The 42,364-nt window shown below is 64.7% G+C and carries 37 protein-coding genes (1 of these 37 cut by a window edge); 16 read left to right on the forward strand and 21 right to left on the reverse strand.

Annotation, left to right across the window (positions count from 1 at the left end; all coding sequences use genetic code 11):
* On the forward strand, positions 1-638 hold the 3' portion of the coding sequence (locus AC3ENJ_RS10805; RefSeq protein ID WP_431814044.1) for an intradiol ring-cleavage dioxygenase. Its footprint begins 355 nt before the window's first position; only the last 638 of its 993 coding nucleotides appear in the window; its start codon lies off the left edge, out of view; the stop codon is at positions 636-638.
* Between the two features lie 102 nt (positions 639-740).
* Here AC3ENJ_RS10805 and AC3ENJ_RS10810 read toward each other — a convergent pair whose 3' ends face one another.
* The 3 genes from AC3ENJ_RS10810 to AC3ENJ_RS10820 all read right to left on the reverse strand — a co-directional run bounded on the left by AC3ENJ_RS10810 (position 741) and on the right by AC3ENJ_RS10820 (position 4,199).
* Positions 741-2,192: a YeeE/YedE thiosulfate transporter family protein gene (locus AC3ENJ_RS10810; RefSeq protein ID WP_431814045.1), complete on the reverse strand. Its 1,452-nt coding sequence runs from the start codon at positions 2,190-2,192 to the stop codon at positions 741-743.
* A 156-nt stretch (positions 2,193-2,348) separates the two neighbouring features.
* Positions 2,349-3,179, reverse strand: a complete 831-nt coding sequence (locus AC3ENJ_RS10815) for a Cof-type HAD-IIB family hydrolase (RefSeq protein WP_431814046.1) — start codon at positions 3,177-3,179, stop codon at positions 2,349-2,351.
* 72 nt (positions 3,180-3,251) lie between these two features.
* Positions 3,252-4,199 carry a quinone oxidoreductase family protein gene (locus tag AC3ENJ_RS10820; protein ID WP_431814047.1) on the reverse strand — a complete coding sequence of 316 codons (948 nt, stop codon included), beginning with the start codon at positions 4,197-4,199 and terminating at the stop codon, positions 3,252-3,254.
* 73 nt (positions 4,200-4,272) lie between these two features.
* Here AC3ENJ_RS10820 and AC3ENJ_RS10825 point away from each other — a divergent pair, with 73 nt between their 5' ends.
* Positions 4,273-4,713: a VOC family protein gene (locus AC3ENJ_RS10825; protein WP_431814048.1), complete on the forward strand. Its 441-nt coding sequence runs from the start codon at positions 4,273-4,275 to the stop codon at positions 4,711-4,713.
* Between the two features lie 119 nt (positions 4,714-4,832).
* Here AC3ENJ_RS10825 and AC3ENJ_RS10830 read toward each other — a convergent pair whose 3' ends face one another.
* On the reverse strand, positions 4,833-6,482 hold the full coding sequence (locus AC3ENJ_RS10830; RefSeq protein ID WP_431814049.1) for an ABC-F family ATP-binding cassette domain-containing protein: 1,650 nt from the start codon (positions 6,480-6,482) through the stop codon (positions 4,833-4,835).
* 263 nt (positions 6,483-6,745) lie between these two features.
* On the opposite strand from AC3ENJ_RS10830, the gene AC3ENJ_RS10835 reads away from it, so the two are divergent.
* Positions 6,746-7,696: a GIY-YIG nuclease family protein gene (locus AC3ENJ_RS10835; protein ID WP_431814050.1), complete on the forward strand. Its 951-nt coding sequence runs from the start codon at positions 6,746-6,748 to the stop codon at positions 7,694-7,696.
* Positions 7,697-7,966: 270 nt separating this feature from the next.
* Here AC3ENJ_RS10835 and AC3ENJ_RS10840 read toward each other — a convergent pair whose 3' ends face one another.
* From AC3ENJ_RS10840 to AC3ENJ_RS10850, 3 genes are all read right to left on the reverse strand, one after another.
* Positions 7,967-9,301, reverse strand: a complete 1,335-nt coding sequence (locus AC3ENJ_RS10840; protein ID WP_431814051.1) for an SDR family NAD(P)-dependent oxidoreductase — start codon at positions 9,299-9,301, stop codon at positions 7,967-7,969.
* A gap of 253 nt (positions 9,302-9,554) precedes the next feature.
* Positions 9,555-10,130 carry a DapH/DapD/GlmU-related protein gene (locus AC3ENJ_RS10845; RefSeq protein WP_190782132.1) on the reverse strand — a complete coding sequence of 192 codons (576 nt, stop codon included), beginning with the start codon at positions 10,128-10,130 and terminating at the stop codon, positions 9,555-9,557.
* A gap of 15 nt (positions 10,131-10,145) precedes the next feature.
* The gene (locus tag AC3ENJ_RS10850; protein WP_190782131.1) at positions 10,146-11,168 is read right to left on the reverse strand and encodes a zinc-dependent alcohol dehydrogenase family protein; all 1,023 of its coding nucleotides are present in this window, start codon (positions 11,166-11,168) and stop codon (positions 10,146-10,148) included.
* Positions 11,169-11,261: 93 nt separating this feature from the next.
* On the opposite strand from AC3ENJ_RS10850, the gene AC3ENJ_RS10855 reads away from it, so the two are divergent.
* Positions 11,262-11,705 carry a MerR family transcriptional regulator gene (locus AC3ENJ_RS10855; RefSeq protein ID WP_431814052.1) on the forward strand — a complete coding sequence of 148 codons (444 nt, stop codon included), beginning with the start codon at positions 11,262-11,264 and terminating at the stop codon, positions 11,703-11,705.
* Positions 11,706-11,801: 96 nt separating this feature from the next.
* Here AC3ENJ_RS10855 and xdhC read toward each other — a convergent pair whose 3' ends face one another.
* From xdhC to AC3ENJ_RS10875, 4 genes are all read right to left on the reverse strand, one after another.
* Positions 11,802-12,614: a xanthine dehydrogenase accessory protein XdhC gene (gene xdhC / locus AC3ENJ_RS10860; RefSeq protein ID WP_431814053.1), complete on the reverse strand. Its 813-nt coding sequence runs from the start codon at positions 12,612-12,614 to the stop codon at positions 11,802-11,804.
* Between the two features lie 29 nt (positions 12,615-12,643).
* Positions 12,644-15,136, reverse strand: a complete 2,493-nt coding sequence (gene xdhB / locus AC3ENJ_RS10865; protein WP_431814054.1) for a xanthine dehydrogenase molybdopterin binding subunit — start codon at positions 15,134-15,136, stop codon at positions 12,644-12,646.
* On the reverse strand, positions 15,133-16,659 hold the full coding sequence (locus AC3ENJ_RS10870) for a xanthine dehydrogenase small subunit (protein WP_431814055.1): 1,527 nt from the start codon (positions 16,657-16,659) through the stop codon (positions 15,133-15,135). Before AC3ENJ_RS10870 ends, xdhB begins: the two co-directional genes overlap by 4 nt.
* Before the next feature lie 195 nt (positions 16,660-16,854).
* Positions 16,855-17,745, reverse strand: coding sequence for a dihydrodipicolinate synthase family protein (locus AC3ENJ_RS10875; protein WP_431814056.1), 891 nt, complete (start codon positions 17,743-17,745; stop codon positions 16,855-16,857).
* Between the two features lie 107 nt (positions 17,746-17,852).
* Between AC3ENJ_RS10875 and AC3ENJ_RS10880 the strand changes: the two genes are divergently transcribed.
* A complete protein-coding gene (locus AC3ENJ_RS10880) occupies positions 17,853-19,466 on the forward strand; it encodes a Na+/H+ antiporter (protein ID WP_431814057.1) in 1,614 nt (537 codons plus the stop codon).
* Positions 19,467-19,537: 71 nt separating this feature from the next.
* Here AC3ENJ_RS10880 and AC3ENJ_RS10885 read toward each other — a convergent pair whose 3' ends face one another.
* Positions 19,538-21,166, reverse strand: a complete 1,629-nt coding sequence (locus AC3ENJ_RS10885; RefSeq protein WP_431814058.1) for an SLC13 family permease — start codon at positions 21,164-21,166, stop codon at positions 19,538-19,540.
* A gap of 130 nt (positions 21,167-21,296) precedes the next feature.
* Here AC3ENJ_RS10885 and AC3ENJ_RS10890 point away from each other — a divergent pair, with 130 nt between their 5' ends.
* A complete protein-coding gene (locus AC3ENJ_RS10890; protein WP_431814059.1) occupies positions 21,297-22,220 on the forward strand; it encodes a LysR family transcriptional regulator in 924 nt (307 codons plus the stop codon).
* Positions 22,221-22,355: 135 nt separating this feature from the next.
* Positions 22,356-23,453: a tartrate dehydrogenase gene (locus AC3ENJ_RS10895; RefSeq protein WP_431814060.1), complete on the forward strand. Its 1,098-nt coding sequence runs from the start codon at positions 22,356-22,358 to the stop codon at positions 23,451-23,453.
* A gap of 142 nt (positions 23,454-23,595) precedes the next feature.
* On the opposite strand, the gene galK is transcribed toward AC3ENJ_RS10895, so the two are convergent.
* A complete protein-coding gene (gene galK / locus AC3ENJ_RS10900) occupies positions 23,596-24,834 on the reverse strand; it encodes a galactokinase (protein ID WP_431814061.1) in 1,239 nt (412 codons plus the stop codon).
* Positions 24,831-25,973 (reverse strand): galactose-1-phosphate uridylyltransferase, encoded by a 1,143-nt coding sequence (galT, locus tag AC3ENJ_RS10905; protein WP_431814062.1) that lies wholly within the window; start codon positions 25,971-25,973, stop codon positions 24,831-24,833. The genes galK and galT overlap by 4 nt, the downstream gene beginning before the upstream one ends.
* Before the next feature lie 239 nt (positions 25,974-26,212).
* Between galT and AC3ENJ_RS10910 the strand changes: the two genes are divergently transcribed.
* From AC3ENJ_RS10910 to AC3ENJ_RS10925, 4 genes are all read left to right on the forward strand, one after another.
* Entirely contained in the window at positions 26,213-26,830 is a 618-nt protein-coding gene (locus AC3ENJ_RS10910; protein WP_431814063.1) for an MFS transporter, read from the forward strand.
* A 23-nt stretch (positions 26,831-26,853) separates the two neighbouring features.
* Positions 26,854-27,417, forward strand: coding sequence for a hypothetical protein (locus tag AC3ENJ_RS10915; RefSeq protein ID WP_431814064.1), 564 nt, complete (start codon positions 26,854-26,856; stop codon positions 27,415-27,417).
* A 120-nt stretch (positions 27,418-27,537) separates the two neighbouring features.
* Positions 27,538-29,238 (forward strand): thiamine pyrophosphate-binding protein, encoded by a 1,701-nt coding sequence (locus tag AC3ENJ_RS10920; protein WP_431814065.1) that lies wholly within the window; start codon positions 27,538-27,540, stop codon positions 29,236-29,238.
* Between the two features lie 94 nt (positions 29,239-29,332).
* Positions 29,333-30,247, forward strand: a complete 915-nt coding sequence (locus AC3ENJ_RS10925) for a hypothetical protein (RefSeq protein WP_431814066.1) — start codon at positions 29,333-29,335, stop codon at positions 30,245-30,247.
* Between the two features lie 56 nt (positions 30,248-30,303).
* On the opposite strand, the gene AC3ENJ_RS10930 is transcribed toward AC3ENJ_RS10925, so the two are convergent.
* A complete protein-coding gene (locus AC3ENJ_RS10930) occupies positions 30,304-30,807 on the reverse strand; it encodes a VOC family protein (protein ID WP_431814067.1) in 504 nt (167 codons plus the stop codon).
* 50 nt (positions 30,808-30,857) lie between these two features.
* Here AC3ENJ_RS10930 and AC3ENJ_RS10935 point away from each other — a divergent pair, with 50 nt between their 5' ends.
* Positions 30,858-31,652 carry a helix-turn-helix transcriptional regulator gene (locus AC3ENJ_RS10935; protein ID WP_431814068.1) on the forward strand — a complete coding sequence of 265 codons (795 nt, stop codon included), beginning with the start codon at positions 30,858-30,860 and terminating at the stop codon, positions 31,650-31,652.
* Here AC3ENJ_RS10935 and AC3ENJ_RS10940 read toward each other — a convergent pair.
* Positions 31,643-32,968: a cryptochrome/photolyase family protein gene (locus AC3ENJ_RS10940; protein ID WP_431814069.1), complete on the reverse strand. Its 1,326-nt coding sequence runs from the start codon at positions 32,966-32,968 to the stop codon at positions 31,643-31,645. The genes AC3ENJ_RS10935 and AC3ENJ_RS10940 overlap by 10 nt on opposite strands.
* Before the next feature lie 133 nt (positions 32,969-33,101).
* Between AC3ENJ_RS10940 and AC3ENJ_RS10945 the strand changes: the two genes are divergently transcribed.
* Complete coding sequence (locus tag AC3ENJ_RS10945) at positions 33,102-33,647, forward strand: DUF3253 domain-containing protein (RefSeq protein WP_431814070.1); 546 nt, start codon at positions 33,102-33,104, stop codon at positions 33,645-33,647.
* 706 nt (positions 33,648-34,353) lie between these two features.
* Here AC3ENJ_RS10945 and AC3ENJ_RS10950 read toward each other — a convergent pair.
* The 3 genes from AC3ENJ_RS10950 to AC3ENJ_RS10960 form a co-directional block, all read right to left on the reverse strand.
* Entirely contained in the window at positions 34,354-35,547 is a 1,194-nt protein-coding gene (locus AC3ENJ_RS10950; protein WP_431814071.1) for a PD-(D/E)XK nuclease family protein, read from the reverse strand.
* Between the two features lie 709 nt (positions 35,548-36,256).
* A complete protein-coding gene (locus AC3ENJ_RS10955) occupies positions 36,257-36,868 on the reverse strand; it encodes a hypothetical protein (RefSeq protein ID WP_431814072.1) in 612 nt (203 codons plus the stop codon).
* A 199-nt stretch (positions 36,869-37,067) separates the two neighbouring features.
* Positions 37,068-37,805, reverse strand: coding sequence for a hypothetical protein (locus AC3ENJ_RS10960; RefSeq protein ID WP_431814073.1), 738 nt, complete (start codon positions 37,803-37,805; stop codon positions 37,068-37,070).
* Positions 37,806-37,940: 135 nt separating this feature from the next.
* On the opposite strand from AC3ENJ_RS10960, the gene AC3ENJ_RS10965 reads away from it, so the two are divergent.
* Positions 37,941-38,444 (forward strand): GNAT family N-acetyltransferase, encoded by a 504-nt coding sequence (locus tag AC3ENJ_RS10965; protein WP_431814074.1) that lies wholly within the window; start codon positions 37,941-37,943, stop codon positions 38,442-38,444.
* Positions 38,445-38,677: 233 nt separating this feature from the next.
* Here the strand turns inward: AC3ENJ_RS10965 and AC3ENJ_RS10970 are convergent, their stop codons facing one another.
* A complete protein-coding gene (locus AC3ENJ_RS10970; RefSeq protein WP_431814075.1) occupies positions 38,678-39,271 on the reverse strand; it encodes a recombinase family protein in 594 nt (197 codons plus the stop codon).
* A gap of 319 nt (positions 39,272-39,590) precedes the next feature.
* Here AC3ENJ_RS10970 and AC3ENJ_RS10975 point away from each other — a divergent pair, with 319 nt between their 5' ends.
* Both AC3ENJ_RS10975 and AC3ENJ_RS10980 read left to right on the forward strand, forming a co-directional pair.
* Positions 39,591-40,781, forward strand: a complete 1,191-nt coding sequence (locus AC3ENJ_RS10975; RefSeq protein WP_095798957.1) for an alcohol dehydrogenase catalytic domain-containing protein — start codon at positions 39,591-39,593, stop codon at positions 40,779-40,781.
* A 306-nt stretch (positions 40,782-41,087) separates the two neighbouring features.
* Positions 41,088-41,588, forward strand: coding sequence for a hypothetical protein (locus tag AC3ENJ_RS10980; protein ID WP_431814076.1), 501 nt, complete (start codon positions 41,088-41,090; stop codon positions 41,586-41,588).
* 6 nt (positions 41,589-41,594) lie between these two features.
* Here the strand turns inward: AC3ENJ_RS10980 and AC3ENJ_RS10985 are convergent, their stop codons facing one another.
* A complete protein-coding gene (locus tag AC3ENJ_RS10985; protein WP_431814077.1) occupies positions 41,595-42,218 on the reverse strand; it encodes a relaxase/mobilization nuclease domain-containing protein in 624 nt (207 codons plus the stop codon).
* Between the last annotated feature and the right edge of the window lie 146 nt (positions 42,219-42,364).

Here is a 42,364-nt window from a genome sequence, read left to right on the forward strand (position 1 = left end):
ACCCCGGGGACGGATCCAATGGGCAGGACGCCCTGGAGATCTCGGGGATCGAGCGCAGCGACATCACCACAAGTATCGACGGCGGCGCCACCGCGGACGGTGTGCCCATAACGTTGACCATGAACATCGTGGACATGGTCAACAGTAACGGCCCGCTCACCGGTGCGGCCGTGTACGTGTGGCACTGCGACGCGCAGGGAAACTACTCGATGTACTCCGAGGGCCTGGAGGACGTCACGTACCTGCGTGGTGTGCAGGTGGTCGGCGACGACGGCACGGTCACGTTCAAGACGATCTTCCCCGGCTGCTACATGGGCCGCTGGGCGCACATCCACTTCGAGGTGTTCCCGGACATCGACTCGATCACGGATGCCTCCAACGCAATCCTCACCTCGCAGATCGCTCTGCCGGAGGACGCGTGCAACACGGTGTACGCGCGCTCCGAGTACAGCGGTTCCGCACAGGCACTGGCCGCGGTGACTCTCGACACCGACAACGTGTTCTCCGATGGGTGGGACCTGCAGATGGCCGATGTCACCGGGAACGTGAACAGCGGTTACACCGCGCACATCGATGTCCCCATCGACACGAGCACGGAGCCGGAGGCGGGCGGGGGAATGGGAGCACCCCCCGCCTGATCCCGAACCCTCGGTCACCAAGGTCACCGGACCACCCGAAAAAGCCGACGCCGCCCGCGAAAGTCGCGGGCGGCGTCGTCGTCAATTGCAGCGGAGGTGAGGTCAGCCCTTCTTGAGGGTGATCTGCCAGCTGGCCTCGCCCTTTTCGACGAAGTCGGTGACCTCGTGGCCGTCGGTGGCGGCCCAGTGCGGGATGGCCTCGGTGGCCTGGGTGCAATCGAAGTCAATGACCAGGTGGTCGCCGGACTGCAGGGTCTTCATGACGTCCTTCGCCTCGATCAGCGGGAACGGGCACACCGCGCCCAGCGAGTCGAGGGCGTAGTAGCCCTCACCCAGGTCCTTGAGCTTCTTGGACGGCGCCAGGGTCGGGTCCTTGACCATCACCGCGGACGGTGCCGCGGCGAAACCGGAGAACGCGTTGGTGTTCTGCGGGCTCTTGGACGGGGTCGCGTCAATGGAGTTGCCGGACGGGTTCTCGTTGGAGAGATTGTGGTCCAGGCTCTCGGACGTGGAGTAGGTCTCGGCGTCCTGAGCCCGGGCGGCGGGCTGCGCAGCGGAGGGCTTGAGCCACAGCTTGGTGCCCGCACCAACGCCCAGGGCGATGAACAGCAGCGCGATCCAACCCTGGAAGCTGAACAGGCTGGTCTCGACCATGCCGTTACCCACGGTGCACCCACCGGCCAGCGCCGCGCCAACACCCATCAGGACACCGCCGCCGACGGCGCGCACGGTGGTCTTGGCGTCGGCCACACGAATGCGGAATTCGCCGGTGGCCTTGGCCGCGATGAAGGAACCGACCAGCAGACCCAGCACCAGCAGGGTGCCCCAGTTCATGAACTTGGAATCGCCGGTGGTGATGAAGTCCAGGGTGTGGGCGGACGGGGTGGTGATACCCAGACCGCTGTTGCGACCGGTGGCTGCGGACAGCGGCCAGGCAATGACGCCCAGCAGGCCGATCATCCATGCGGCGTTGTAGACGTGCAGCGGGCGCTTCCAGGCCGGGCGATTGTTGAGGCGCGCGGTCTTGGGGCTGCTGGCTTCGCGGATCATGAAGCGGCGGACCATGATCCCGGTGAACACGGCCAGTGCGATCGCGAAGATCCACGGCGAGATCCCGAGTGCCGCGGGCACGGTGGTCAAACCGGTGTCCCAGCTGGTCATCCAGGAATTGAAACCGTCGAGCATGCCGCCCTTCATGGCGGACGCGGACAGTGCATACATGGCCAGCGCCACCCACGAACCGACCAGGCCTTCGCCCGAGCGGTACCAGGTACCGGAGGCGCAACCGCCGGCCAGGATGATGCCGATGCCGAACGTGAAACCACCGATGATCACGGCCGCCGGGGCGAACGTGCTGTACTCGGGGGCAATCACGCCCAGACTCGTGAGAGCCGCAAGCCCAATGGCGTGGACGGAAATCACGATGAGCAGTGCCGCGAACGTGCGCCACGACTTCTGCAGAAAGATGTCCCGCAGCATGCCGGTGACACAGAAGCGACCGCGCTGCATCACGATGCCCAGCACGGCGCCGACGACCAGACCGGTAAGAATCATGTGGTGAACCTGATTTTCAGTAGTTGAGGAAGGTGGGAACGCGCAGTTGCGTTCAATAAACCGCACTCCAGTAAACAGGGGCCTTGCGGCAGGGTCGAGAGGTTTGTAACAAACTGTCACATTCAGTTTTTCCCCACGGCCCGGGGGTAATGGGGGTCACGCGGGAATGTCGCCCGTGTCGAACTTGAAGTACCGGGACAGGACCCGTGCGATGCCCTCGTCGTTGTTGGAGGTGGTCACCTGGTCGGCCGCCGCCTTGGCCTCGGGGATGCCGTTGCCCATGGCAACGCCCAGGCCTGCGGTGCGCAGCATCCCGATGTCGTTGCCGTTGTCGCCGAACGCCATGACGCGGGACAACGGGATGCCCTGGGCCCGGCAGTAGTCGGTGATGGCGGAACCCTTGTCGATCCCGGCGGCGGTGGCTTCCAAGTACAGCGGCGAGGAGTAGGCGAGCTCGACCTGGTCGCCGTAGTCGCAGGTGAGCTCGTCCAGCAGCGGATCGGTCACGTCCCGCTCGCCCACGAAGAGCACTTTGGTGGGTTGCACATCCACCTCCGACAGGTCAGCCACATCGCGGATGGTCAGGTCATTGCCCGCGGCCTCGTGCTGCGCGTGGGTGTCGGACGAGTCCTCGACCAGCAGCTGATCGTCATGCGGAATCATGACCATGACGTGGTGCTTCTTGGCCGTGGCGATCAGCGCTCGGGTGACGTCCAACGGCATGGGGTGACGTGCGATTTCGCGGTCCGTGGCCTGATCCACCACGATCGATCCGTTCATTCCCGCGAGCACCAGGTCCTGACCCAGGGTCAGTTCACTCGCCAGCTTCTTCAACCCGGGAATGGGGCGCCCTGACGCCAGCATGATGCGCGTTCCGGCCGCGCGCATGGCCCCGAAGGCGCGCCGAGTTCCCGGTTGAAGGTCCTTGGCGCTGTTCAGCAGGGTGCCGTCCATGTCGAAGACGACAAGCTGGTAATCGGGGGACATTCTTCTCCTGTTGCATTGAGGTCGGCCCGTTCGCACCGGGCGGTCTCAACCCTAGTCAGCTCGACCTCGCACTCAGAACGTCAGGACCAGCCGCCCACGCACGCCGCCCTCCTGCAAGCGCCGGTGGGCTTCCGTCGCCTGGGAGGCGGGCAACGTGTCGGCCACCTCCAGGGTCACGACGCCGCTCTCCACCAATTCGCGCAGCGCGTCCAGTTTCTCGCCGTGGTGGTATTCGTCGCCCACCCAAACGCGGTGGAGGGTCAGGTCACTGTCCTCCGGTCCTTGCCAGAAGCGCACCGTGGCGAATCCTCCCCCTGAGCGAACTGCCGGTATGGCAATCTCATTCATCACGGCGGCATCAACCAGTCCATCTACACCGTCCGGGTAGATGTCGCGTACCTTGTCCGCGAAGTCATCGCCTCGTTCCACCACGTGATCGGCGCCGAAGGCGACCACGCGCTCACGGTCCTTTGCGGCGGCGTCGGCGATCACCGTGAGGCCCTGGAGCTTGGCCAGTTGCACCACGTAACCGCCCAGGGTCCCCGCCGCGCCGGTGACGGCCAGCACCTGACCGGGTTCGAGAGCCAATTTCTCCAGCGCCTGCGTGGCGGTGAGCCCGTTCATGGGTAGCGTGCTGGCTTCCTCCAAGGAGCGTCCTTCGGGGATCCGGGCCAGGGAGTCCGCGTCCGCGACAAGGTACTGCGCGTACGCACCACCGTGACCCCGCAATGGGATTGCAATCGCCATGACCCGATCACCGACGGACCACCGGGAGGTGTCCAGATCTGCGGTGGGCTCGCCGACCTCGTCAATTATGCCCGCCGCATCCATTCCCGGTACGTGCGGGGCGGGCAGCTGGGCGGGAGCGCCGTTACCCTGACGCGTCTCCGTGTCCGTGGGATTGACCGCCGCGGCCTTCACCGCGATCCGAACTTCTCCGGGCCCGGCATGAGGCTCCGGAACATCGTGGACATCGAGAGCCTCGGGCCCTCCGAATTCTGTAAATCCAATGACTCGCATGCTTACGTTAACGACTCAGATCGGCAGGAATTCCTGCGGGGCGCCGCGTGTGTTTCGGGACTACGCTCAAGTCATGGGTATCCAACGGATGGACAACGTGTCCATCGTGGTCAAGGACCTGGACGCCGCCGTCGACTTCTTCACCGAGCTGGGCATGGAGCTGGAGGGGCGCACGCCCATTGAGGGGCTCTTTGCGGATCAGACCGTGGGCATCGCCGGGCTCCGCAGCGAGATCGCCATGATGCGCACTCCGGACGGGCACGGTCGGGTGGAGCTGACCACCTACCACTCCCCCGACGTGATCACGCCGGACCCGCTCGCGCCGGCGCCAAACACCGTGGGCGTGCATCGCATCATGTTCGCGGTGGACGACATCGACGACACCGTCGCCCGCCTACGCACACACGGAGCGGAGCTCCTCGGCGAGGTCGGCAACTATGAAAACGTCTACCGCCTCTGCTACCTCCGTGGCCCGGAAGGCATCATTGTGGCGCTGGCGGAGCAGATCGGCTGACTTGCGCTGACATTCCAGTCCGTGAAAGTGCATTTCAGCGGTACGCTGAGGCACTTTTCGGGACTGGAATGTTCAGCGGCGGCGTCGTAGGGAAGGCCCCCTCATTCACGGGCAGCAACTTATCCCAACTGCAGCACCGGCCAGGCCGCGAGATCGTGCAGCATTTGCCGATCATGAGTGGCCACAACCACGGCGGACGGGGTGGCCCGAAGCGCTTCTGTCATGTCGTCGACCAACGCGGCGGACAAATGGTTGGTGGGTTCGTCCAGCAGCAGGAGATCGGGGTGTTCCGCCAGGCACAGGGCCAGGTGCAGCCGCCGCTGCTGGCCCTGCGACAGACGACCCACCGGAGTGCCCAACGTTCTTGACTCGAGCAACCCGATACTTGTGAGGGGCACCGGTGCCGGCCCGTCAGGCCGCTCATGCTCAAGCGCAGTGACGTGGCGCTCGTACACCTCATGGGCCGGGTGGTCCTCAGGCCACTCAGGCGTCTCCTGAGACAACCGCACCACCCGTGCCCCCGGAGGCTGGTACACCCACCCCGTGGTCGGGTCGAGCTGACCGGCCAGGACTTCCAGCAGCGTGGACTTGCCGGCACCATTGGGACCCGTGATGAGGAGCCGTTCGCCACCTTCGAGGCTCAGATCCACCGGCGTGGGCAACCGGTGCGTCACGGTGACATCGGCAATGGTCAGCAATGGTTGACCCTTGCGAGTGCTGGAATCCGGCCAATGCAGGTGCTCAGGAGGGTGCGGAACCGAGATGGTGTGCCGCTCCAGTTCCTCCTGACGCCTGTTGAACGCCTGCACCGTGCCGGCCGCTCGGGTGGCGCGCTGATGTTTGCCGTGCCCCTTCTCCGGGCGCCATCCGGACCTCAGGCGCCCACGCGCGTCCTCTGCCGCCTGCGCCAGTCGAGTTCGTTCCGCCTGCTGATCCTCATAGTCCTGTTCCCAGCGGACACGTTCCTTGGTGCGACCTTCCACCCAGGCCTCGTAACCGCCCGCGTACAGCCGCGGGCGGCCGTCCTCGCTCGGGTCGAGATCCAGGAAACTGGTGGTCACATCGCGCAGGAGGGCCCGGTCATGACTCACCAGGGCGACGCCGCCTCGGTGCTCCTTCAGCCGCTCCGTCAGGAACGTGAGACCGGCGGCGTCGAGATGGTTGGTGGGCTCATCCAGGAGCATGAGGTCCGGATTGGCTCCCAGCACGCACGCCAACCGCACCCGGTAGCGCTGCCCCACGGACAACGTGGACAACAACCGCGTGCGGTCTGCGCACGCGTCGAGGCCGGCCAGAGCGACGTCGACCCTGCGGTCCGCGTCCCACGCGTCCACGGTGGTGGCGAGTTCGAGGGCGTGGGCGTACGCGTCGGAGGCGCCGTGGTGACCGGCGACCAGGGCGTGGGTGGCCTGGTCAAGCCGTTCCAGGGCGGCGAGGGAATCCGCAATGGCGTTCCGAATCAGCAAGCCGACGGTTTCATCGGATCGTGATTCGAGGTCCTGCTCCACGAACGCCACGGTTCCCTCGCGCGTGACCGCACCCGCGTCTGGTTCGGCCATTCCCGCCAAGATACGGAGGAGTGTGGATTTCCCGCGGCCGTTCTCACCGATAATTGCCAACCGCGATTCGGCGCTGACGACGACGCTCACGTCCTTCAGGACCCGCCGGTCACCCAGCGTGAGATGCAGATTGTCGGCGCGAATGTGCGCCGCAGAACCCGCAGGCAGCGGTGCGGGGTGAGGGGTTTTGATGCGATAAGGATTTTGCACTGTGCTCTCTTCGACTCGTCATGGAGCCGGGCAGCACAAAGAAGCCGCCCGACAGGTGCCAGGACGGCGAGCAGAGTGAAAAAGGGATCTGGAAAGACTCCGCCGCCGTCAGCGGCGAGTCCACAACTTGATCGAAGCTATGCCTTGCATGCGAGAAACGGTACGCCCTGGGTCGAGTTTGCTCAACCGTCGCGCGGGCGAATGCCATGGGGCCGCATGCGCCCGGCGGCGCAGGGTTTAATATGACCCCTCGGAGGCTATGCATGACTGACCTACATTTCCGCGAATGGAAAACTCCCGCCGGATTCGCAACATCGGCCGTGATTCCGGAGAAGCTGAGCTGCGGGATATACGAACTCTCGTTCACCAACGGGGAGCTCTACGTTGGACGGACGATCAATTTCCCAGCCAGATTCTCGACCCACCGACGACGGTGGGATGACATTGAAGCGGTTAGATTTGCGGAGGCGATTCCCGAGGAGCTGGACGACAAGGAACGAGCTACAATCCAATCGCGGGTCAAACAGAAGAAACAACTTCGCAACAAGACCTTGTTGTCGCAGCCAGTAGGACCCTCACCGCTGGACCTCATCGTTGATCCCCAGGCACAAACTGAATGGTTGCAGCACGATGCAGATTCAGAACCGCCCGGTGTGGATCCTGAACGCGTCACCCTTGCCCAGCGGCGCGTCAAATCCAGGATCAAATTCGACCAACTCCGAGACCACGCGGAATTCCCAGCGTTGATGGAATCCGTAAGCGCCTACGTTTCACAAGTCATTGTGTGGCCACAAGAAACAGAAGGCCGCCAATGGACATTAACGGCGCTTCCCAGCACCGCGCGGCACAAAGTGAACCGGCGCCTGGCTGCGCTGAGTATTCATAACGTTGAGGTTCTGGTGTTCGGCGAGATGTTCTGGGAGGACACTAGCGCTTGGGAAACTTATACCTTCATGAACACCGCGATCATGTCTGAAGTTCCGCAGGAAATCCAAGATCTCACCGAACTGACCGCAGGCTACCGGTCCACAGGAACTGTGCACCGAGTATCCACAGCCGGCCTACACGCAATTCCGCCCCTGCTCGAAATACCGGAAGTCCTACGGGCAGCGCGTCAACTGGCCATGGGCCAGCTCCGGAAAGGATCATCGGTTCTAGCGCGGCACCACAACGACTCTTTCGCTGATGAAGTCTTCGCTGCTATGGACCTCTAACAGTCGCGGGGAAGGTACTGCAATAGTTGCACCTGGATGTAACTTTCGCAGTACCGCGAAACTCTCTGGCTAAATGGGCAAGAAGCGCTAAGAATGCAGTCACTCTGGGGCCAGTTTGTGCGGCCTCTGATGGCTTGAGAGCGACTGAGATCTTGCCGGTGGCTTGAAACCGCCTGAGATCTCATGGCCGCCGACATTCCAGTCCGTAAAAATGCATTCCAGCGGCATGCTGAGGCACTTTCCGGGACTGAAATGTTCAGGGGCGCAAGTTCATGCCAGGTCCGTACCCGTTTCTCTCACACCCAGCGCCCACACCGCGTCGGCGCCCAGGGTAGAGCGCCCGCGCCGCGAAACTTCCTGGGCCTCCGGCTTACCCCTCCACTTCATGAACCCGTCCGGGCCGATGTAGCTCAGCGGCGGATAGTTTCCGACCGCGGCCTCGGCTAGGGGTAGAGCACCATCCGCGGTGGACTGAGAGAACGGGGACGTGAGTCTGACGACCATTTGGTCCAGGAACTCACTCCCCGTAACGTTCTGAAGTCCCGTAGCCGCCCAACCCGGATGCGCACATGTCACCACCACCCGAGAGCCGAGCCGCTCCTGCAACGCCCGGGCCCACAGCATGTCGCACAGCTTGGACTGCGAGTAGGCGGTCAACGGGTTCCACCGACGCCTGCGGAAATGCGGATCATTCATGTCAACCCGCCCCACCTTGTACGAGTCCGACCCCGTAATCACAATGCGCTCTCGCACCCGATCGCCGATCAGGTTGGTCAGTGCGAACGGCCCCAGGAAATTGGTGCCGAGCAGCATCTCAAAACCGTCCGCGGTCTCGCGCCGCTTCGGCGAAACAGCCCCGGCGTTGTTGACGAGCACGTCGATATCAGTGGTCAACGAGTTGGCGAACCGGCGCACGGACCCGAGATCCGCAAGATCCATGCTCGGCGTTTCGATGCGACCTGCACTTCCACTAGTGGCCGTCACTAACGACGCCGCTCTCTCCCGATTCCGCGCCGGCGCCACAACCACTCCGCCAGCAGCAGCCACCCCGAGCGCCAGCTCCCTACCGATCCCACTGGTCGCTCCGGTGATGAGCCATGTGCGGCCAGATTGGTCGGGGAGGTCGAGTGCGGTCAAGGGTAAAGACGTCATCACACCACGGTATGCGCGCTCCTCCAAACGTTGACGCAAACGTTGAAGACCCTGGGCGATGAACTGTAGGTATCCGTCCCGTTCCAGTTCTTGCAAGGCCAACTCGCCCGATTCGAGTTGCTTCCACGCGTCCTCGATACGACCCATCCGCAGGTAGCCGTCCCCCGCATTCAAGTGCAGACTCGGCGCGAATCCCTTGGCGCTGGGAACCCCGATTGGGGCGAGATCGGCGTCGGAGACATGAACGAATTCAGCGAGTGCGCGTTCATCCCATTCGACCTCTGCAGCCACAGTGGACTGCAAGTCTGCGAGGTAGTGCGCTATCACGCACCGCGGCGCGTGCTCGGCCGACGTCGTGTCGGACCAGCACTCGCGCAGCGCCTTTTCTCCGAGTTCATGGTGACCGCTCAATGTCAGCTGGACGGCATCCAGAACAGCGCCCCAATCAGTCATTGACCCAGTATCCCCTTCACTCGCGCAACGGACCCGCAATCTGATCGACGTTGCGGCCCTCGCGGCCGGACCAGTGCATCCTGATCGACAGTCGAGCCACTAAACCCGGTTTTCAGGGTCTTTAGGTCGATTAGAGTGCAGAGCGCTGAGCTGTCACGGTCCTACCGTCGATCGATCTCCTCCAGGTTCTTGGTACTGGTCGTCCTCGTCTCAGCCATACTCCCACCCTAGAAACCCAGGGTGAATAGCTCAGTCACCCCTCGACCGGAACCGACCGCACCACCCTCGCCGGAGAACCGACCACCACGGCATTGACGGGGACATCCTTGGTGACCACGGAGGCAGCGGCGACCACAGCGCCGTCGCCAATCGTGACGCCCGGCAGAACCGTGACATTCGACCCCAGCCACACGCGCTTGCCAATGACGATCGGCGCGGGGTGCATGTCCGCACGGCGGGCGGGATCCAGGTCGTGATTGAGGGTCGCGAGCAGGGCGTTGTGACCAATCAACGAATCGTCGCCAACGCTCACCCCTCCCTGATCCTGGAACTTGCAGCCGGAATTGATGAAAATCCGCTTCCCCAGGGTGATGTTCTTACCGAAGTCGCTGTAGAACGGCGGGAACAGTGCCACGGATTCGTGCACCGGCTTACCGATCAGTTGAGCCAACAGCTCCAGTACGCGCGTGGGCTCGTGGTAGCCGCCGTTGAGCTCAGCGGTCACGCGCAGGGCATCCTGGCTGATCCGATGCATCACGGCATGCAGTGGCGAACCGCCGGTAATGGTTTCGCCAGCGCCGAGCGCGGCGAGCAGATCGTCGAGTTCCATGTTCGTCTCCTAACGTCAGGGCCTGAGCAAGACTTTGATGGCCTTGCGCTCGTCCATGGCCTGGTATCCCTCTGCGGCGCGGTCGAGAGGGAGTTCGAGGTCGAAGACCTTGCCCGGCTCGATCCTTCGGTCCCAGATCAGCTGAATCAATTCGGGCAGGAACCGCCGCACCGGCGCGGGCCCACCGTGCAGGTGCACCAGCCCGAAGAACAGTTCCAGGCCGTTGAGTGAGACATCGTGCGAGACGCCCACGTAGCCCACATGCCCACCGGGCCGGGTCGACTGGACCGCCTGCATCATGGATTCCTGGGTGCCCACCGCTTCAATCACGCTGTCCGCGCCCAGCCCGTCGGTGAGTTCTTTGATCTTCTCGACGCCGGCCTCCCCGCGTTCTTCCACGATGTCCGTGGCCCCGAATTCCTTGGCGAGCTTCTGGCGGGATTCGTGGCGGCTCATCGCGATGATTTTTTCTGCTCCCAGCTGTTTGGCGGCCAGCACTGCCATGAGGCCGACGGCGCCGTCCCCGACTACCGCAACAGACTTACCGGGCCCCGCCTCGGCTGCGACGGCTCCGAACCAACCGGTTCCGAGCACGTCGGAGGCGGCGAGCAGGGAGGGAATCAGATCGCCGTCGGGCTGGCCCGGGGTGGCGACCAGAGTGCCGTCGGCATAGGGAATGCGCGCGTACTCGGCCTGGGTACCAATCTGACCATCGACGAAAATACCGTTGACGCAGCGGGACTGGTAACCATTGGCGCAGATGGGGCACGTGTTGTCCGAGATGACGAACGAGCCCACCACGAAATCGCCAGGCTTCACTGTCTTGACGTCGTCGCCGATCTGCTCGACGACGCCCACGTATTCGTGGCCCATGTGCTGGTTCTCAGCCGGGTCCGCGCCGCGGTATGGCCACAGATCTGAACCGCACACGCACGCGGCCACGATCTTGATGACTGCGTCCGTGGGTTCCTGAATGATGGGATTTTCGCGTTCTTCGACCCGGACGTCGCCGGGCCCGTGCAGTACTACTCCGCGCATGGTGTTCTCCTCAAAATTTTGGTCAGTGGTTTGATGGTCACAGTTGAAGTTCACTTCAAGTCAAGGACCCGTCAAGAGTTTCTAGGAGACGCCATGACCTACACCATCGGAGAAACTGCGGAGCTACTGGGGGTTCCGGCCTCGACCATGCGCTACTACGACAAAGAGGGGCTATTGCCAGAGCTTTCCCGAGGTGCCGGGGGACGACGAGTGTTCGCGGACAAGGATCTCGAGGCCCTCAAAGTCATCGACTGCTTGAAGCAGTCCGGCCTCCACATCAGTGAGATCCGCCAATTCATGCAGTGGTACCAGCAGGGCGATGAGACGCTTGAGCAGCGCCGGGCGCTGTTCCAGAACTGCCGAGCTTTGTTGATCGAACAAATGAAACAGCTCCAACGCACTCTGGAGATCGTTGAGTACAAGTGCTGGTACTACGAAACGGCCACCCGTCGTGGCTCCGAGAGAGCGGTTCTCGACCTGCCGGAGGACCAGATTCCCGAGCGTATTCGCGGTTACAGGGGCCGGCTCGAGGTCTGAGCGAGGGCCCCGCCCAGCCCCGGCCGAGGTACCGGACCAACAAGTTCAAAAAGAGACGCGGAGATAGTGCCCTCCGGCCGCTCTTCCCGAATTACCTCACGAACCAGGCCGCTGCACACCCTCAAACACCCGCAGCAAATCCGCCGCCACACTCACGGCAATGACCGCGGGCTCCTTGCCGGTGATACCCGGAATGCCGATGGGGCAGGAAATCCGGCTGATGGCGGCGACGTCGTGGCCTTCGTCGCTTAAGCGTTTGCGGAAACGCGACCATTTGGCGGAGGACCCGATCAGCCCCACCGTGCCCAGGTCACCGCGGCGCAGGGCGGTGTCGCAAAGGATGAAATCCTCCGAATGGTCGTGGCTCATGATGAGCACGTGCGCGCCGGCCGACAGCTCGGTGAGAGTGGTTTCCGGCGCGGGGCTGTGGTGGAGGTGGACCTGGGCGGTTCCCTTCAAAACGTCCGCGAACCGGTCCGGATCCAGCTGATCGGCCCGGCTGTCCACCAAATGCACGGTCACGGGAAAGCGGGACAGCACCCGCGCCAGTTCGTACCCCACGTGCCCCACACCGAAGATGGCAACCGTGGGCCGGGCCTGCTGCGGCTCGAGCAGCACGGTGACCACGCCCCCGCAGCACTGTCGGCCGTGCTTCACGGTGGCGTGCTCGTTGAGCGAGAAGGTCATGGTCTCGGGTTCGGAGCCGCCCGCGGCGAGCATCGCCCTGGCGCGGTCGATCACGGTTGCCTCCAGGTTCCCGCCGCCCACGGTGTCCCAGACCTGTGACTCACTCACGACCATCTTGGCCCCCGGTTCCCGGGGCGCATGCCCGCGCACCTCGATCACCGTGACCAGCACGCCCGCGAGGCCCTCCCCGCGCAAGTGCTGCAGGGCGTCCAACCAGTCCATGTCAGTAGTCCACGTCAGATGGGCAGGCGTCAGCGTGCGGTCGCGGCGGCGTCCCGCACATCCTCGGACGCGGTCGCCGACGTCGCCTCGCCAGCCGAACCGGTCGCGATCGCGGTTGCCTCCGCCTCCGCCGACGACGACGCCGCCCGGTCCCGGCGCGCGTCCCGGGAACCGGAAGCGCCGCACTCCGCGAGCGCCCTGCGCGCATCCTGAACCGCCCAGAACACAGCCTCGGGAGTGGCCGGGCTGGCCAACAGGACACTGTGCCCTTCCGGCCCGAACGCCGCCGCGGCCTCCCGCAGTGCCTCTCGCACGCTGAACGCCAGCATCAGCGGCGGCTCGCCCACGGCCTTGGACCCGTACACCACGCCGCTCTCGGTCGCTTTCTCGAACAAATGCACGTTGAACTCTTCGGGCATTTCCGAGAAGCTCGGCAGCTTGTACGTGCTCGCGGCCTGGGTGGTCAGACGGCCGCGGGAAGGGCCGTCGGACTCGTCCCAGCGCAGGTCTTCCAGCGTGAGCCAACCGGCGCCCTGCACGAAGCCGCCCTCGATCTGACCGATATCGATCAGCGGGGACAGGCTGTCGCCCACGTCATGCACGATGTCCGTGCGCAGCAACCGGTACGCGCCCGTGAACCCGTCCACCTCCACCTCGGAGACCGACGCCCCGTAGGAGAAATACTTGAACGGTTCACCCTGCATCCGGTCCGCGTCCCAGTGCAGCCCCTCGGTGCGGTAGTACCCGGCGGCCCACAGGGAGATCCGCTGGAAATACGCGTCGTGGGCCAACTCGGCAAAGGACATCTGCCGGTCGTGGAAACCGATGCCGGTGACCGTGCCGTCGACAAAGCGCACGTCGTCGGGATGAATGTTGAACGTGCGGGCGGCGACCTCGGCCAGCCGGTCACGAATCTGCTCACACGCGTTCTTGACCGCACCGCCGTTGAGGTCCGCGCCGGAGCTGGCCGCCGTGGCGGAGGTGTTGGGTACTTTGTCCGTGCGGGTGGGCGCCAAGCGCACGGTCTCCAGCGGCACGCCCAGCGCGGTGGCCGCGACCTGCCGCATCTTGGTGTGCAGCCCCTGCCCCATTTCTGTGCCCCCGTGATTGATGAGCACGGAACCGTCCCGGTACACGTGCACGAGCGCACCGGCCTGGTTGAAGGCGGTGAGGTTGAACGAGATGCCGAACTTCACCGGGGTGACCGCGAGCGCGCGGCGGGTATCGGGGTGGGTTGCGTTGAAGTCCTCGATCTCGGCGCGCCGTTCCCGCACGTCCGCGCGCTGGTGCACCTGCCGCCAGACCTCGGACAGGCGCTCCGCATGGCGCACCGGCTGACCATAGGGCGTGCTTTGACCCGGCACGTAGAGGTTGCGGGCGCGCAGTTCCGTGGGATCCAGGCCGAGCAGCGGTGCGCACCGACCCAGGATGTCCTCGATCACCAGCATGCCCTGCGGCCCGCCGAACCCGCGGAAGGCGGTCTGCGAGGTCTTGTTCGTCCGCGCGATCCGCCCGTGGACCTCCACGTGGGGGATCCAGTAGGCGTTGTCGATGTGGCACAGCGTCCGCTGCATCACCGGCTCCGAGAGATCCAGGCTCCACCCGCCGTCACTGGTCACGGTGGCCCGCAGCGCTTGGAGGCGACCGTCGTCGTCGAACGCTACCTCCCAGGACGCGTGGTAGGGGTGTCGCTTGCCGGTGATCGTGATGTCCTGATTGCGCGTCAGTCGCAGCCGGACCGGCCGCCCGGTGAGCGTGGCACCCAGCGCGGCGATCGCGGCGAAACCGTGCGGCTGCATTTCCTTGCCGCCAAAGCCACCGCCCATGCGCAGGCATTGCACCGTGACGTCATGGTTGTCCAGGCCCAGCACGCGCGCCACGATTTCCTGCGTCTCACTCGGGTGCTGGGTGCTGCACTGGACGAACACCTGCCCGCCCTCATCCACATACGCGAACGACGCGTGAGTCTCCAGGTAGAAGTGCTCCTGCCCGCCGAACTCGATCTCCCCGCTGAAGCGGTGGGTCCCGTTGGCCAGGCCGGTTTCGACGTCGCCGCGGCTCACCGTGGGTTGGCGGCCCTGGAAACTCTGGGCCGCAATGGCTTCCGTGAGAGCGATCAGGGACGGCAGGGGTTCGTACTCGACCTTGATCGTTTCCGCTCCGAGCCGTGCGGCTTCCAGGCTTTCCCCCAAGACCCAGCACACGGCGTGGCCGTGGAACATGACTTCGCTGGGGAACAGGGGTTCGTCCTCCTTGATGCCGGCGTCATTGATGCCCGGCACGTCCTCCGCGGTGAGAACCCTGGCCACGCCGGGCACTTCGAGGGCGGGGACGACGTCCAGGGACGTCACCCGTGCGTGGGCGTGCGGGGCCTGCAGCGGCCAGGCATGGAGCACGTTCTGATGGCGAACAATGAGGTCGTCGGTGTAGAGCGCGCACCCCGTGGCGTGCTCGGCACCGTGCTCGTGGGCCACGGTCACGCCGACCACCGGGTTCTCGGGGCGTTCTGCGAGGGATTTCATCGGGTGACCTCCTGAGCCTGGGCGGGCTGCTGCTGCGCCCAGAACTTGAGCAGGGATTGTTCGAGCATGGCCGAGCGGTAGCGGGCGCTGGCTCGCATATCGTCGATCGGGGTGCCCTGCCGGGCCAGCAGTGCGGCGGCGTTCACCGCGGTTTCGCGGGTCCACGGCTGACCGATGAGGGCTGCCTCGACCTCGCGTGCACGGATCGGGGTGGCGGCCACACCGCCCAGGCCGATGCGCGCGGAGGTGATTGCGGCGGCGTCGTCGACCTGAATCGCGATCGCCACGGCCACACTGGAGATGTCGTCGAAACGGCGCTTGGCGATCTTGTGGAACGCGGCATGGTCGGCCAGCGGCAGCGGGATGCGCACGGCGCGGAGGATTTCGTCCGGACGGCGGACGCTTTCGCGGTAGCCGGTGTAGTACGCGGCGAGCGGGACCTCGCGGTCCCCGCCCTTGGAGGCGAGCACCACGGAGGCACCGAGCGCGAGGAGCACCGGGGCGGAGTCGCCGATGGGTGAGCCGGTGCCCAGGTTGCCGCCGAACGTGGCCGCGTTGCGGATCAGGCGGGACGCGAACTGCGGGAAGAGCTGGTCGAGCAGCGGCACACGACCGCCCAGGCCGCGTTCGACCTCGGACAGGCTCAGCGCGGCGCCGATCTCGATCTGGTCATCCCCGAAGCGCAGCGTACGCAGCTCGTCGAGGCGATCCACGGCGAGCACCACGGGCGGGCGGACGTGGCGGATGTTGACCTCCACGCCGAGGTCGGTGGCCCCGGCAACCAGGCGCACCTCCTGCTCTTCGTCCCGCGCCTGCTCGAGGTGGTCGAAGAGCTCACCCAGGTCAGCGGGGCGCACGAAACATGCACCGGCGGTGTCGATGCGGGTGTGGCTCGGTTTCGGGGCCGGTTCCTCTTGCCGACGCCGCAGCAGGTCCGTATCCCCGGGCTCGCCCAGGGCGTAGGCGGCGTCGCGGATGGGGCGGTAGCCGGTGCAACGACAGAGGTTGCCGCTCAGGGCGTGCAGATCAAAACCGTTGGGGCCGCATTCGTGATCCGCGGCGTGCTCCTCACCCTGGACGTCCGTGCCAGTTTGGTCGTGGGCCGGGGCATCAGCGGAACTGCGTTCGGGGCGGTAGTACTCCGCGGCCATTGCGCACACGAAGCCGGGAGTGCAGTAGCCGCACTGGGATCCGCCGCGGGTGGCCATTTCCCGCTGCACCGGGTGCAGTTGTCCGGGACCGCGGGGGCCGGGTGCGGTGCCGAGCCCCTCGGAGGTGACCACTTCCTGGCCGTCGAAAGCCACAGCGGGTGGCAGGCATGCATTGACGGAGGTCCAGCGGGTGCGATCCTCGCCGTCCGGCCGTGCGACCAGTACTGCGCAGGCACCGCATTCGCCTTCCGCACAGCCCTCTTTGGCGCCGGTCAGCCCCTGGTCGCGGAGAAAGTCCAGCAAACGCGTGTGGGGACTGACGCCGTCGAAGCCGCGTTCGTGGCCGTTGATGGTTAACCGGATCTCGCTCATGGCGTTGAACTCCTCGTGACAAGCCACTGGCTGCGACGTGGAGTGGATCGATCCTCAGCTGTACCGGGAGCCCTCTGGTGCCGAACCAGTGCATTTCTTGGTTGCTCGCCCGGTAGATAGTCCGATGCCGGACCCGCCGTAGGCTGCTTCAAATGTAAGCCAGTTCACAGTGGGGGTGCAAGGCGCGGGGCGGCGTCAGGCAAGGTTCAAATCGTCAATGACTCTTTGTACGCGTGCGCACTGCTGCTCGTTGAGACCTTGGATGGGCAAGGGCAGACACTTCTCAGGCACCAGACCCACGAACTCGGCAATGGCCGCTACCACGCGCAGACTTCCGAACTCCGCGTTGAGCTCCCACAGCGGGGCGAGGCGGACAGATTCTTTGGTGGCTTCGTTTGCGTCGCCGGCCTGAACGAGGCGCGCGAGCCTCACCGCCAGCTCCGGCAGGGTCCCACCGATCACCGAGTACCAAGCATCGCACCCGGCCTCCAGGCCGCCGACGGCGCCCTGGTCACCCGAGATGCCAATGGTCACGTTCTCAGGGATGGCGCTTCGGATGTCCTGGACCCGCTTCCGTGCTTCCGCGCTGTTGGCGGGCAATGCCGGGATCTTGATGGACGCGATGCCCGATAACCCTGCGATACGGGCGTACAGGTCCGTGGTGAACGAGAAGTGTGTGGTTCCTGGGTTGTCGTAGACAATGACCGGCAACTCCGTGTGCTCGGTGACGGCGCGGAAGAGTTCGAACACGTCGTTCTCGGTCAGGGCCTGGTAGCTCACGGGGGCGAGCAGGAGGGCTGAGGCGCCGGCTTGGGCGGCGTCGTCGGCGTGGGCAAGCACCTGGGAGGTGCGCAGCGCGCCGATGCCCACGAACACCGGGACGTCACCCGCGTGTTGGACCGCCAGTTGCGCGACTCGCCGGCGTTCGTCGCGGGTTAGGTACGCGTAGGAGCCGGTGGAGCCGAGGGCGGTGATGGAGTCCACGCCGGCGGCCGCAAGATGTTCGATCAGATTTTTATATGCCTTTTCATCAAGAAGGTTGTTGTGGAGCGGCGTGAGCGGGAACGCGCTGAGTCCGGTGAACATGTGGGCCCCTTTCATGACTCTCGTGAGCTCCGCGAATCGCGGTGGGATTAACATGCAATCCCAGGCTCTGATCATCCCGTGCGTCAGGTCCGCAAGGAAAGAGAGCCATGATGTTCGTTGAAATTGCCCTGGTGAGCGGTCTTGTTCTGCTGCTGGGCTCCTTACTCGCCAAGAGATTCGGCCTTATCGAACCGGTGGTGCTGGTGGCCGCGGGTGTTGTGGCGGCACTCCTGTTGCCCACCATGCGAAACCTCCAGTTGCCCTCCGAGCTGGTGCTGTCCATCCTTCTCCCGCTGCTGCTGTTCTGGGAAGCCGCGAATATTTCGCAGCGGGAGATTCGCAAGGTGTTGCGCGGTGTGATCATCAACGCGACCCTCTTGGTGCTCGTCACGGCCGTGTCCGTGGGGTTCGTGGGGCAATGGTTGGGATTGGGGCTTGGCACGGCGTTGCTGATCGGTGCGGCCGTTGCACCTACCGATGCCACGGCCGTGGCGGCCATGGGTCGCGGTGTGGACCGGCAAACCATGACGCAGCTGCGTGCGGAATCGTTGATCAATGACGGTACGGCATTAGTGGTCTTCGCCCTCGCTCTGGAGTTCGCCTCCGGTGACAACGAGATCACCGTCGGACACGCATCGGGTTTCTTCGCCATCTCGTTCATCGGCGGGATCCTGGCGGGGTTGGCCGTGGGGTGGGTGACCTCAAGGATCATCTCCGTCACGGAAGATGCCATACGCAACAACGTGTTCACACTCATCGCTCCGCTGGCGGGTTATTTCCTGGCCGAGACCGTTGAGGCTTCGGGTGTTCTGGCCGCCGTGGTGGCCGGGCTTTTCCTGGCCCAGGCCGGTCCGCGCCGCTACAACGCCGCGTCCCGCAGCCTGTTCTTCCCGTTCTGGGGCATGACCACGTACCTGATCAACGGCACCCTGTTCGTGTTCGTGGGCGTCGAGCTGCCCGCGATCATCGCAGGCCTTCCCGGTGCGGACGTGTGGCGAGCCGTGGGTGCAACGTTCGGGATCTACGTCACGATGATCCTCGTTCGTTTTGTGTTCGGAGAAGTGGCCATACGGCTGATCCGGTTGGTTGACCGGCGGCCGACCCAACGGTTGCGGCGCACCACGCTGCGCCAACGCGTGGTCAATTCCGTGGCCGGGTTCCGCGGCGCGGTGTCCCTGGCCGTGGCCTTTTCGATTCCGACGACGCTCGACGGCGCGGCATTCCCGGGCCGCGACATGGCCGTCTTCATCACCTCCGGCGTAGTGCTGTTGTCCCTGGTGGTGCAGGGGTTGTTGATGCCCGTGGTGGTGCGCTGGTTCAACGCCAAGCCCGGACCCAATGTGGAGCCGGAGGGCACGGACGAACGCGAAGAGCTGGAGGCCCTGGTCAAGACCGCCCAGGCCGCAGTCGAGGCGCTGCCCACCTTGGCCCAAGAGCAGGGGGCGTCGCAGAAAGCCATGGAACGCGTGCGATCCGAGTACCGCATGAACGCCACGGCATGGTCCAGCGAGCTGGCCGAGGACCTGGACACCAAATCCCACGCCGTCGTTTCGTTCCGAGCGGACGAGCACACCTTGCGCGTGGCGGTTGCCCAGGTCTCTCGCAGGCAGCTGATCGACATGCGCGACCGCGGGGACATCAACGATGAAGCGCTCACCCGGCTCCTGCGGCGCATCGATCTGGAGGAACTGCGCATCACCGGTCCGGTGGAGATGGAGTAGATGAGCTCAGGACGACGACGCCGCTCCTTACGGCGTCGTCGGGCCCTGTCGCGGGGTAGAGGAGCGGGACCTTACCCGCCGATCCCGACCACGGCGATCATCACGGGCACGATGGTCACGATGAGGATCACGCCCAGGATGTCGAAGAAGATGCCGGTGCGGATCATGCGGGTGATGGGCACGGCGCCGGTGCCGTAGACGATCGCGTTCTGCGGGGTGGAGACCGGAAGCATGAACCCGAAGGATGCGGCAAAGGTCGCGGCCATGGCCGGCACGAACGGGTCCACGCCCATGGCCTGACACAGCGGGATCACGATCGGCACGATGACCGCCGCGGACGCCGTGTTGGACGTGGTCTCCGAGATCAGCACGGCCAGTACTGCGGAGAACACGGTGATCGTCACGACGTTGGTGATGTTCAGATTTTCGGATGCCCCGGTGCCAATGGTTTCCGCCAGGCCGGTGTCCGCGAGGAGCGAGCCGAAGATGATGCCGGTGCCGAACAGGAGAATGGTTCCCCAGTCGATCTTGGCGGCGTCGGACCAGGTGAGGGTTGCTTCGCGCTTCTTCCAATTGGTGGGAAGCAGGAACAACAGGGACGCGCCCAGGACCGCCACGATGCCCTCGTCGAGACGGTCATCCACAAAGATGTAGGCGTCGGACTCGGTGCCACCGACCAGGCTGACAACCGCCGGGAGCAGCCAGAGAGTCACCGTGAAGCCGAACGCGATCAGCGTGTTCTTCTCCGCCCGGGACATGGGCCCTTGTTCTTCCCGATGCTGGCGGACGTATTCCTCCACGCCCTCGATCCGACGAATTTCTGGCCTGTTGAGCAGGACCATGACGATGGTCAGAACAACGAACATGGCCAGGCAGACCGGGAACGCAATGGCCATCCACTGGGCGAAAGAAATGCGGGTGCCGGTGGCCTCCTCAATGAGACCGCGGCCGATCAGGTTGGGCGGGGAACCGACCGGGGTCAGCAGACCACCCACACTCGCGCCGTAGGCGAGCATGAGCAACAGTGCCGCACCCACACGCAGTCGCAACGGGTCGAAGTTGGCCTTGACCACGCCGCGGTCCTGCATCATCTCTGCAATGACCGCCAGGATGCCCAGCGCGGTGGGCATGAGCATGGCCACCGTGGCGGTGTTGGAGACGAACGCGGAGAGAATGCACGTGATCACACCGAAGGCAATGATGATCCGGTACGTGGATCGGCCGACTCCCGGTAATGACAGCACCGCGAGCGCGAGCCGCTGGGCGATACCGTGTTTGAGCATGGCAGCGGCCAGGATGAACGCTCCGATGAAGGTGAAGATCGTGGTCGAGCCGAACGGCGCGAGGACGTCCCCGGCCGGGGCCACGCCGAGTATCACCACCGCCGCCACCCCCATAAGGCCACCCACCGGAATGGGCACAGGCTCGCAGATCCAGAGGATGATCACGCCCAGCAGGACGGCCGCCAGGGTGTGCTGATTCCGCTCCAGGTTCAGCGGGAGCAGCGCAAAGATGACGGCGACGACCGGGGCGAGAAACAGCCCGGAGGTCTGGCGAGCGCGTTCGAACTTCTCCTCCCGCGGGGACAACGTCTGCTCGCTGAGGCTGCGGAAGGTCGTGCCACCCAGCAGGGCGGCGCGCACATCCGTGCGTTGTGATGAGGGGGCGGTTCCGGCGGACTCGGATTCCTGCGTGGTCATGGCGAAAGCCTTTCGTCGCGGTCATCGCGGGATAAAAACACCATGCCCCTGTGACTTGTATCACGTCCAAGGCGTGTTATCTACTGGATGCATAGGCAAAAGCAATGGATCAGGGGTAGGACGCGTGGATGTGAGGCAATTGACGTACTTCCTGGCGGTGGTCGAGCACGGTGGATTCACTCGCGCCGCGGAGCACTTGATCATTGCCCAGCCCTCGCTATCGCAGACGATCAAAGGCCTGGAGCGGGAGCTCGGCGTCTCCCTGTTTCATCGCATCGGGCGGCGAGTGGTGCTCAGCGAGGCCGGTCACGAACTGCTCGGTCCCGCCCGACTCGTGGTGCGGGACCTCGAGGCGGCCCGCAGCGCTGTGGACAATGTGCGCGGGGTGCGCAGCGGTCGCCTGGACATGATCGCAATGCCGTCCCCCGGGATCGAACCGCTGACCTCGATGATCGCCGCGTACGCGCGCACCCACCCGGCCGTGACACTCAACGTGGACGCCGCTTTCACCGCCGAGGAGGTCCTCAACTCCGTGCGCACCGGCGGCGCAGAGATCGGCATCCTGGGCACCAAGGCCCCCTTCCGCTCCGGCGATGTGGAGGTTTTGCACCTCGAACAACAACCCCTGGTGCTCATCGCGGCCCCGGGGACGGGCGCCTTTGACGGCGCGGACACCATCCACCGACAGGATTTGGCCGGGCACCGGATCGTGGCCTCGCAACGGGGCTCGCTCATGCGCTTGATGGTCGATGACACCCTGGCCCATGGCGTGCCCCTGCAGATTGTCGCGGAGGTCGCCCACCGCACCTCGGTGTTGCCCCTGGTCCTGGCGGGGGTGGGGCACGCGGTCATGCCGTCCTCGTGGACGCCGCTCGCGCACCAGGCCGGTCTGCGAGTGCTGCAGATTTCGCCGACGACGCCGCTGCACGTTGCCGTGATCAGTCGCCCCGAGCACGTGACACCGGCCGCCAGGGCGTTCCTCGAGGTGGCGGAGGAGCATGCGGCTCGGGTCCGCGGGGGCAGGACGCCCGATAGTGAGCCCACCGAGCAATAGGTACATCCTATTTAGAGAATGAAAAAGCAGTCTTGGACCTATGCACTATCCGGGCGCTCTACTGGATGACAGGACATGCGCCGTGGATCGCGGCCTCCCATCACCAGCCCTCGCATTCTCGAGAAGGAGCGCACCATGACTGAGCAAAAGGTATTCACCATTGCCTCAATCCCCGCGGACGGGGTGGGCAAGGAAGTCATCACCGCCGGCCGCAAGGTCCTGGACGCCATTGCCGAGCACTCCGGCGGGGCGTTCTCCTTCGACTGGACCGAGTTCCCGTGGGGCTCTGCCTACTACGCGGAGCACGGCGTGATGATGGCTTCGGACGGCCTGGAGACGCTGAAGGACTTCGATGCCATTTACTTTGGCGCCGTGGGCTGGGACAACGTGCCCGATCATGTGAGCCTATGGGGCTTGCGCCTGAACATCACGCAGAACTTCGACCAGTGGGCCAACATCCGCCCCGTGACGTTCCTGCCCGGGGTGCAGTCGCCGCTGCGCAAGGCCGATGACACCGAACTGGACTGGGTGGTGGTGCGTGAGAACAGCGAGGGCGAGTACGCCGGCCTGGGCGGACGCAACCTTTCCGGGCGCGGGCCCGGCAACGAGATGGCGGTGCAGACCTCCCTGTTCACCGAGAAGGGCTGCGAGCGCATCATCCGTTTCGCCTTCGACCTGGCGCGCACCCGCACGGTGAAGAAGGTTTCCAGCGTCACCAAGTCCAACGCCCAGCAGTACGGGATGGTCCTGTGGGACGAGGTCTTCGCCCGCGTGGCCGCCGACTACCCGGACGTGGCCACCGAGTCCGTGCTCGTGGACGCCATGAGCGCCAAGTTCGTGCTGCACCCGGAGGAGCTGTCCGTGGTGGTGGCCTCCAACCTCAACGCGGACATCCTCTCCGACCTCGGGTCCGCCCTGGCCGGCAGCCTGGGCCTGGCCGCGAGCGCCAACCTCAACCCGGAGCGCCGCTTCCCGTCCATGTTCGAACCGGTCCATGGTTCCGCCCCGGATATCGCCGGCCAGGGGATCTCCAACCCCATTGGGGCGATCGCCAGCGCCGCGCTGATGCTCGACCACTTCGGCCTGCACGCCGAGGCTCGCCGTCTCGAGGCAGCCATCGCGGCGACGACGGCGTCCGGTCACCTCACCCGCGACATCGGCGGTACCGCGAGCACCGAGGAAACGACCGACGCGATCATTGAGGCCTTTGTGGGGGCACTGGTCAAAGCATGAGGAGGTGTAGATCAGGCTGCGGCAGGTTATAGCCACCTCGACATTTGAGGTAGAGATGCGCATGTGGAACCCGGGTTTCGCGGCGTATCTCTGCCCAGAATGTCACTCACTTCATTCGTCGCCGGCTTCCGGGCCCGAATGGTTACGACCCCAGCGAAATTCTTCGCGCGCCGTCCGCCGGGAGGACCGTGAAGATATCCGGGGTCTGCAGTCCGTGGTCGGCAAAGGTCCTGAGGACGGCTTCCCGGACCTGGTCCAACTGGGTCGCGTCAATGAGGGCGATCGCGGAACCGCCGAAACCGCCGCCGGTCATCCGCGCGCCGAGGGCCCCGGCGTTCAGGGCCGCGTCGACAGCGAGATCGAGTTCGGGGCAGGAGACTTCGTAGTCATCGCGCAGCGAGACATGCGAGGCGGTCATGAGTTTGCCGACGCCGCTCAGGTCACCGTCCCGCAGCCGCTCCACCGTCTCCAGCACTTGGCGGTTCTCGGTCAGCACGTGCCGGACGCGGCGAGCCGTCTCCTGGTCGAGGGCGTCGAGAAAGGGGGCGGGAGCGGCGGCGTCGGCGGTGGGGAGATCGCGCAGGGAGGTGACGCCCAAGGTGGTCGCGGCTCGTTCGCACGAGGCGCGGCGGGCGGCGTATCCGCCGTGGGCGTGGGAGTGGGCGACCTTGGTGTCGATCACGAGCACGCTGAGCCCGTGCTCGGCCAGGGGTAGGGGCACGACCTCCGATTCCAGGGTGCGGCAGTCCAGGAACAGCGCGCCGCCGGCCCGGCCCATGAGTGAGGCGGACTGGTCCATGATCCCGGTGGGTGCGCCGACGAATTCGTTTTCCGCGCGCTGGGTGAGCCGGGCGAGGTCCGGGTGGTTCAGGCCCAAGCCCAGGAGGTCGTTGAGGGCGACGATCGTGGCGACTTCGACCGCGTGGGATGAGGACAGGCCCGCACCCGTGGGCACGCTGGAGTCCAGGAGCAGCTCGAATCCGGGCACGACGACCCCGCCCAGACCGGACAGAACGTAGGCGACGCCTGCGGGGTAGGCGCCCCAGCCGTCGACCGATCCGGGAGCGAGTTCCGCAACGGTGAAGGCGGCATGGGAGAAGTCGCCACCGTCCGGGGCGTAGGTGGAGGCCAGGTCCGCGATGCCAACCGCTGGGTCGCTCGCCGACTTCAGCCGCATGGCGACCATGGCGGCGCGGTCGATCGCGAAGGGAAGCACGAGGCCGTCGTTGTAGTCCGTGTGTTCCCCAATGAGGTTCACCCGACCCGGGGCGCACCAAACGCCGTCCGGGGCGTGGCCGTAGAGTTCGGTGAATCGGCGGGCGAGGCGTTCGGCGCGGGTGCGCTCCGCGTGCTCGTTGTTCTCGGGTTGGTGAAGGGTCATGACGCGGCCCGCCTCAGGCGTTCGGCGGTGTGTTCCGCGGTGACGTCGTTGATGAAGGCGCCCATGGCGGCCTCGGAGCCGGCGAGGAATTTCAGTTTGTCCTCGGATCGGCGGGGGCTGGTCAGTTGCAGGTGGAGCCAGCCGGCCTCTCTGTCTGCGCGGGCGAGGGGCGGCTGATGCCACGCGGCAATGTACGGCGTGGGGGTCGAGTAAAGCCGGTCCACGCGCTGCACGAGGTCACGGTAGAGCACGGCGAGTTCATCGCGTTCGTCACCGGTCAGGGCCGCGAGATCGGGCACCTGTCGGTGCGGGACCAGGTGCACTTCCAACGGCCAGCGGGCGGCGTAGGGAACGTAGGCGGAGAAATGATCTCCGGTCAGCACCATGCGGTCCCCGGCGTCGGTTTCATCGCGGAGCAGTTCGCCCATCAGGGGCCGGCCGGTCGCGTCCAGGTGCGCCCGCGAGCGCTCGGCCAGGCGTGCGGCGGTCGGGGCGGCATAGGGGTACGCGTAGATCTGCCCGTGCGGATGATGCAGTGTCACGCCGATTTGTTCACCGCGGTTCTCGAATGGGAACACGTGGCGGATGCCCTTCATGGCGGACAGCGCCTCCGTGCGCTGAGCCCACGCCTCGACGACCGTGCGGGCGCGCTCGAACGGCAGGGACGCGAAGGAGCCTTCGTGCTCGGGCGTGTAGACCACCACTTCGCAGCGGCCATACGCGGGCGACGCCGCTCCCCACAGTTCCCGACCCGTCCCACCCCGGGGTTGCGGCAGCGCCCCCAGCTCCGGGCCCAGGGACGGGAAGCGGTTTTCGAAGGCGACCACGTGGAAGTTCTCGACCGGGATCTCGGACTCCCGGCCCTCCACGGACGGACACAGCGGGCACTGATCCGCCGGCGGCAGATACGTGCGGCTCTGCCGATGAGCGGCCACCGCAACCCACTCCCCCGTCAACCGGTCGAAGCGCACCTGCCCGTGACCGGAGCGCTCGCCCAGCGGACGGGCGTCGACCACGCGCTCCACGGGGGCGGCACCGCGGTCGCTGAAGAACACGGCCTCGCGCCCGTCGGCCAGGCGGTGGCTCCGGTGCTCGATGGGCGGTGCGCCCGCCCGGTCTCCGGGGATGCATGATGTCAACGGACGAGCTCCAGTCGCGGGTTGGTGATGTGTTGGTCCATGATCCTGTGCTCTGCAGCGGGGTCTCAAATCGAACATCGACCGGCCGGTGCGTGGGGAGGACGACGCTCGCGATATCGTGACCTCCAATGTGTCACCCTGGCACGCCAACCGGTAGTGGTGCTGCTGGACATCGCACGCCCCAGGAGGGAGTCCCCACGAACTCACCATCAACTGTTCGGGCGCACCTGCCCTGGATAGTGGCCGGGATCGTTCTCGTGGCGCTGAGCCTGCGGGGACCGATCATTGCGCCCACGCCCGTGATCACCAACATTCAGGACGACATCGGGCTGTCGTCCGTCGCGGCAGGCCTGCTCACCGGGCTGCCCGTCCTGCTTTTCGCCGTCATCACCCCTGCGGCCACCGCGGTGATCCGGCGTGCGGGCCCCGAAGCCGCGATCCTGCTCTGTCTGGCCGGCATCCTGGTCGGCACGGTGATCCGATCGGTGGGTTCCGCCGCGTTGGTCCTGACGGGGACCGTGATCATCGGTGCCGCGATCGCCGTCGGCAACATTGTGGTGCCGGTGATCATCCGCCGCGACGTCCCGGGTCCCCGGGTGTCGGTGGTGACCGCGGCCTATACCGCCGCACTCAACGTGGGCTCCATGATCACCGCGCTGGGCACCGCGCCGTTGGCCGACGCCGTGGGCTGGCGCTGGGCGCTGGCCATCTGGGGGCTGCTCGCGCTGGTGGGCTTGATGTACTGGCTCGGCTTGGCACGACGTCGTTCGGGCGCCGCAGCTGCGGACGCGACGGGCGACGCGGCGCGCTTGAGAGCGACGAGCCAGCCCGCGAGACCGACGCTCGCGAATCACTGAAATCGGCCCCCGGCACCTCTCGTGTGCGCCGGATCAGCTGGTTGCTTGCACTCGCGTTCTGCGGGCAAGCGATGGCCTACTACTCGGTCACGGCGTGGTTGCCCGCCTTGTTGGCGGACACCCGAGGATTGGGCCTGGCGAGCTCCGGGGCATCCGCCTCATTGTTCCAGGTCGCCGCGGCGATCGGAGCTTTCGGTGTACCCCTCCTGACCGCGCGGGCGCCGACCTGGGTGCCGGTCGTGGTGATCGGAGCCCTGTGGATCACGCTGCCGATCGGCCTGCTGGTGGCCCCCGAGGGCTACATCCTGTGGTCGATCATCGGCGGGGCCGCCCAGGGCGGTGGGTTCACGGCCATCTTCTCGATCGTTGCCCGTGTGGCGCGCAGCTCCTCGGAAGCCGCCACCGTGTCCGCGCGCGTCCAGGGCATTGGATATTCGGCGGCCACCATCGGACCGCCCGTGGCGGGCGGGCTGAACACCCTGACCGGCGGGTGGACGGCCCCGCTGCTGTTGGTTCTGGCCGCAACGCTGGTGTTCGGTGTCGGAGGGGTCTTGGCGGCGCTCAGTAGTGGCCGGGCCCGGGGGTAGCACACGTACTGACCCTTCTCCCTCCTACGGCCCAAGAACGACCTGCCCGGGCTGCTCGACAGACCTCGTACCCTGGGGGCTGAACGTGATCCGCCACACCGACGACAACGGAGAGCTCCCATGACCAGCGCTGAAGCCACCGCTCCCTCTCGCCATGATCCCGCAGAACCCCTGACCGTCTCCACGGCCATTGCGGAGGTGATCGCCGAACGATCCGACCACTTGTTCGGGCTGATGGGCAACGGCAACGCACATGTGATCAGTCACCTCACCTACCAGGGATTCCCGTTCACCTCCGCACGGCACGAGGTGGCCACGGTGACCATGGCCGATGCCTACCACCGGGCCACCGGCCGGATCGGCGCTGCCACGGTCACCTACGGCGCCGGGTTCACCAACACCTTCACCGGCCTGGCGGAGGCTCGCCTGGCGCGGGTTCCGCTGGTGCTCGTGGTGGGTGACGCGCCCACCACGGGTAGGCGACCGTTCGATATCGACCAGGCCGCGGCGGCGTCGGCGGTGGGAGTGACCACCCTGGTGGCCGGCCCGAACAACGCCGCGGCCATCACCCACCGCGCCTTCGATCTGGCCGAGCAAAGCGTGCAACCGGTGATCGTGGCGATCCCCTACAACCACGCGACCGCCCCGCTCACCGAGCAGACCCCGCTGGAACCGCTGGCGGAAAAGCCCTCCTGGACAGCGCCGGGTGAGGATCTCGACCGCATCGCCGCCGTGCTGCGCGGCGCGGAACGGCCGTTGATTCTCGCCGGGCGAGGTGTCCTGTTGGGCGACGCCGCCGGGGCCCTCCAGGAACTCGGTGACCGCCTGGGTGCCCTGTTCATGACCTCGGTCATGGCCACCAATGCCGTGGATTCCCCGTGGAACCTGGGGATCGCCGGGGGATTCACGCGCGAGCATCGCCTGGATCTGGCGCGACGGGCGGACGTCGTTCTGGTCGCCGGAGCGAGCCTCAACACCTTCCAGTCCCGCTACGGAACGCTCTTCTCCCCGGAAGCGCGCGTGATTCGCATCGATAACGAACCCGAGGCCACCATGGCTCACCCGCAGGTCACCGATTACGTGCGCGCGGACCTGGGTCCCGCCACTGCCGGGCTACTCGCCCGCATGTCCGCCGCCGACGTCGCGGCCACCTGGCGCGCGGCCGTGCCCGAGGTGGCCGGTGACGCGTTCCGCTCCGCCGAACCCGTGGAGGACCCCACCGAGTTCGGCCCGGACGGTCGCCTCAATCCCCGTGCGGTGGTCTCCGCCCTCGAAGAGATCCTGCCCGCCGAGCGGTCGGTGGTCATGGACGGTGGGCATTTCATCGGCTGGGCACCCATGTATCTCTCCGTCCCGGACCCGCAGGCTATGGTGCTGGTGGGAACGGCATTCCAGTCCATCGGCCTGGGCTTCGGTTCAGCCGCCGGTGTCTCGGTGGCGCAACCGGAACGCACCACGGTGTTCGTCACCGGCGACGGCGGCGGGCTGATGGGCCTGGCCGACCTCGAGACCTTCGTGCGCGCCACCCGCCGCGGCGTGGTGGTGGTGCTCAACGACTCCGCCTACGGCGCCGAACTGCACCAGTACGCCTCCAAAGGCCTGGACCCCACGGCCATGCTCATCGACGAGGTGGACTTCTCCGCGATGGGCAAGGCTATGGGCGCCGACGGCGCCAAGGTCCGCACCCTGGCGGAACTGTCCGCGCTCACCGACTGGTTGGCCTCCCATGACGAGGGCGTGTTCGTGCTGGACGTGGCCATCTCCCAGAAGGTGGTGGCGGAGTTCATGGCCGCGTCGCTGGATGCGGGGAAGCGGTTGTAGGCACGTGGGGTGAGGGAGTTGGCAAAATCTGCTCGGATCAAGCAACATTCACGTTTTAAGAACGCGGGTTCTTTGCGTCTGCGATTATTGGATTATGACTCCCTCATCACCCCCCAGTGAGGGACCGAATCAGGTCCCCTTCCAACAGCCGCAGCCTTATCCCGAGCAGAATGGCCAAAATTGGCCAACACAAACACTGCCCCCGCAGCAGCCCAAGAAAAATCAGTCGAATATTCTCGGCCTCATCGCGCTCATCACAGCTGTGATCGGCTTTATCTTTGCCTGCATCCCAGGTGCCCTCATTATCGGCTGGATTCTTCTGCCAGTCGCTTTCATTCTCGGGCTCGTCTCGCTGTTCCTGCAGGGTAAGTCCAAGTGGATGGGCATCACCGCATTGATTCTCTCGATCGTGGGCACGGTCGTAGGGGCAGTGGTATTCCTGGTTGTTGTATCTACCGCATTTGACGAATCCTTCGGTGGTGGGGACACCACCGTGGCGGGACCTTCTGAGGGTTCGGACGCTGGGAGTGAGCAGAATGCTGACAAAGAAGTAGCACCGGACGAAGGATCTTCTGAAGATGGCACTCGCGGGAACCCGTACCCGATCGGCTCGACCATCGAAAACGATGAATGGCGCGTTGTCGTGAACTCGGTGACCCCTGATGCCACCGACGCCGTCCTCTCCGAGAACGAGCTCAACGACCCGGCGGCTGATGGCTCACAATACATGCTCGTGAATTACTCGACGACGTATTTAGGCGACAATGCAGACGGCGAAATACCTGCGTTTGTCACGGTGGAGTACGTGACAGCAGATGGGACAACGGTCAACAGCTTCGACAATGTTGTCGTGGTACCCGATGCCATCGATACCCTCAGCACCCTGTACACGGATGGCACGGCCACAGGCAATGCTGCCTTTGAAGTCCCGACAGATACCGCTGACCAAGGTGTTCTCGCAATTACTCCGGGAATACTCGGTGACAAGGCTTTTGTCGCAGTCAAGTAATATTCAAAAGACCAATAGTGGATACCCTCGAGATCTTCTCGGGGGCATCCGTTTGTCTACCCCATCCCCGCCGACCACTCCTCCACCCGCTTCTGCGACTCCTCATCACTGAGATCCTCCACCCGAGTCATGACGGACCACCGCACCCCGAACGGGTCACGGATACTCGCGTACCGGTCCCCCGACACGAAGTTGGTGATCTCCTCTCGGACCGTGGCGCCGTGGGCAACCGCTGACGCCACGACGTCGTCGACGTTCGGGCAGTACAGCGCCAGCGAATAGGTGACGTCGTCGCCGTCGGCGTCCGGGGCGACGAGGTGGTAGTCCGGCTGGGCCGCGCCCAACTGGAGTCGGCCGTCCGCAAACTGCAGCTCGGCGTGGACCACCACATCACCGAAGCGGAAAGCACTGATGAGCTGGGCGTCGAACACCTCCTGGTAGAAAGCGAGGGCCGCGGTGGGATCCGCGACGGCCAGAAACGGCGTGATGGACGAGTAACCGTGCGGGGTGCCGTTGGTGGTGTGCGAACCGGTGGCCGGGGTGTTCTGCTGTGTCGTCATGTCTGAAACGGTAGACCCACACGCGGGCCGGCGGCTTGTATATTCCTGCCATGGGCGAGCTACCGGAGATCTCCGAGCGCGGGGTGCTCTACCCGCGCCGCCTACCCCCTAGATTCCAGCGGATTCCCGCCACCGGGCCGGTCGGCGAGCTCGTCGTCTGGTGGTGGGTCGTCGAGTGGAAGGAGCCTCCGGGTACGACCTCGCGCCAAGACCTCCTGCCCTTCCCCGGCTGCAATTTGGTGATCGAAAAGGACATGGTGGGTTTCGCCGGCCCGACCACGCGCGCGTCGCATCGTGAACTCATCGGCTCCGGGTGGGCCGTGGCCGCACTGATGCGTCCGGCCGCTGTGCCGGCCTTCACGAGTGATCCGGCAAGCGTGCGGGACAGCTACGTTCCGGTGGCGGCGCCGAAGCTGCACACGGGGGTTGCAGAAGCGGTTGCCGCCGGGGATTTCGACGACGCCGTGGCGAGACTGTCCGCGTGGGTCACCGCACGGGTGGGCCCGGTGACGGGTGAAGACCGGCTGGCGAACTCGTTAGCCGAGGTAGCGGGGACCGACTCTTCCGTTGTCTCCGTGGGTGACCTGGCAATGGCGTTGAACGTATCGCAGCGGACGGTGCACCGGCTGGCCGCGCAGTACATCGGGTTGACACCGCATGCGTTGATTCGCCGTCGGCGGCTGCAGGAGGCCGCAGAGCACATCCGGTCTGAACCGGAGGTCAGTCTCTCGGTTGTCGCCGCAGCCCACGGGTTCTCGGATCAGGCCCATTTCGCCCGGGAATTCCAGCGGTTCCTGGGGCGGACCCCGCGGGAATACCGGGGCGCATCCGGGCATCACAGCTGACTGTTCAAATCCAATGCGTGGGCGCGGGATTCTTTGAGGTCCACAATGGGCCCCACGCCCTCCTGGCGACCGTTCCAGCGATCCACGTAGACGAAGTCCGGGTCGAAGCGCTTCTGTTGCGTCTCGGGGTTGAAGATCCGAAAGTAGGGAGCGGCGTCCGTGCCGCAGCCGGCCACCCACTGCCAGTTGTGGGGATTGTTCGCGGCGTCCGCGTCCACGAGGGTGTCCCAGAACCACTGCTCGCCCAGGCGCCAGTCGATTAGCAGGTTCTTGGCCAGCAGCGACGCCACGACCATCCGCACCCGGTTCTGCATGGTCCCGGTCTCCCACAGTTCGTGCATCCCGGCGTCCACGAGCGGGATGCCGGTGCGTCCCCGCTGCCACGCTGCGAGCGCGTCCTCGTCCAACTCCGGCCACGGGAAGTGCTCGTACTTGGGGTTGATGGGGCGCTGGGCCATGTCCGGGTGGATGTAGAGGTTGTACCAGGAGAACTCGCGCCAGCCGATTTCGGTGAGGAACGTGCCGGGGTTCCCGCCGCGGTGCAGCGCCGTGTGCCACACGGTGTGGGGACTGATCTCGCCCCAGCGCAGGTGCGGGGACAGCCCGGACGTGGCCGGTTTGGCGGGGTAATCGCGGTCCTTGGCGTAGGTGGGCAGCCGCTCGTCGAGGAAGTCGTCCAGTCGCTCGTGCGCGGCTTGCTCCCCCACCGCCCAGGTCTGAGCGAGTCCGCCGGACCAATCCGGGTGCATGGGCAGCAGGTGCCAGTCGGCCAGGTTTTCCGAGTCCGGGGCCGGTTCGGCTGGGGTGAGGGCCGACGGCGCCGGATACGGCTCCCGCGGCGGCGGGCCGCTCGTGCACGCGCGCCAGAACGGGGTGAACACCTTGAACGGGTTCCCGCTCTGGGTGGTGATGGTCCACGGCTCGAACAGCAGGGAGCCCGCGTAGGAGTGCGCCTCCACGCCGTTCTCCCCCGCCCATTCCTTCAGCGCGGCGTCCACGGCGCGCTCGGGACCGCCGTAGCGGCGGTTCCACAGCAGGGTGTCCGCACCGGTCGCGCGAACGACGTCGCTCGCCACCTCCTGCGCCGGGCCTCGCCGCAGCGTCAGGGGCGCCCCCAGATCCGCGAGGTCCGTGGCCAGCGAGGTCAGGGAGTGGTGCAGCCACCACTTGGCGGCACCGCCCAGCGGGCGGATGCCCTGGGACTCCTCGTCCAGGACGTAGAGACACACGACGGGTTCGCCGCCTTCCACGGCGTGGTGCAGGGCTGGATGATCGGTGACCCGCAGGTCATCGCGGAACCACACTACGGTTGTCATCTCGGTTCGCTACCCATCTCTCGACTTTCGCTCAATTTACACATGTTCGGTGGAGGTGAGGGGGGTGAGCGAGTGGTGCGAACGCAGACGCACAGGAACTGCCCTTCCTCGCCCTCGTGTGATGAAGTGAACCATGACCCACGAGTCAACACCCCCACCGAACATTGATCCCGCACCCGGCCAGAGCCCATCGAAACCGGGACCCGAGCGCACCCCCGATGGCCACCACATCATTGTCAACGGGCGGAAGTGGCGGGCTTCGGACCCGTCCATTCCGGAGGACTTGCGCGCCGAACTCGTCGCCGAGCTGATGGCCGCGCGTCGGCTCGTACGCACAGACCCTGAGCACGCGCGGCCACGCGTGCAGGACGCAAAGGTCGCGCTCGGGGAACGGGGCGAGGCCTGGTGGGAGCACACAGACCAGGGTCGTTCACAGCGCATCGTGGCGACTATCAAGGCGCTACTGCGCCATCGTGACGGCGCCACGATCTGCCCGAGCGACGCGGCGAAGGTCGTGGGCGGCGCAGACTGGCACGAGCTCATGGACCGGACACGCAATGTCGCCGCGGGCCTGCAGCGCGACGGCGTGGTGGAGGTGCAGCAACGCGGCACACGAGTGGACCCCACCTCCGCGCACGGGCCGCTACGGATCGCGCCGGGACCGGAACTCGGACCATGAGTCCCTGCGTAACGTGGGTCCGCCGTCCGTAGCCCTGTGCTGACTTCCAGGGACACGGGACATCCGGGATGAAGAACAATTAGCATCACTCCGCAACCGCCGGCCCTGGATTTCGTCGCGACCATCCTCGATAGCGGGGTACCGATTGCTTACGATCGGAAACGGTGCGTCGTCTCGGCTTAGGTTCAGCTTGTAAAATTTTCCTGGAGGAGCATCACTGTCGGGAATCGGGCCGACGTCACGCAACGCTGTCCTTTTCAGGCGCTCGCCAGCTTCAGCCTCTCCGGGTAGTGAACTCATTCTCCGATGATCCATCAGATGTATGGGTGCGGTACGGACATCCGAGCATCAACATGTCCGAGCCGCTGGAGCATCAAATGGCTATCTCCACAGCATGCGATCGGGGTCAAATGTTCCGCCTGCGTGGAGGAGGATGAGCGGCGATCCTTTGGTGGTGCGATAGCGGTGCGTCGGTCGGTCGGGAGTTCAAACAGAGGCGAGAGCTCCTGTGGGTGGATGTCCGAGAACCGGGCCTTACGTAAACCAAACGCTCACACACGTTTATCGGGCAGTCCCCGTTCCGGCACACGCCAACCCCGTCGGGTTGGGCGAGTGGTTGGACACACGCACGCCGATCGGACCATGACTGCTCACACGAGCAGATCAGCAGCGGACTGCACCTCAGCCGAAAACACCCCAGGTCCCGTCAGCCTCCGGATACCACCCGCAGCACGGCCTCTCGCAAACGGTCATCCTCCTGAGACAGCCCGTTGATGACCTCACCGAGGCTGACGTCTGTCTGCACGATCCGCTTGAGGCCCTGCTGACCCGCGGTTTTAAGCGTCACGAACACTCGCGAGTAGTCAGGGTCGGACACCAACTCTGGCGCCCGCTCGTTCTCCACGACGGCAGTGGGCCCGAACACGAGGAGGATCGTCGGCTGCGCATCAGCGCGGTGCAGAGCGATGCACCACTGCCATATTCCCTTGAGCTTCGCCTCGACTTTCTGCACCTGCCCTGTCTCGACCTTCTTGTTCACCTGCTCCGTCAGCGTGGTCCGGGCAAAACCCTGCAGCCCGGCCTTCACCGCGGCAAGGGTCTTGCGGCTGTCCTCCAGCTGCCGCCGCGCGTGCTCGGCGACGAGGTCGGCGAACTCCTGGGCCGCACGATCCTGCGACTGGTACCCGTAACGAGCGGACTCCCCGGTCTCGCACATGGCCTGGATGAAGGAGATCTGGTCGTCGAGGTTCACTGCCGCCGGGCCTTCCACGAAGTGGTCAATCATCTGCTGGATGAAGAAGAGCTGATCAGGATGCCGCCGGTGCCATGAGGGATCGCGTGCGATGTGTGCTTGAAGATCCCCCAGAACTTCGGCGTAGGTGACGACAACCGCCTCTTCCCATCCATCTTGCTGAAGGTGGGTCTCGCGGCGGTGGCAGAGCAGAACGACTGCGGCCGCTCTCCCGGGCCCAACAGCGTGGGTAAGGTACCGGTAGTAGCAGTGACTGTGTCCATCGCTGGTCCAGTAGTTCTCGATGATGACGGCGGCATCCTCTCGTGAGAGGAGGATGTCGGCGATATCCATACCGACCACACCGCCAGCGGCTTCCTCGTCCCCTCTGGTGTCGACTTCCTGGGCCACGCGGTAGCCGGTGGAAGGCAACTGCTCGTCGATCGACGGCTCAGCGTTGATCCGCTCGAGGAAGATGCGCTGGAAGGCATCGCCGAGTGCGTGAGTCGCATCGGCGGCCAGCAGCCAGGCGAAGACGTTGGAGAGTTGCTTCTCGTGGGTGCCGTGGTGCATCACCCGGAAGACATTGAAATCCTCGGCCAGGCTCCGCGAGAGCATGGGCACAAGCGCCGTGACGAAGCCGCTCATGTCCGTCGATTGGGGGGTCATGGCGCGACGCTACATCAACGGTGACCAGATGGAGCGGCTGACACGGACCGCGCCAGATTCGGCCGCTCCCACCTCGCCGTCAACACCCAAGAGCTGATTCTGGACATTGAACCAGCTTGTGAGAGGCCCCCGATGACACGCGGCACAGCACCAACCCGCCCTGCAACAGTCCCTCCGCCACTAACGGCCATATGTAAAGCAAAGAGGGCGGAACCGTCCGGAATACACGTCGTCCGTGGAGCATCCAGGAGTTGTCCGGTGCTCTCTTGTCTCTGGCCGAGCAGACCGGGGCGACCTGTGGCGCTGGGTATGCCTCAGGCGACACCCGCTAGGCATGGACTATGACCCGTCTGCGGCGTTCTTCGGGGTCGTACTTCCGTCCAACGAGTAAATCTGTCGCGCCGCATGCAATTTCGGACACGAGCATCGTGGGTCAACCCAAGGGTGGCACCGGCGCCTAGATCACTTCAGGGAGCGAACTTGGGAGTACCTTCGCGATCCCTAGGAGTTCAAGGCTGTCACGAAGGTCGTAATCGGACATAACATTGTGCGGGTTTTCGGGATATTGAGGTTTTTCACCGGATGCCACGCTCGAGAGTATTAAACATCAATACGGCGACGATGGCCCCAACATTCGATTGGTGAGAATTTGACGTGACTCAGAATATCCATTGCACGACCAAACAATCCCAAATCATAGATTAACGGATTACTCGCCAGGATGGAATACTCTTTTTGAATATCTACGCAACGGCTTCACCAAATCTAGTTTCGGATAATAGTATTTTCGAAAGTATAAAGAGGCGCGGATTGCCTCCTCCGCAAGAGCATCGTCGTGGCGTTCAAAAAGTTCATCGAGCGCCATCCCGTCTTGCATAGGAGTTTCATCCCACAGGATGGAACAAGATTCATCCCTTGCCCAATCTTCACAAATTTTAATTATACCTTCCCTATAACTAGTTAAGTCATTTTCAATATGCAAAAAGAACTCGTCGTCTGTAGTAAATAGTACTCGCTCCAACGCATCCCTCGACCTGTCGCTAATGATATGAAGATCATTACACTTAACAAGCACCTCCACGCGCGCCTCTGGCCCTACACTCAACTCTGATTCAATAGACCGCCTCAAATCTTGTGCATGCCGAAGAAAATCACTCATTTCTCTATGAAATTCAAGATAGGTTTCTAAAGTCTTATCTCGCATCCAATTCATCTCAACCTGCTTGGAACCCAATCTATGGGCCACCAACACGGCGGCTATAGCGAAAACTCCACCAGCCGAGCTGCCAATAATTTCGGGAAGTGCCTCTGCGAAGTCCATGAGCACATCTAATCATGACTTGGCCAAAACTGAGACTCACATGCCTCAACCATTCCGTCAGCCAATAGGCACGGTCCCGGCCGGATTTTGTGGCCGGCAACTCGGGTTGATCACACACGGTGACCAGCCCAATCGGGTTCGCCAAGCACCATTTTGGAATTCGGTCCTTAGTCACAGTGCTGTCAGGTAACTCAGATATTTACAGGGTGCGCGGCCGGTCGGCTTCCAGTTGAGTAATCAATTCATCGAAAAGTCCTTGCAGATCCTCTAGCTTGCGGCTCGTGCTGGCATTTTCCGTCTGCAAGTCATGCTCTAACGCCGAAAACCAGACAGCCATCTTCGTCTCATATGTGCCCATGAAGCCTGCGAATCCAATGACGCCGCCCTCCCCCGCGTGGGTCTTTTCCCGCATGAGGTCTGCAATGCCGCGTTGTTCCTCACGCCAAACCATGAACTGCGGTGACCCATAGGTGTCGCTGGCAAAGGTGCTACCAATCTCAGCCAGCAGTGCGGCCACTTTCCTCGTGTCTTCCTCCGAGGCGAAGCGCAGCTCGCTCACCGATTCGTACAGGCTTTCCACCACCGCCCAATACCTTCCAAACCGGTACAACGTGCTGCGCAACGCCATGAGGCGGCGACGATCGTCGGCATGGTGAAAGTAGGTCAGGAAAGATCCCTGCCGAATGTTCCCAAGACGATGTGCGACGTCTCTGGCCGCTGCGAGCAGAGGCTCGCGATACCGGTTCAACTCCTCCCGCGCGGCATGAAGCCGCTCTTCCTCTCGAGTCTGAGCTTTCAGCTCCTCCTGTAACCGAGCCAGATTTTGGGCCGTTCTGCTCTGCCGCCCAGACGTGATCAGCGCCGTCAGCAATCCGGCCGCTGCGGTCAGCACACCTACTCCAGCAGCAATCAAAGCCACCACCACGGCAACATCCATACCCCCACCGTAAACATGCAGGTGGCTCAACGGGCTCGGCTGATTCGGTCAGGAACCCCTACCGCAATGGCTGCATGCTTGATGCGTGGGACAGGCGTCCGGCTGATAGGGATCACTTCAAGTCATCATGGACGCATGATTCGACGTCCGGGAAGCCACGAACTGGCCCTCCTCCAAGGAATCGAAGTACGGGCCGGTCGGCTGTTCCTGGAGCTCGGCATGGATGCCGTGGCAGCGGATCCCCCACCGGGTCTTCTGGAACTGGAGCAGGAGCGGCGCAACGACCGGATCTGGGTGTCCACCGACGAGGAAGACCAGCCGGTGGGCTACCTACGCCTCCACCTTGTCGATGGCGCCCCGCACGTGGAGCAGCTCAGCGTGGACCCTGCCCACGGCCGCCGCGGTCACGGTCGCGCCCTGCTCGAGCAGGCGCAGCGCTGGGCCACCGCCTCGGGTGCACACCGGATGACGTTGACCACCTACCGTCACGTCCCCTGGAACGGACCCTTCTACTCCCGCCAGGGATGGCGCGAGCTGGCACCGGAGGCACTCGGTGACCAGCTCAAAGCGGTGCGCGCCGAAGAAGCAGCACACGGACTGGACCGCTGGCCTCGTATGGCCATGGTCAAAGACCTGTGACCACCTTCGCCTGGCTCAACCACCCAGAACCTCAGCCCATACAGGCTGCCCCAGGGCAGGCCCGGAGACAGCACCACCGCGCGCTGCCCACGCTAGGAACCTCAAGCGGGCCCGGATGCGCCCCCGAGGAACGCAGGCAACCAAGCGCGGTTGTCATGCCCGGTTACCCCGCCCGGTAAAAAGCCCGCTCAGGTGCGTCATACGCAGCACGGTGTCCACAGGCAACGACGGACTCAGATGGTCGTCGCTTGCGGGAGCTCTCGAATCCGCCGGTAGAGGGTGGCCCTGGACATGCCAAGGTCCCGGGCGACCTGGGTGGCCGGCTCGCCTCCCTCGATCAGCCGGAGAGCATTGCGGATCTGGGAGTCGGTGAACGTCTGGCGCCGCCCGCCGAGGTCCTTGCCGGCCGCCCTGCGTTTGGCCACCGAGTCGGTTACCCGTTCCCGCTTGATCTCCAGTTCCATCTGGGCCAGGGCGGCCATGACGGTGAAGACCATTGAGCCCATCGGCGTCGCGGTGTCCACATCTCCCCCACCGAGGTTGAGTACCCGCAATCCGGCACCCCTTCCCCGCAGCGCTTCGGCGAAGGCCAGCATGTTCTGCGTCGACCGCCCCAACCGATCCAGCGTGGTAATCACCAGCGTGTCGCCGTCCTCGAGTGCGGCCACCGCCTTGTCGAAGTCCGGACGTGATGCACGCCCTCCAGACACTCCACTGTCTACATAGATGTCGTCGCGCCGCACACCGGCACCTGATAGGTCAGACACTTGACGGTCCGCGTCCTGCTGCCGTGTCGACACCCTGGCGTAGCCGATCAACTTCCCCATGTCCACCTCATCTGTCTCGCAACACTCGTTGAGTATCCGATTCTAGGGACATAGATAAAGCACATAGCTACGAGACACTCCGGACCGCGGAATCATGCGGGCGCAAATTTCCCGGACGAGACGTCTCGCATCCCATCCGTTATGAGCCTGGGTGCCCCCTCTAGACGCGGATTCGCCCAGGACGTCTCTTTCCCCACGAGGCCCCTGGGGGGTGTTTTAGCTTGTGAGAGGCCTGTGGTTTACTGAGAGAAGCCTCAGACTGGGGCTGGACTGAGTCTCCCCGGGCCCCGGTGTGAGAACTCAAGAAGGAGTGATGAACATGGCAGGCAACCGTTCCGTCGTCTTCCGCGGCGTGAAGAACATGCAGGTTGAGGATCTGGACTTTCCGAAGCTCCAGATGCCCAACGGCAAGAAGGCACCCCACGGTGTTGTCCTGAAGATCGTAGCTTCCAACATCTGCGGTAGTGACCTCCACATCTACCGCGGATCCTTCCCCGCCCCGGAAGGCATGGTCATGGGGCATGAGATGACCGGGGAAGTCGTGGAAATCGGCTCTGACGTCGAGTTCCTGAAGGAAGGCGACCTGGTCTCGGTTCCCTTCAACGTGGCTTGCGGCCGCTGCCGCAACTGCCGCAACGGTCGTACCGAGGTCTGCCAGACCTGCAACCCGGACGCCGATTCCGCTGCCTACGGCTTCAACCTGGGCGGCTGGGACGGCGGACAGGCCGAGTATCTCTTTGTTCCCTATGCGGACTTCCAGCTGCTGAAGTTCCCGGACCGTGACCAGGCCATGGAGAAGATCCGCGATCTGGCGCTTCTCTCTGACATCCTCCCGACTGCTTTCCACGGCCTCATGGAGGCTGGCGCCAAGCCCGGGTCCACTGTCTACATCGCGGGGGCCGGCCCCGTGGGCCGTTGCGGCGCCGCAGCTGCGCGCCTGCTGGGGGCGTCCTGCATCATCGTCGGCGACCATGACAAGGATCGCTTGGCCCTGATGAAGCGCAACGGTTGCGAAACCATCGACCTCAACGAGGATGTCCCGCTGCAGGACCAGATTGAAAAGATCCTTGGCGAGCCGATGGTCGACTGCGCCGTGGACTACGTCGGCACCGAAGCTCACGGCATCGGCAAGGACGCGGACAAAGAGGATCCGGCCTATGCGATCAACCAGGTGATCGACGTTACCCGCGCGGGAGGCGCCACCGGCATCATCGGCATCTACGGGCCTGACCCCCTGGCGGATTCCAAGGACGAGCAGAACGGCATCTACCCGATTGAATTCGGCAACGCCTGGATCAAGTCCCCGAAGATCACCGCTGGCCAGGCGCCGATCATGCATTACAACTACGAGTTGATGCAGGCGATCCTGTGGGACCGCATGCCGTACCTGTCGGACATGCTGCAGACCAAGGTCATCGGCCTTGACGATGCTCCTCAGGCCTACGCGGACTTCGACAACAGCTCGCAGGAGAAGTACATCATCGACCCCCACGGCATGATCGCCTCCTGATCTTGTTCACCCGGTAGTGAGGCCCTGGCAATTTGCCAGGGCCTCACTACCGCCAGGACGCGCCCCAAGCTGAGGGCGCCTTTTCGTTCTCTTCTATGGCCGGTCAGGAAAACAGCTGGCCGTGAACCCGGTGCCAGGGGTTCCACGCCGGGGTACCAGGCTCTCCCATGAAGGGGTGCCATGATGGGCCCCATGGCTACCCACAGTGATACCCCCAGCAATGAAATTCTTAGCCAGAAAGGGGTATCAGGGGGTTCCAGTGCGGTGTTCACCATGAAGGAAGCCGCCGATGTGGCAGGTGTCAGTGTGAGCACCCTCCGCCGACGACGCGCCGAGCTGGAAGAAGCGGGGGCCACCATCACCTCCACGGGGTGGCAGGTGCCCATGACCGCACTCATCCCCGTGGGCCTTATCCACGGCGAGGGTTTCCATACCGCCTCACAGGCCGGACCATCGACCCGAGCCGCTCAGCCTTCGGAGGAACCAGAGAACACCGGGCGGCTGCTCGAGCGCGTCCGCGAGCTGGAGGCTGAGGTCCAGGAGTGGCGACGGCGCGCCGAAGTTGCTGAAGCACGAGCCGAAGAACGCCGCCGAGCTCTCGACGCCCTGCAAATCGCCAACGAAACCGAGCGGATGGCGCTGCGCATGCTCACCGGGCAGAGCTCCCACACACCACAGACCCCTGCAGCCCTAGAACCTGCTCACCGCGCCCCGGTGGCGGAGCCGGAAGCATCCCCCGAATCCGCCACACCCGCACCCTCTCAAGAGCCGCGTCGCGGGTTCTTCTCCCGCATCCTCTCGGCCTGAGACCAGCTACAGGCCCCGTCCACGATCCTCCCGGCCGGGGCCGGGGCGGCGAAGATGATGTGCCTGCTCCCACGGATGAGGCGGGCTCACCCGCTGTTGCTGCTGGGGCCTCGAGGTTCGTTTCCGGGGTGCCGGGTTGTCCAGCTCCACAAACTTGCGGATCTGCTCCCACTCCGCGCGGCGGGCCGCCACCACCTCAGCCTGCTGCTCCTGCTGCTGACGCACCGCGACCACCGAGCGTTTACTACGGCCTGCCTCACGGCGCCGGGGCGCGGTCTGCAACCCGTGCTCCACCTCCAGGCGGGTGCACGCGCTCTGGGCCGCGCGGCGGTCGTTGCGCCCGTGCCACACCGTCCTCTCGTCACTGACCCGGCACACCACCACATGCACGTGGTCATCGGCGTGGCGGACCATCACCCACGGGTGCTCCGCGAAACCCATCGACTCCGCAAACGTCTGGCCTGCCTGCGCCCACTCCGCATCCGTCAACCGCCGATCCTCGACAGTGTTGCGCAAAGAGACCTGCCAGATCGGTTTCGTGATCTCCGGGCGGGTGCGCATCGCCGCGCGCATCTCCTTCACCCACGCCTTCTCATCCGCATCCCCGGTCACGAACACGTTCCCGCCCACGACCACACCACCGGGATTGACCTTGACCCCGGGCGGTGGACACCTTGTAAGAGAAGATGTTCATCATGGGAAGACAGCGTCGGGAGTTCTCTCCTGAGTACAAGGACGAGGCCGTGAAGCTGGTGATCAACACTGGCCGGCCGGTC

This window comes from Kocuria sp. cx-455, assembly GCF_057707085.1.

Excerpts from the sequence above, each read along its gene's own strand:
- AC3ENJ_RS10850 (WP_190782131.1), bottom strand. The coding sequence starts at position 11,168 with ATGCGCGGAGTAGTACTGCACGGGCCCGGCGACGTCCGGGTCGAAGAA.
- AC3ENJ_RS10955 (WP_431814072.1), bottom strand. The coding sequence starts at position 36,868 with ATGGACTTCGCAGAGGCACTTCCCGAAATTATTGGCAGCTCGGCTGGT.
- AC3ENJ_RS10815 (WP_431814046.1), bottom strand. The coding sequence starts at position 3,179 with ATGTCCCCCGATTACCAGCTTGTCGTCTTCGACATGGACGGCACCCTG.
- AC3ENJ_RS10880 (WP_431814057.1), top strand. The coding sequence starts at position 17,853 with ATGATGTTCGTTGAAATTGCCCTGGTGAGCGGTCTTGTTCTGCTGCTG.
- AC3ENJ_RS10970 (WP_431814075.1), bottom strand. The coding sequence starts at position 39,271 with ATGGGGAAGTTGATCGGCTACGCCAGGGTGTCGACACGGCAGCAGGAC.
- AC3ENJ_RS10885 (WP_431814058.1), bottom strand. The coding sequence starts at position 21,166 with ATGACCACGCAGGAATCCGAGTCCGCCGGAACCGCCCCCTCATCACAA.
- AC3ENJ_RS10825 (WP_431814048.1), top strand. The coding sequence starts at position 4,273 with ATGGGTATCCAACGGATGGACAACGTGTCCATCGTGGTCAAGGACCTG.
- AC3ENJ_RS10870 (WP_431814055.1), bottom strand. The coding sequence starts at position 16,659 with ATGAGCGAGATCCGGTTAACCATCAACGGCCACGAACGCGGCTTCGAC.
- AC3ENJ_RS10945 (WP_431814070.1), top strand. The coding sequence starts at position 33,102 with ATGACCCACGAGTCAACACCCCCACCGAACATTGATCCCGCACCCGGC.
- AC3ENJ_RS10835 (WP_431814050.1), top strand. The coding sequence starts at position 6,746 with ATGACTGACCTACATTTCCGCGAATGGAAAACTCCCGCCGGATTCGCA.
- AC3ENJ_RS10845 (WP_190782132.1), bottom strand. The coding sequence starts at position 10,130 with ATGGAACTCGACGATCTGCTCGCCGCGCTCGGCGCTGGCGAAACCATT.
- AC3ENJ_RS10940 (WP_431814069.1), bottom strand. The coding sequence starts at position 32,968 with ATGACAACCGTAGTGTGGTTCCGCGATGACCTGCGGGTCACCGATCAT.
- AC3ENJ_RS10950 (WP_431814071.1), bottom strand. The coding sequence starts at position 35,547 with ATGACCCCCCAATCGACGGACATGAGCGGCTTCGTCACGGCGCTTGTG.
- AC3ENJ_RS10875 (WP_431814056.1), bottom strand. The coding sequence starts at position 17,745 with ATGTTCACCGGACTCAGCGCGTTCCCGCTCACGCCGCTCCACAACAAC.
- AC3ENJ_RS10820 (WP_431814047.1), bottom strand. The coding sequence starts at position 4,199 with ATGCGAGTCATTGGATTTACAGAATTCGGAGGGCCCGAGGCTCTCGAT.
- galK (WP_431814061.1), bottom strand. The coding sequence starts at position 24,834 with ATGACCCTTCACCAACCCGAGAACAACGAGCACGCGGAGCGCACCCGC.
- AC3ENJ_RS10920 (WP_431814065.1), top strand. The coding sequence starts at position 27,538 with ATGACCAGCGCTGAAGCCACCGCTCCCTCTCGCCATGATCCCGCAGAA.
- xdhC (WP_431814053.1), bottom strand. The coding sequence starts at position 12,614 with ATGGACTGGTTGGACGCCCTGCAGCACTTGCGCGGGGAGGGCCTCGCG.
- AC3ENJ_RS10810 (WP_431814045.1), bottom strand. The coding sequence starts at position 2,192 with ATGATTCTTACCGGTCTGGTCGTCGGCGCCGTGCTGGGCATCGTGATG.
- AC3ENJ_RS10975 (WP_095798957.1), top strand. The coding sequence starts at position 39,591 with ATGGCAGGCAACCGTTCCGTCGTCTTCCGCGGCGTGAAGAACATGCAG.
- AC3ENJ_RS10960 (WP_431814073.1), bottom strand. The coding sequence starts at position 37,805 with ATGGATGTTGCCGTGGTGGTGGCTTTGATTGCTGCTGGAGTAGGTGTG.
- AC3ENJ_RS10925 (WP_431814066.1), top strand. The coding sequence starts at position 29,333 with ATGACTCCCTCATCACCCCCCAGTGAGGGACCGAATCAGGTCCCCTTC.
- AC3ENJ_RS10930 (WP_431814067.1), bottom strand. The coding sequence starts at position 30,807 with ATGACGACACAGCAGAACACCCCGGCCACCGGTTCGCACACCACCAAC.
- AC3ENJ_RS10935 (WP_431814068.1), top strand. The coding sequence starts at position 30,858 with ATGGGCGAGCTACCGGAGATCTCCGAGCGCGGGGTGCTCTACCCGCGC.
- xdhB (WP_431814054.1), bottom strand. The coding sequence starts at position 15,136 with ATGAAATCCCTCGCAGAACGCCCCGAGAACCCGGTGGTCGGCGTGACC.
- AC3ENJ_RS10965 (WP_431814074.1), top strand. The coding sequence starts at position 37,941 with ATGATTCGACGTCCGGGAAGCCACGAACTGGCCCTCCTCCAAGGAATC.
- AC3ENJ_RS10840 (WP_431814051.1), bottom strand. The coding sequence starts at position 9,301 with ATGACTGATTGGGGCGCTGTTCTGGATGCCGTCCAGCTGACATTGAGC.
- AC3ENJ_RS10895 (WP_431814060.1), top strand. The coding sequence starts at position 22,356 with ATGACTGAGCAAAAGGTATTCACCATTGCCTCAATCCCCGCGGACGGG.
- AC3ENJ_RS10855 (WP_431814052.1), top strand. The coding sequence starts at position 11,262 with ATGACCTACACCATCGGAGAAACTGCGGAGCTACTGGGGGTTCCGGCC.